Consider the following 52248-nt stretch of genomic DNA (forward strand, 5'->3'; position numbering starts at 1 on the left):
AACAGCATGAGGGTGCCGATGATGGAAAGCACCGTGAGCACTGCCAGCGTGTTCGCCGTGGCCGCAGCGTGCTTCCGACGGTTGAGCAGAAGGCGCACGCCCAGGAACACGAACAGCACGGCCGACGCCGCGAGCACGGCCATGAGCGCGGCGAAGATGGCGACGGAGGCCGTGCGGTAGCCGGCGCCTCCCAGCCCCTGGACGAGCGAGACGGCCACCGGCACCAGGTCGCCAAGCGAGGCGAGGCCCCCCAGCACGCACAGCGCGCCGAACAGCTTCAGCGGCAACGGCACGCGCTGCCCGTCGGGCATGCGCCCCTCGTCGTTGCGATCTTCGGTCATACGTTGTCCCCTTCCCTCTCGGACGGCGCCCCCGCACCACCGGGCGGCGGGGCGGGCTTGAGCGCACGCAGCTTCTTGAAGCCGCGGATGAAACGGTAGTTCAGAACGTCCACGGCGGCGCCCACCAGGTTCATATTCGTGCCCGACATGGCCAGCGTCCGCAGGGGCGTCTCCATGACGGCCAGCTCGGCTTGGGCGCGCCGCTCGGCGTCGCCTGCCAGAAGCAGCCTGAGCTCGCGGCGCAGCAGGTAGTGCACCAAGCGCCCGACGAGCGACGCCTTCAAATCGCCTACCGTGGCGTTGGCCGTGTAGGGCCGCATGGGCACGACGACCTTGGGCAGCGCGCGGCCGTACAGCTTCCTGAACGCCTCGTCCGAGAACCCGCCGGGCCGCACGCGATGGTAGGCCTCCGGGGCGCCGTCCTCACGGCGCGGCGAGCCCGCCACCTCCACCCGCGCGCTCAGGCGCACGTCGCGGCTCGAGGCGGCAATGCGCACCTCGTAGGCGCCGGCTTCCACATCCCAAGCACGCATATCCGCGTCGTAGTGGGCGAAGGCGCGCCTCGGCAGCGGCAGCGACACGCGGCGTTCCTCGCCCGGCGCGAGCGCCGCCTTCGCGAAGCCCTTGAGCTCCTGCGGCGGCCGGAACGCTCCCGGCTCGAGCGGCGCCACGTACAGCTGGACGGCCTCCCTGCCGGCGCGGGCGCCGTCGTTGCGCACGAGGCACGAAACAAAGAAGCCGTCGTCCGCCTCTTCCACCTGCAGGTCGCGGTAGGAGAACTCCGTGTACGACAGCCCATGGCCGAACGGATAGGCCACGTCCGCGCCCGCAGCGTCGTAGTAGCGGTAGCCCGTGTAGACGCTCTCGCGGTAGCACGCCTGGCGGCCCTTCTCGGGAAAGCGCTCCGCGCACGGCGTGTCCGCCAAGCGCACCGGCCATGTCTCGGCCAGCTTGCCCGAGGGATTCGCGCGCCCCAGCAGCAGGTCGGCCGCGGCCTGCCCTCCCCGGCAACCGGCCAGGTAGCACAGCAGGACGGCGCGCGGGCGCCCGCGCCAGGGAAGCTCCACGGGGGAGCCGCCCTGCAGCACCACCACCGTGTTCGGATTCGCGGCGCACACGCGCTCCACGAGCGCGTTGTGGCCGGCGGGCAGCGCCATGTCGACCCGATCGGCGCCCTCGGACTCCGAGGCGTCCGGGAGCCCCACGAAAACCACGGCCACGTCCGCCGCGGCCGCGATGCGCGCTGCCTCGTCCAGCAGCGCCTCGTCCGCCTCCCCCGTGGCAGCATCGTAGCCGGGCGCGTAGGAGGCCGCCGCGCCGACCGCCGCGAGCGCATCCCAGGCGCAGTCGAGCGAGACCGGGTTGATCTTCGAAGAGCCCGCACCCTGGTAGCGCGGCTCGCGGGCGAAGGCCCCGATCACCGCCACGCGCGCACCCGGCGCGAGCGGCAGCGCACCGTCGTTCTCCAGGAGCACGGCCGAGCCCTCGGCCACGGCGCGGGCCACGTCCAGGCGCTCGTCCAGGCTCCGCGCGACAGACATGCCCTCCGCAGCCGCATGCTTGGCGTGCAGCTCCAGGATGCGGCGGACGGCCGCGTCGAGGCGCTCCTCGGAGAGCTCCCCCGCCTGGACGGCAGCGGCCACGTCGGCGCGGTAGTCGGCCCGCGGGCCCGGCATGACCAGGTCGAGGCCCGCGAGCAGACTCGCCTTGTTGTCGTTCTCGGCGCCCCAATCGCTCACGTACGCGCCGTCGAAGCCCCACTCGTCGCGCGCCAGCGCCAGAAGGCGCGCGTTCTCGGAGCAGTACGCGCCGTCCAGCAGGTTGTACGCCGTCATCACCGTCCAGGGCCGGGCTTTCTCCACCGCGATGCGGAACGGCTCCAGGTACAGCTCGTGCAGCGCGCGCTCGTCCACCACCGCGTCCACGATCAGGCGGTTCGTCTCCTGGTTGTTGCAGGCGAAGTGCTTGAGCGACGTTCCCACACCCCGGCTCTGCACGCCCTCGATGTAGGCGGCCGCCAGCTCGCCGGCCAGGTGCGGGTCCTCGCTGAAGTACTCGAAGTTGCGACCGCACAAAGGGCTGCGCTTCATGTTCGCACCAGGCCCCAGCACCACGGCCACGCCCTGCCCGCGCGCCTCGTCGCCCAGCGCCTCGCCCATCGTGCGCACGAGGTCCGCGTCGAAGGAGCACGCCGCGGCGCTCGCCGTGGGAAAGCACACCGCCGGCTCGCTTCCCGCGAGCCCCAGGTTGTCCGCCGCCCCCGCCTGCCGCCGCAGGCCATGGGGGCCGTCCGACACCGTAATGGGGTCGATTCCCAGGCGCGGGCACCCGCCCAACTCCCAGTAGCCCTCGCCCGTCAGGCACGCGCATTTCTCCTCAAGGGTCATGGCCGCCACGACGGCATCGACATCGAAGAGCGACACACCCCCTTCAGCCTGCCCCTCGTTCACCATCCGCCTCGCCTTCCCCTCGAACATTGCCGAGCCGAGCCTTCCTTTATCCCCACATGATTGTAAAGGTTCTTGGCTCGGCCGCCCCTATCCGACGCTGAGCGCATCGGTGAAATAGCGGTAATAAGCCTCGTGCATCTTGCGGCGTTCCTTCACGCGCACGGGCACGCAGGTGCCGTCCCGCAGGATGAAGTCGTCGCGCACATCCACGATGAAATCCATGTTCACGATGAAGCTGCGATGGCAGCGCAGGAAGCGGGGATCGCGAAGCTCGTCGGCCACGTCGTCGAGCTTCGCCAGGCTGCGATGGCAGGAGCCGTCGGACCGATGCAGCAGCACCGCATGGTCGCGGCTTTCCAGGTAGACGATGTTGCGGTAATCGAAATAGCGGCGCGCAGAGCCAACGCGGAACGCCAGGCGCGGCGAGGTGGCCGGCAGCACACGGTCGAGCACGGCGGCCAGCTTGCGCGGGTCCGCCGGCTTCACGAGGTAGCCCGTAGCCTGCACTTCGTAGCTCTCCACCGCATGTTCGCGCGATACGGTCAGAAACACGAGGGGCACGCTGGGATCGTGCTCGCGCAGCTTCCGCGCCACGGCGATGCCGTCCTCGCCCTCGAGGTATACGTCGAGGAACACCAGGTCGAACGGATCGGCACCCGCGGCCACCTCGGCGACGAGCGGCCCGCCGCCCGCATACTCCTCGAAGCGGGGACGGTAGCCTCGGGCGACCAGATGCCGGTCCACCGCCGCCCTCAACTCCCGCCGTTGCGCCCCGTCATCGTCGCACAGCGCGATTCTCAAGCCCATCCTCCTCGTGTTCTTCCCTGGTACAAATCACGTTTTCCTATTGTCCAGCCAAGGGGGCTTTGCTGTCCAGTGCCGCTTTCGCAGGCTTCGCGGCCGTTTACGCAACAGGGAAGCCGCGCGCTCACCCGCCAAGCGTCACCTCGCGCTTGAGCACGAAGCGCAGCACGAGGTAGTAGGCCGTGCCCGCGGCCATCCACACCACGCCGAGCACCTTTGCCGGCACATCGAGCCCCCACCACGTGTAGCCTATGACCGCCAGGCCCGCCAGCGGTACCAGCAGGTGCGCTACCCAGCGCCCGTCGCGCTTCTTGACGAAGAAGTACCAGATGACGGTAACATGCAGCAAAAGAAACGCCGTGAGCGCGCCGAAGTTCACGAAGAGCGAGATGGTATCGGTGCCCAGCTGCCCGAACGTCAGCACGAGCACGAGCGTGAGCCCGCCCACGAAGAGCGTGGCCACGTAGGGGGTATGGTACTTCGGGTGGATGCGCGCGAGCACGTGCGGCAGCCCGCCGTCGCGGCCCATAGCGAAGAGGATGCGCGACACGGCCGTCTGTGCCGCGAGCGCCGTGAAGATGCCCCAGGCAAGCGCCGTGGCCACGGCGCACACCACGTAGAGCCACCGTCCTCCCACCACCTGCGCCACCAGGTAGAACGCATTGCCCTGGTCGTGAGCGAACACGGCGCCGTCGGGGCTGATGCACCCGGCGACATACGTCTGCAGCACGAACAGCGCGCCCACGATGGCCAGCGATGCCATCATGGCGCGGCCGGGGCCGCGGCGGCCGTCCTCGGCCTCCTCCGACAGCGTGGCGATACCGTCGAAGCCCAAAAACGACAGCACGCCCAGCGACACGGCGCTGAACACGAGCGGCAGGCTGAACGTGGCGGGATTGTAGAGGGGCTGCAGCGTGAAACCGTGCGAGGCGGGGTCGGACAGGAGCCAGCGCACGCCCAGCACCACGAACACGGCCAGCACCAGCACCTCCAACACGAGCGCGATGCGGTTCACGATGTCGGTGAGCGCGATGCCGCGGATGTTCACGAACGTGTTCGCCACCACGAACACGATGGAGAAGGCCCATGGGGGCACCTCCGGCACGATGCCCGACAGCGCCGTGGAGGCTACCACGTACATGAGCACGGGGATGAGCAGGTAGTCGAGAAGCAGCGTCCAACCCGACACGAACCCGATGCCCTTGCCCAGGCCGCGCGACGTGTAGGCGTACACCGAGCCGGACACCGGCCACTCGCGGATGAGCATGCCGTACGACAACGCCGTGAACACCATGGCCAGCGTGCCCACCACGTAGACGAGCGCCGGCATGCCGCCCGACTCGGAGAACACGCCGCCGTAGATGCCGAACGGCGCGATGGGAACCATGAAGATGAGCCCGTACACGATCATGTCGGGCACGCTGAGCACCCGCGCGAGCTTCGGCTTGCCCGAGCCCCCTTTCGAGGGGGTGCTGCTCGGCGCGGAAGGGGCGTTCGCCATGGGCCGGCTCCTTTCGGCAGGTCGGAAACGGCGCGCTCACCGCGCGCCCGCCGGCCCCGTCGGCCGGCCGTCCGTCCCACTCTAGCGTTCCCCGCGTGCCCGCCCCGGCGCAACCGCACGCCGTCATCGACCCGTGGCGGGAGCGTTGACGGGGCTCGCGGCCAGCGAGCGCCCTAGGTGCGCGGCAGGAAGCCCGTGGCCACGGCCACGACGACGAATCCGATCGCGAGAAGGGCAAGGCAGGCGGCGACCTGCGTCTTGAGCGGGACGCGACCCAACGCAGGCACGAGGCGAACGAGCGGCCGGCGGTCGCTTGCCAGGAAGAAGCCGGGCAGGAACATGAGCGCGACGATGCCGTAGTAGGCCGCGACGCGCGCGGCGAGGGGGCCACCGTAGCCCGTGTCGCCCGGCTGCGGCGAGAACGCCAGGTCGGTGGCCACGCAGAGGAAGAGCACGGAAAGCAGGGCCAGCGCCACGTCCCACGCGACGCCCGCCCAGCGCGGCACGCGTCCCCAGAACGCCCCGCCCCCGTGCGCAGCGGCGCGCGAGACGGCAGGAAGCGGGGCAGGCCGTATCGGAAGGGCCCTCGAAGACGCCAAGGGCGCAGCTCCCGCGGGCTCGGGCACCACCGCCGTCTGCCTTCCCGCCGCGGGGCCCGCCGACACAGCCTGCGCCTGCGCTGCCGCCGCGCCCTTCGCCTCCCCTGCGGCCACCGCCGACCGCCCCGGCGCCATCCCTGCCGCCCCGCTGCCGCCGGGAGGGAGCACACGGCGCGCGGCTTCCCCGAACGCTTCCTCGAGCTCGCGCACGCTCGCGTAGCGGTCCCGAGGATCGAACGATGCCGCACGTTCCACCACCGCCCGAAACGGCTCGGGGATGCCCTCGTCGCGATAGCCCGCTCGACGCGCCTTGGCGTCCGGAGTCCTCTCCGTCAGGCAGAAGTACAGCAGCATGCCCAGCGCGTAGACGTCGGTGCGCGCGTCGCTCTGCCCGTAGCCGAACTGCTCGGGCGGCGCGTAGGCCCTCGTGCCGAAGCGGTGCGTGTCCTGCTCTGCCGCCTCGTCGAAGGAGCGGGCGATGCCGAAGTCGATGAGGGTGAGGTTGTCGCGCGTCAGCATGACGTTGGAGGGCTTGAGGTCGCGATGGATAAGAGGCGGGTCGAACGCCTCGTGCAGCTCGCGCACGGCCCCGCAAAGCTTCGGAAACACGTCGCATGCGAGGGCGACGGACGGATCGCAGCGGTACACGACGTCGGCGAGCGTCTCGCCCCGAACGAACTCCATGACCACGACGCGCCGGGAGCCCACCGCATGGCAGTCGAGCACCAGGGGCAGGTGGAGGAACCGCCGGCCCGAGCGCTGGGCGCGCCAGAGCCTCTCGTAAGCCGCCCCGAGGCCCGCGTCGCCGTCAAGGTACTTGCGCACGTACGGCCCCTGCTCCGAGCCGTTCGCCCCCACGAAGTACACGAGCTGCGTGGTCTCGAACGCGCTCTCCTTCATGACGGCGTCCACGCGGTAGCAGCCGTCGCGCGCCAGTGCATCGAGATGTTCCGAAAGCTCGTCCATGACAGGTACATGGTAGCAGAAGGAGCCGGGGGCGCACCGGACGCCGGAGCGGTTCGCGCAGGCTCCTCGCAGCCTCAGCAGATCGTGTCCTCGCCGAAGCGGTAGAGCTCCTCGTCGGTCTTCTGCAGGCTGTAGCCGTGGTCGAGGCAGAAGATGATGATGGCGTCGCGGCGATCCTTGCAGTACAGCCCGCTTGCGCCAGCTGCCTGGAGGAGCCGGTCGGCCTCCTTGAGCGTGAGGCCCAGGGCGAAGGCCAGCTGCAGCACCTTGTTGCGCGAGGCGCCGCGCTGCCCCATGAATATCTGGTAGCCGAACGTGTCGTTGAGGCCCGCCCGGCGCACGACCTCGGCCCGCTCGAGGCCTTTCTCGTCGAGCAGCTGCTGCAGGTAGTCCGGCAGGCTGCGCCGGCCGATGCGGTGCCGCTCGGCAAATGCACGCGGATCCGGCGCATCCAGCAGCTCCTGCAGCAGCTCGTCGGTCAAGGGCTCTTTCACGCGGCGCTTCCTTCTTCTACGTTTCGTGTCCGGTCTCATGGTATCAGACGGCCGCCGGAACCGGCCATGGCGTCGCGAGGGCGCCCGCCCCGGTTCCGGCGGCCGGCACGGCCTTACGCCACGTCGAACGTCTTCTCGGCGAGGACGGTGTCGTCCAGGCTGATGAGCTCGGTGCACTCCACGCTCACCTGCGACTGGTCGTCAAGCAGGTAGGCCTGCTGGACGGTGGTGGTGGCGCCGGGCTTGATCTCGTTCATGGAGCTCTGGGAGTCGATGTCGCTCACGATCGCCGTGTCGAGCTGCACGCCGTTCTGGAACGCCTTGGCCGACACGGCCGTGAAGAACGGCACGGCCTTCTCTGCGTTGTTGGTGAACGTGTACGTCACCACGATGGCCGCCTTGCCCGCATAGTCCTGCCCCACCGTGCACTCGTCGATAGTCACGGCGTACTTCGACTCCTTCTGCTCGGGCTCCTTCTGCGCGGCCTGAGGGGCGTCGTCCGCCTTCTCGCCGCTCGGTGCCTCCGAGCCGCCCGACGAGCAGCCGAACAGCCCGACGCAGGCGGTTAGAGCGCAGGCCGCCGCCAAAGTACCGATGTTCTTCCTCATGATCCCTCCTTGCTCCGGTTTACCCATCGGAACAAGGGTATCGAAACCGCCCAGCCAAAACATTAGCTGGCAGCTAAGTTCCCGCCAGCGGGGCAGGGGCGGAAAACCCCCGCTACCAAGGGCTTTCCGCTCGGCGAGGAGATGGCCGGCATCCCGCCCTGCTCCGCTTCGAACCGGAAGAACGGGAGTCGCCCTAGAAGTCGATGGTGTCCGGGTCGAGGCCGCTTTGGCCGAGGGGGTCCAGCTCGTCGATGCGCTGCAGGTCCTCGTCGGTGATATTGAACCAGAACACGCGGGCGTTCTCGGAGATGCGCCCGGCGTCCGTGGACTTCGGCAGCGGGATGGCGCGGCGCTGCAGGCACCAGCGGATGCACAGCTGCGCCACCGTGCAGCCGTAGCTGGCCGCGATGTCGATGAGCAGCTGGTTCTCCAGCACGCGCCCTGCGCCGAGCGGCGACCAGGCCTCCACCACGATGTCGTTGCGGTTGCAGAAATCGCGCGTGGCCTCTTGGTTGCAGCCCGGGTGCAGCTCTATCTGGTTCACCATGGGCAGGATCTCGGCGGCGTTCATGAGCGGCTCCAGGTGGTGGGGCTTGAAGTTGCTCGTGCCGATGGCGCGCACCTGGCCGTCCAGGTAGAGCGTCTCGAGCGCCCGCCACGTCTCCTGGTTCGTGCGCTGCCAGTCGTCCTCGGCGCCCTGCGCCGCCGGCCAGTGGATGAGGTAGAGGTCCACGTAGTCCAGGTGGAGCTTCTTGCGGGATTCCTCGAACGCCTTGAGCGTGGGCTCGTAGCCGCGGTCGGTGTTCCATACCTTCGTGGTCACGAACAGCTCCTCGCGCGTGAGGCCGGACGTGGCCAGAGCCTTGCCCACCGTGGCCTCGTTGTCGTAGGCCGCCGCCGTGTCGATGTGGCGGTAGCCGTCGGCGAGCGCCTGGTGGACGGCGTCGATGCCCACCTCGCCGTCCGGCATCTTCCACGTGCCGAACCCGATGCACGGCACGCCGTAGCCGTTGCGCAGGGTGATCTTGTCTTGCGGGCTTTGCAGGTCTGCCATGAGTGCCTCCTAGTTCGCAGGCGCGCCGCCCCGAGCGCGCGGCCCCGCGGTGCGCCTTCGCCTTCGCGTATGCGCCCACTCTACCGGCCGCCGCACCCGATGCGGGACGACGCGGGCGAACCGTCACCCGGTTGTAGGCCCGCGCGCACAAACCAGGCGGGGGCGCCGGCGCCGCCCCGCACCGGCATGCTCCGGGGTGCCGCACAGGAGCTCGCCATGTCAGCGCTTCGCGGGCAGGCGCCTCACGGCTTTCGATATGTCCTTGTACCTGCGTTCCTTTTGAGCGAGGTAGCCGGCCTTGTCCTCGGCGAACGCGGCCTCGGCCTTCAGCTTGCGGTACGCCTGCCAGCGGCGCTCTGACAGCTCGCCGTCCGCAATGGCCTCGTAGACGGCGCACCCCGGTTCGGACGCGTGGGTGCAGTTCGAGAACCGGCACGAGGCGAACAGGCGCTCCACGTCGGCGAACCCCTGCTCGATGCTCTCGGCAACGTCCCCCAGCCCCAGCTCGCGCATGCCGGGCGTGTCCATCACGAGGCCTCCGCCCGGCAGCAGCACGAGCTGGCGGCGCGTGGTGGCATGACGACCGCGGCCGTCGGCTCGCACGTCGCGCGTCTCGAGGACATCCTCCCCTAGCAAACGGTTGACCAGCGTCGACTTGCCCACGCCCGACGAACCCAGAAGCGCGACGGTCCTGCCGGGGCGCAGGTAGGGGCGCACGGCCTCGCAGCCGCCCTCCTCCATCGACGACACGGCCAGCACGTCGACGCCGAAGGCCACCGACTGCACGGCGCGCAGCCGCCGCTCCAAGCTGTCGCACGCATCGGCCTTCGTCAGCACCGCGACGGGCACCGCCCCGCTTTCCCACGCGAGCGTCAGGTAGCGCTCGAGGCGCCGCAGGTTGAAGTCCCCGACGAGCGACATGCACAGAAACGCGGTGTCGATGTTCGCGGCCACCACCTGCTGTTCGAACGACGCGCCGGCCGCCTTGCGCACGAAAGCGCTCGTGCGCGGAAGCACCTGCGAGACGATGGCGCGCCCGCCTGCGTTGTCCGCGCGGTCCATGAGGACGAAATCGCCCACTGCCGGGAAGTCGGCGGCCGAGCGGGCTGCATGGCGCAGCCTGCCCGCCGCTTCGGCGAAGAGCTCGCCCTGCGCACCGACGACGCGGTACAGCTCGTGGGCCTGGGACAGGACGCGTCCCACGACGAGGTCCTCGACGCCGGACGCCTCGCGCGCACGCTGCATGAGCGCGTCGGTCACGCCGTACGCGCGCAAGTCGACGGCCGCCATCACGCCTCGCCCCCTTCGCGCGTTGGCGTACCGCATGCGTCCGCCCCGAGCCCCTCGAGAGGAAACGGCGGCTCTGCCAGCGGCTTCACGGCGATGGACATGAGCTTGACGGGGTTGTCGTCGGCTGCGATGCGGTTGGAGCTCAGGTGCCCGCAGCGTTTGCATCGGTGCACGATGGCCCATTCCCCGCCTTTGCGCACCCACACGCTGATGGGCTCCATGATGCTTTCGCACACGGACGCCCGGTCGCCGGGCCGCTCGTCGACGTGCAGGCTGTGCAGGCATTGAGGACAGTGGTTGCGATGGCGGCTCCCCGCCTCGTCGGGCGTGACGAGCTGGCCGCACTGTTTGCAGATGAAGCTGTCCATGCAGGCATGCGCCTGGTAGAAGGCGGTGCCTCTCTTGATTTTTTCCACGGTGGTTCTCCCAAAACGTTGGTGGTCGTTGCCCTGTTTGGGAGGTTCCAGCGGAGACTAGCGCTCGCAAACCTCCCGGCTTGCGACAATCTCCACGCTACATCCTTGTGACAAAAGTCATGCTCCTCAAGTAGTGTTGACGCCGTCGTTTATACCACAGGAGGGCGAAGGGCCGCAAGGGGGCCGCCGCGCGCGTCGAACAACCGGCGCGCCCTCAGCCCCCGTAGCGCTTCAACATGCGCAGCCACGTGGTCATGACGATGCGCTGCGGCACGAGCTTCGCGGCCACGTGCAGGTACTTCGCGTACAGGGGATGCACCGACAGGGCGCGTCCCCGCCGCGCGTCGCGCAGGGCGAGGGCGGCCACCTTACCGGGCGGCACGAGGCCGGGGAACGCCACGCGGCGACCGTTCACCTCGTGCAGGAGCAGGTCGGTGTCCACCCAGCTCGGGCACACGGCGCACACCGTCACGCCGGTGCCCGCCAGCTCGGCGCCGAGCGCGCGCGAGTAGCTGAGCTCGAACGCCTTCGTAGCCGCGTACAGGCCGAGGAAGGGCGTGGGCTGGAAGGCCGAAGCGGAGGACACGTTCAGGATGCGGCTCCCCCGCCCCATGAACGGCAGGCAGATGCGGCAGAGCGCGGCGACGGCCGTGCAGTTGAGGGCAACCGTGCGCTCGATCTCGTCGACGGGGAACTCGGCCCATGCGCCCATCTTGGCCGCGCCCGCGTTGTTTACCAGGTAGGCCACCGTGGGACGCTCCGGCTGCGCGAGCAGGGCGCGCTCCACGGCGCGCAACCCCTCGGCGGTCGAGAGGTCGGTGGCGAGCAGCACCACGCGACCGCCCAGATCGCCGCGCAGGCGCTCGAGCTTCTCGGGGGTGCGGGACACCGCCCAGAGCTCGTCGATGCCCTCGTCCTCGAGCAGCCGCTCCGCGAAGGCGCGGCCGATACCGCCGGTCGCGCCCGTGACGACGGCGATGCGCGCGCCCATGCTAGCGTCCTCCCTTGAGCAGCGTGCGATCCAGATCGGCCGCGTCGATCATGGCGTAGCCTGCCGTGAACAGCCGCTTCAGCGCGTAGAGGTACGCGACGCCCCAGTAGTAGTCGGCCAGTTTGAGGGGATCGCCCGCAACCACGCTGCCCTCGCGCTGGCCCTGCTCGACGATGCGCGCCGTGTGCGCGTAGAGCTCCGAGCGGTACGGGGCGGGCCGGCCGTCCGCGTCGGGTTCCTCCTCCAGCATGAGCTGCGTGTTCAGCACCACCGAGGCCGCGAACAGCTCGTCGTCGGCCAGGCGCCCCAGGATGGAGGCGGAAAGGCGGCCGATCTTCGCCTTCGCCGTCAGCGGCAGCCGGGCGAGCAGCTTGAGCTCCCGCACGTCGTCGCCGTTCGCCACGAGCTCGCGCAAGGCGGCGAACAGGTCCTCCTTCGAGTCGAAGTAGCGGTAGATCGTCCCCTGCGCGATGCCGATGCCGCGCGCGAGGTCCGCTATGCGGGTACCCGCGAACCCATTGCGCGCGAAGTAGCGCAGCGACTCGCGCAGTATCCGCGCCCGCATCTCGCCCCGCAGCTCCGCGCACCGCTCCGGCGATTTCGGCATCTGCCCCCCTACCTTTAAATGAATTATTTTTCATTCATAAGATACGCCATAGCAGACGAAGAATCAAGGAAGTGGTCCCAAGCGAGAAGAAGAATGGCCCTTTCTCCAAGCGAGCCGTTTGAAGCCGCACGGGATTAGGCCAGGACGGCAGCACCCATAACCGATGCATACCCGAAAATGGCAGAGATCTTGAGGTATGCGACTTTCGATTTAGCATGTTCAACCCGAAACGACCAGATAGCAAGCATCGACCTAGTCTTTTACTTGCACACATCCACTTCCGACGATGACAGAGAAAATCTCACCTACCTCGGAATCTTTGCCAGATTGGAGGCCTTGCGATGCTGGAACGTGGACGCCCTGCGCGCTCGACACAGGGGAAAGCCCGTCGCCTTCCAAGCCGAGCATCGCCCCCGCTGCGAAGGCGGCAAGCTGCGCTACGAGTACGACGGCGCCTCCTTCGACGTGGACGTCGAGACCATGCGCCGAACGGGAGGCTCCGACCGCTTTCCCCCGTTCGTTTCCGTCGAGCAGTAAGGCGGCCCGCGCCGAGAGCCCGCGGGCAACGTTCGCAAGTCGGATCAAGCGCGCGTGCCCCGCGTGCCGTATAGTGCAGCTCAGCGCGCGCTGACCGGCAAGGAGAACGGACAAGACATGCACGAATGGCGAAGGCAGGTGCAGCAGATCGTCGACGCGATCGACGATAGCATCGCGGCCCGCGACGACGAGGCGCTCACCCTGCGCGCCTTGGCGGAGCTGCTCGGGTACTCCGAGTTCCACACCACGCGGAGGTTCAAGGAGGTCTCGGGCATGCCGCTGCGGGACTACCTGCGAGGACACAGGCTCGCTTTCGCGCTCAAAGAGGTGCGCGACGGCGACGCGAGCCTGCTCGACATCGCGCTCGACCACGGGTTCTCGTCTCACGAGGCGTTCACCCGGGCGTTCAAGCGCGCCTTCGGCGTGACGCCGAGCGCGTACCGGGCAGACCCGCGGCCCGTGGTGCTGCGCACGAAGATCACCGCCTTCGACCGCTACGTGCTGGGAATGGGAGAGATCGGCATGACGGACGAGAACGAGAACGTGGAACCTTATTTCATCACGGTGCCCGCGCATCGGTTCCTGCATGTGGCCAACCGAGAGAGCAACGGCTACTGGGACTTCTGCCAGAAGCAGAACGAGATTCCCGGGCAGGACATGGCCACCGTCTGCGGCCTGCTGGACAGCGTGAAGGGCAAGCTCGACGACGAGGGCGGCGCGGAGGCGAACGCCGGCGGCGGCCAGGTGATGGCCTACGTGAGCGACCCGGCGGGGCGCCTGTGTGCCTGGGGCTTCCCCCGCGTCGAGTGCCTGGGCGCGCGCCTGCCCCGCGACTGGGCGGGCGAGGTGCCGCCGAACCTGCGCCTCATGGACGTGGAGGCGGGCGAGTACGCCGTGTTCGAGCACGGACCCTTCGACTACGAGCGCCAGATGCGCACGGTGGAGGACAAGATCGAGGCCGCGATGGCCGCGTTCGAGGCCGCCGATAACGGCTGGCAGTTCGACACGGCGCCGGGGAAGGCGATCTACCTCTACTTCGACCCCGCGCGCTTCTGCAAGTACGTGCGGCCCGTGCGCAGGGCGTAGAAGGAGGGTGCGCCGGGGCGCGGAATCCGGTAGGATGGCACCAAGTTGTTTCCTCCGAGAGAATCGACGATGCCATGCCTGCCGAGCACGCCTCCCTGCCCCGCCCCGGCCTGACGAGGAAGTCGTGGGCGCTCATCATCCTGCTGTCGTTCTTCGGGCAGGTGGCCTGGGCGCTCGAGAACAACTTCTTCAACCTGTTCATCCAGGACGCGTTCGGCGCGTCGCTCTCCGACGTGGCGCTCATGGTGTCCGCCTCGGCGCTCACGGCCACGGCCACGACGCTGTTCGCGGGCGCGTGGTCGGACCGCGTCGGGCGGCGCAAGGCGTTCATCGGCGTGGGCACCGCGCTGTGGGGCGCTTCCATCATCGTGTTCGCCTACCTGCAGTCTATCTCGTCGGCACTCGCCGGCACCGCGGCGGCGGCCATGGCGTTCGGCGTGACGCTCACCATCGTGTTCGACTGCGTGATGACGTTCTTCGGCAGCCTGGCGAACGACTCGTGCTTCAACGCCTGGGTCACCGACATCACCTGCGAGGAGAACCGCGGGCGCGTGGAGGGCGTGAACTCGGCCATGCCGCTGCTCGCGATGCTCGCGGTGTTCGGCGGCGCGCTGTTCTTCATGATCGTGCGGCCCGACGGCACGGTGACCTACGACTACCCGCTGTTCTTCACCATCGTCGGCGTCGCGGTGATGGCGCTCGGCGCGGGCGTGCTCCTGTTCATGGACGACTCGGCGCCCGGCCGCGCGCCTGCGGGCGGCTACCTGGCAAGCGCGCTCTACGGCTTCCGCCCGCAGGCGGTGCGCGAGAACCGGATGCTTTACCTGGTGCTTCTGGGCTACCTCGTGTTCGCCACGGCGCTGCAGGTGTTCATGCCCTACTACGTGCTGTACCTGCGCCTGCCCTACATCCTGGGCGAGAGCTATGTGTTCGTGATGGCGCCGGGCATCGCGATCGCGGCCGTGTTCACCATCCTCTACGGCAAGCGGGTCGACGCCTGCGGGTTCCGGCGCGCGGTGGTGCTGCCGCTTCTGCTGTTCGTGGCGGGGTGCGTGGTGCTCACGCTACTCACGGGCATGGCGGGCGTGTTCGCGGGGTCGGTGCTGATGCTCTGCGGCTACCTAGGGGCGGTCGCTTGCTTCGGCGCAGAGGTGCGCAACAACACGCCCACCGGGCGCGTGGGGTCGTTCCAGGGCGTGCGCATCTTCATGGCCGTGCTCGTGCCGATGCTCGTGGGGCCGTGGATCGGCTCGGCTTTGAGCGCGGGCTCGGGGGCGCTCGGGTTCGGTGTGGTGGGCGACGGGTTCACGCCGTCGTCGCTCATCTTCCTGGGCGGGGCGGCCGTGGCGCTTTTGACGTTCGCCGTGCTGCCGTTCATCAAGAAGAGCAAAATGTCATAGAAGGGGACTGTCCCTTCTATGACATTTTCGGAGGAGGCGAAAATGCTCGATATCAAACGCGTGCTGGCGAGCGCGCCGCGCAAGCCGGAGGACGCGGAGCTGCGGGAGCTGCTCACGCCGTGGGGCGAGGCGCTGGCGGCAGGCGGGGAGCGGGCGAAGGTCCATCCGCGGCCGCAGCTCGCGCGCGAGGCCTTCGAGCTGCTCGACGGGTGGTGGGACTACGCGATCGCGGCTGTCGCCGATGCGGGGAGCGCGTGGCGCGACGCTCCCCCGCCCGCCGCCTGGGACGGGCGCATCCGCGTGCCGTTCTCGCCGGAGGCGCCGTTGTCGGGCGTGCACCGGCAGGTGCGGCCCGACGAGCTTCTGTGGTACCGGCGCGCGCTGTCCTGCACGAAGCCCGCAGGCGACGAGCGCGCCCTGCTCCATTTCGAAGCCGTGGACTACGCCTGCGCCGTGCAGGTGAACGGGACGCGCATCGGCGAGCACGCAGGAGGCTACCTGCCCTTCAGCTTCGACGTGACCGACGCGCTGGCCGACGGCGAGAACGAGCTCGTCCTGTGCGTCTGGGATCCGAGCGACGCGGGAACGCAGCTGCGCGGAAAGCAGCGGCTTGCGCGCGGGGGCATCTGGTACACCGCGCAGAGCGGCATCTGGCAGAGCATCTGGCTGGAAACGGTGCCCGAGGAGCACGTGGTGGCGCTGGAAATCGACCCGCGGCCCGACGAGGGGAAGCTCGTGCTCTCCGCAGCCGTGCGCGGCGAGGCGGCGCTAGAAGCGCGCCTGCTCGACGGCGACGCGGAAGTGGCGCAAGGCGGGGCCCGCGCGGAAGACAACCGTTGCGAGCTCGCGCTTGACGCGCCGAACCCGCGCCTCTGGAGCCCGGACGACCCGCACCTCTACGACCTCGAGCTCTCCTTCGGCCGCGACCGCGCGACAAGCTACTGCGCCTTCCGCACCGTGGGCGTGGAGCCCGACGCGCAGGGCGTGCCTCGCTTCTGCCTGAACCACGAGCCGCTCTTCCTGCGCGGCGTGCTCGACCAGGGCTACTGGCCCGACGGCCTCATGACCGCGCCGGACGACGAGGCGCTCGCCCACGACGTGCGCGCGATGCGCGAGGCGGGCTTCAACCTCTTGCGCAAGCACATCAAGGTGGAGGCCAACCGCTTCTACTGGTGGTGCGACAAGCTGGGGATGCTCGTGTGGCAGGACATGGTGAGCGGGGGCGGGGCCCCGGATCCGTGGCGCTCGAGCTACAAGCCCACGTTCTTCCGCGCCTCTTGGGGCCGCTACGCCGACGACGACCCGCGCCGCTTCCCCGGCCTGGCCGCCGACGACCCGGCGTTTCGCGCGGAATGGGCCGAAGCATGCGCGGGGACGGTGCGCCATCTGCGCAACCACCCCTGCGTCGTCGCCTGGGTGCTGTTCAACGAGGCGTGGGGGCAGTTCGACGCGCGTCGGGCCGTGGAGACGGTGCGCGCGCTCGACCCGACGCGCCCCATCGACGCGGTGAGCGGGTGGTACGACCAGCGCTGCGGCGACTTCCTCAGCGTGCACAACTACTTCCGGCCGCTCGAGGTGTACCCCGACGCGGCCCGGCCGCCGCGCGCGTTCGTCATCTCGGAGTTCGGCGGGCTGTCGCATCACGTGGACGGGCACTCCTCGCTGGAGACGTCGTACGGGTACGGCTCCTCGAGCGACCTCGCGTCGTTTCGCGCCGGAGTGCGCGCCACCCTCGAGACGGCCGACGCGCTCGAGGCGGAGGGGCTCGCGGGCTACGTGTACACCCAGCTCTCCGACGTGGAGGAGGAGACGAACGGGCTTCTGACGTACGATCGGCGCGTGAACAAGCTCGCGGAAGGAGGCGCGTCGTGATGCGGACCGAGGAAGAGGCGTTGGAGTGCTTGAAGGGGCGGTTCGCGAATCGCTTCGGCGACATGGGCGGCCGGGGCTTCGCGTTCGCGTCCGCGCCGGGGCGCGTGGAGCTGGCCGGCAACCACACCGACCACCAGGGCGGGCGCACCATCTCCACCGCCATCGACCGGCGGATGTTCGCCTTGGCGGCGCCGAACGGCGAGGACGTGATCCGCGTGAGCATGGAGGGCTTCGGCGAGGCGGCCATCGACGTGGGAGACCTCGTGCCGCGCGCGGAGGAGCGCGGCACGTCGGCGGCGCTCGTGCGCGGCATGGCGGCCGCCTACGCGCGCGCGGGCGGCAAGCTGCGCGGCTTCGACGCCGTGACGTGCTCGGACATCCCCGCCGGATGCGGAGTGTCCTCATCGGCCGCCTTCGAGATGCTGACGGGCCTGCTGATCCGCGCGCTCTGCGATACGGAGGGCCTGGACCCGCGCCGCAGCCTCGTGCGGCTCGCTCTCGACGGGTCGTGGGCCGAGGACGTCCACTTCGGCAAGCCCACGGGCGCCCAAGACCAGCTGGCGAGCGCCTTCGGCGGCATCGTGGCCCTCGACTTCGCCGGCGCCGAGCCGCGCGTCTCCCCCGTTTCCTTCGACGTGCGCGCAAGCGGGCACGCCTTGTTCCTCGTGGACAGCCGCTGCGACCACTCCCGCCACACCGACGAGTTCGTGGCCGTCCCCGCCGACATGTTCGCCGTCGCGAAGCGCTTCGGGCGCGAGCGGCTCGAGGACGTGCCCTGCGAGGCGTTCCTCGAGGACCTCGCAGGCGTGCGCGCCGAGCTGGGCGACCGCGCGGCCCTGCGCGCGCTCCACTACTTCGAGGAGACGCGGCGCGTGGCGGCGCAGCGGCGGGCACTCGAAAAGGGCGACTTCCCGACGTTCCTCGCGCTCGTGCGCCAGTCGGGGATGTCGTCGGCGCAGTTCTTGCAGAACGTGTCGCCGCGCGCCGACGCCTCGGGCGCCGAGCAGCCCGCGATGGTGGTGCTCGCGCTGTGCGCGCACCTTCTGGGAGAGAGGGGCGCGTACCGCATCCACGGCGGCGGGTTCGGCGGCAGCGTGCTCGCCTTCGTGCCGGACGCCGAGGCCGAGGCGTTCCGCGCGCGGATGGACGCGCTGCTGGGCTTCGAGGCCTGCCTGCCCGTGGCCGTCAGCGCGCCGGGTGCGTGCGCGCGGAGGATCGGCTGATGGGCGCGCCGCTGCCCGCGCCGGAAGAGGTGCGCGCGGAGTTCGACCGCCTGCTCGCGCAGGACGCGGAGGCCGCCGTCGCGTACCTGCACGGCCTGGGCGCTTCGAGCGGCTACCTCGACGAGGCGGCCGTGGCGCGCAACATCCGTTGGACGGCGGCGAGCCCCTACGGCGAGCTGGAGATCACCATCAACCGGTCGAAGCCCGAGAAGGATCCGCGCGCCATCGCCGCCGCGGCGCGCGACGCCGACGCGCCTGTGAGCCCCGGCATCCCCCGCTGCGACCTCTGCTGGGAGAACGAGGGCTTCCCCGGCGCGCCGGGGCGCCCCGCGAAGCCCGGCCTGCGCCTCGCCGCCATCGAGCTGGGTGGCGAGCGCTGGGGCCTCCAGTTCTCGCCGTACGCGTACTTCGACGAGCACTGCATCGCGCTCTCGGCCGAGCACCGGCCCATGAGGATCGACGCGCACTGCCTCGAGCGGCTGCTCGATTTCGCCGACCTGTTCCCGTTCTACTTCATAGGATCGAACGCCGATCTGCCCATCGTGGGCGGATCCATCCTCTCCCACGACCACTTCCAGGGAGGACGTCACGTGTTCCCCCTGATGAAAGCCCCCGTCGAGCGTGAGGTGGCGCTCGCGGGGCTGCTTCAGGTGGGCTGCGGCGTAGTGCGCTGGCCGGCCTCCGCGCTGCGGCTGGCCTCGCATGACCGCGCCGCGCTCGCCCGCGCTGCGATGCGCATCCTGGAGGCGTGGCAGCGCTTCTCCTTCGAGCCGTGCGGCATCGTCGCACATGACGCGGACGGCCCGCACAACACGCTCAACCCCATCGTGCACCGCGAAGGCGCGCTCTACGTGATGCACCTCGTCCTGCGCAACAACCGCGCCGACGACGCGCGGCCGTGGGGCGTCTTCCATCCCGGCGCGCAGCTGCACCATCTCAAGAAAGAGAACATCGGCCTCATCGAGATCATGGGCCTTGTCATCCTGCCCCCGCGCCTCGCCCGCGAGCTGCCGGCCGTGGAGCGGGAGCTCGCCAAGGCCGCGCGGGCAGGCCGGAGGCCGCAGGAGGCGGAAGCGCTCCTGCTCGAGCGCGAGGCGACCGCGCCCCACGCCGCCTGGGCCGTGAGCGTGCTCGCCCGACGAGCGGCCGAGCTGGCCTGCGAGGACGCGCGCGCCGAGGCGATCGGCCCCGTCCTGCGCGAGGAGGTCGGCGGGGCGTTCGCGCGCATCCTCGCCTGCACCGGCGTGTTCAAGCGCGACGCTTCGGGCCGCGCCGGCTGGAACGCGTTTATCAAGGGGCTCGGCTGAGCGTCCAGGGCAAGGCGGGCAGCCTCGGGCCGGAGGCGTCGTAGCGTTTCGGGCGGGCCGGGCGCGGGCTGCGGCGCAGCGCCGTTGCAGCCCGCGCCCGCCTGCGCGTTACAGCCCGAGGCTTTCCACCCAGCGGGCCACCTCGGCTTCGCTCGCACGGCTCGAGAGGCGCTTGCCGGGCTTCCACGTCGTCGCCGGCGAGCAGCAAGCGTGCAGGATGGACTCGGTGCCGCCCAGGCCGCTGCCGCCCGACGTGGCGAAGGGCACGACCGTCTTGCCCGAGAAGTCGTAGGCTTCCAGAAACGTGCTGACGATCGTCGGCGCCACGTACCACCAGATGGGGAAGCCGACAAACACGATGTCGTACGCGTCCATGTTGCCTACGCGGCTCGCGACGGCCGGGCGCGAGGAGGGGTCGTTCATCTCGACGCTGCTGCGGCTTCGCTTGTCGTTCCAATCGAGGTCGGCCGCCGTGTAGCGCACGGCGGGCTCGATCTCGTGCAGGTCGCCGCCCGTCGCCTGCGCGATCGTCCGCGCGAGCCGCTCCGTCTCGCCGCTTGCGGAAAAGTACGCCACGAGAATCTTCTTGTCGTTCGTCATAAGAGGGTCTCCTTTTGCTCGAATCGGTTCCGAGACTATCGTAGACCTTGGAGTCGACTCGAAGTCAACAGGAAACTTCATGAAAAACCGCAAAGGGGGAGCCCTTTCTTCAACCACTACGACCCGGCATTCGTCAAATACCTGGCCGATTTCAGCGCACGCGTGACGGAGCGTTCGGAACCGCCCGCGGGATCACGCTATACTGGAACTCGAATTTTCCCTTTTCCTAAGGAGACCCATGCGCCCCCTCGCCCGCCCCCTCGCACAGTGCGCCGCAGTCGTCGTTCTGGCTGCGGCGCTCGCATGTGGCAGCGTCCCCGCCGCGTACGCTGCCGCCCTGTCCGCCAGTTTCGACGGCGAAGCGCTGGCCGGATCGACGGTTGCGGCGATCGACCCGACGCCCATCGGAAGCGACGAGGAGCTCGAAGCGCGCACGCCGACCCGCCTCCTTCCAACCGACGAGGCGGCATCGGTTGCCGAGGACGGCGCCGCAGCCGCCGAACTTGCCGACGGAGCAGCCGCATCCCCCGTCTGCGCCGCGCCCTATCTGCAAACACCGTCGAAGGGACACGCGCTTGCAAGCAACTCTGCCGGATCGCGCACCCTTGCCGCCTCGGAGCCGCAGGTGGGCGACACGCGCGCGTTCTACAGCGACTACCGCGCCGGGAAGGCCGACTTCGCCATCGAATGCGTGGCCGTCGGCGAGAACTATACGTTCTGGATGGATACCGAGCATCCGGACGCCGTCCTGCCGCAAGACCTCGACCTGCTGGCGGAGAACCTGCACGAGTTCATCGATCGCGAGGTGAAGCTGTTCGGGGACTGGCGCGACGAAGGCGGAGCCGACGTCGACGGCGACGGGCGCGCCGCGTTCGTGTTCTACCCTTTCCTTGGGGGATACGAGAACGTGATGGGCTTCTTCCAGGGCGGTGATCTGTTCGAAGCAGGCGCAGACGACTACGCGACAGGGAACGTCATGGATGCGCTGCACGTGAACGCGGCCAGCCTCTACGAAGGCTCCCCCGCATCCGACGCCTTCGACGCCGACCTGGCCCTCTCGACGCTCGTCCACGAGTTTCAGCACCTCATCAACTACGCCCGTACCGGAGGATACAGCGACTCCTGGCTAAACGAGGCGTTCTCTCAGGCGGCCATCGGCCTCATGGGCATCGAGACGGACGACCCCACGGCGCTCGCTATGATTACGGGCAATCAGGGCTACCTGCCGCCGTTCGTTTACGAGGAAGACTACGTGCCCGGCGTCGACCGTCCCGAATCCGCCTCGTCGTACGGCGCGTGGTTCCTGTTTGGACTCTATCTGGCCTCGCAGACCGAAGGGCTCGCGAGCACCGACGGCACGATGCGCGGAGGCGAGGGCATCTACCGCGCCGTGATGGAAGCGCAAAGCGCGACCGACGACGAGGGAACGTACGAGACCTGCACGCGCGACGCGCTGACCGCAGCGCTGGAAAAGATCGGGTATCTGGGCGATGGGCAATACTGCGTTGTGCGCACCTTCGACGAACTCGTGGAGAACTTCGGGATGGCCGTCTTGCTGCGCGAGGAGACGGGGCCGCGCAGCCTGTCCAATGACCCGACCGCACGCTCCACCGTGTTCGGCTCCGACGTGCCGCTCCTCTACATCGCCGAACCTGCAGCGGCCATACCGGGCGGCGGCTCGTTCACGGCCGTCGACGTTGAAGGCGGCTCATTCACGGTCGACGCCCAAGCCGACCCGCGCATCGCCTATGCAAGTGGCGACGCGCCGTTGCCCGTGGCCGTCCGCGTGCAGGCGGACCCTGACGGCGGAGAGCTGAGCGAAGGCGATCCCATCGTGCTGTCCTTCGCACACGACGTGCCCGGCGGACAGCTGTTCTGCTTCGAGGCGACCGACGATAGCTACGTCGACCCTCTCAGATTCGTGCCCTACGAAGGGCCGCTATCGGCGAAGACCGACCTGCATGAAGTGGTAGGCGCGTACCGCTGCACGGCAGGCTCCACCCTTTCGTTCGCCAGCCGCACGTTCACGGTAACCGCGCGCGATCAGGGCGAAGACACGCCCGGGGAGCCGACCGCCCCTCCCCCGAGCGAGGGCGCGCCCACCGAGCCCACAGCGCTCCCGGCACCTGGCAAGCTCGCCCCTACCGGCGATGCGGCGACCTCTGCGGTCGCCGACACCGCCGCCCTCGCCTGTTTCGCTGCCGCCGCATTCGCCGTCGCCTCCCGACGCCGTATCGCACGCGCCGGAAAGCCCGCGGAACGCTAGGCGCGCGCCAGCCCCTCGATCCACGGCTCCACCTCGTCAAGCGCGCCGGGAAGGCTGCCGCGCGTGAGATGCAGGGCTTCGCGCACATCGGCTTCGGGGCACAGCTCGCGCAGGGCGTCAAGGGCGGCTGCGTTGCCGCTCGAGCTGCTCGTGGAGAACGGGGCCGCCGTTTTGCGCCAGGTCGTGCTGCGCGAGGAACGACCGCACGACGTGCGGCAGCTGCCCCCACCAGATGGGATGGCCCAGGTATACGGTGTCGTAAGCATCCCAGTCCTGTACGGCGGCGGCCAGCGGCGGCAGATAGCCCTCGTCCTGCTCGCGCTGCACCTGCGCCGTCATGGCGTCGTAGTCGTCGGGCCACGCGTCGGTCGTCTCGATGCGGAAGAGGTCGGCCCCCGTCGCCTCGGCGATGCGCTCGGCCACCGTGAGCGTGGTGCCCGAGTACGAGAACACCGCCACGAGGGCGCGTCCGCCGCCGGCTTTCGGCTCGGGGGCCGCCGCAGGCTCGGGCGTTTCGGGCACCGCTACGGGTTCGGGCGCTTCGGGTGCCGCGGGCTCGTCGCCCGCCGCGCACCCGGCCAGCATCCCGCCGCCGAGCACTGCCATGCCGAAGCCGAACGACCCCATCACGAAGGTCCGCCGATCCATGTCTCGCTTCTTCATACGCGTCTCCCATCGCTTGCGATCGTCTGATCCGCCTTGAACTCTACGCCTTGGAGCTGGCTCCAGGTCAAATGGAGATTGCATGTGCGCAGGCTCATCGCAGTATGCGGACGAGTTCGATGCCCTCCGCTTCGCCACGGTCGCGGCTGTAGAGACGCTCGACCGCGTTGTTCCAATGCTCGTGCACGCCGAGGTTTCCCACCGGGCCGCCCGCGCCGTCGCGGTAGGCCGCGCCCGACGGCGGCGCGGCGACGAGGGCGGCCTCGTGCAGGTAGTTCTCCACGCCCAGGTTGCCGTCGAGCGCGGCGTTGCGCGACGTGACCGACGGCTGGTTGATGAGGAAGTCGGCGCCCACCGAGTCGAGCGCCACCGGATCCTGGGACAGCAGCAGGCTGGCAGCGAAGCCGCCGTCGAAGGGAGCGCCCTCCCATCGGGCGGCTTCGTCCGTGACCGATGCGCCCTCGGACGTGGCGGGCACGAGGCCGTCGAGCATCCACAGCACCGTCTTGCCGCCGAGGTGCACGTTCGCCAGCAGGTCGACGAGCACCGTGTACATGCCCATGACCTGGCCGGACACAAAGCGATGGATGCCCGCGGCCTCGGGCGGGCGCAGGCGGCTGGAATTGACGAGCGAGCCGAAGTGGTTCTTCGCGCTGAGCGTGAGCCCGTAGGAATGGCCCTTGAGGCTGGCGAGGCTGATGAGGTAGTCGGCTTCCGAAACGCACGCGGGCGCGACGTTGGCGTCGCCGGCCACGTCAGCAGACCACCTGATCGGCGCGCCCTCGTCGCCGACGGCGTCGTTCGGCCCGCCCTCGTCGTTGTAGCGGAAGCGCACGCCGGCGAGCGCGCCCTCCGAGCACAGCGCGCGCACGTGCTCGGGAACGATGCGGCACGCGTCGTACACCGTGATGTCGGACGCCGCCGCGCCCGCATCCTCCACGAGCGAGAGCAGCAGCGCCCGCAGCAGCACGGGCGTCGTATAGCTCATGGCGCTGTCGACGTCCGAGCCGTTCGTGCCCGCGCCGTTCATGTTGGCCTTGACGGCGATCTTCTGACCTGCCCGGTAGCCGCCGCCGCGCCCGACCCGGGCGTTGTGCGCCTCGAACAGCGCCCGCCACCCGGACGCCGCGTCGTCCGCACCCGCCGTGGCGGCGATCCCGTCGTCCACCATGCGCCGCACGGCGTCCTCGTCGAAGTGCTCGCGCTGCCACCAATAGCCCGACCCGTCCCAGGTCACGGCCGCCGCGTCGCGCACCCAGGCGACGCGCCCCGGCAGGGCACCCACACCGCGCCCGAGGGGCTCGTGCGGCGGGAACGCCGAATCGTACGGAAGCTGCGCGGCGCGCGGCGCATCGGGTGCGGACGCCGGCGTTTCGGGAGCGGCGGGTTCGGGTGTCGCCGCCGGTTCCACCGCGCCGTCCGCGCAGCTGCCCAGTACCCCGCCCGCCAGCGCCGCCGCCCCGAGCGCGGCCGCGCCCATGACGAACGTGCGCCGATCCATGCGCGCTGCCTTGCGAGCGCCATTCATCTCGTTCATCGCGATCCCTTTCGTCGTCGGCTTCCTGGTACCATACCGGCTGGAGCGCACTTCAGGTCAAGCGGAAACATGTCCCAAATGGGGGCTGCCCCCATTTGGGACACCCGCTACAATATGCTCGCGGCGTAGAAGGCGTAGCGGGCGGTTGCCACGCCGGCCAGCACGAAGGCGAACGCCGCCGCCGGGCCGACTGCGGCCGGGAGCTTGTCCTTCCAGGCAAGCAGGCCGAACGCGACGCCCGCCGCCACCGGTACGACGGCCGCGGCGAACGGCAGCGCGTCGTAGCCGAGCGAGGCGAAGTGCGCGGTCACCAGCGCGATCGACGCGATCGAGAGCGCACCGACGACCGTGAAGGCCGCGGCGAACGCGCCCGAGCGGTACGCGCCCTCGCCCCGAAACAGCGCCCACAGCGCCGCACCCGCGGCCAGGTCGCCCGCCACGAACAGCGGCAGCGTCTGCCACGTCGCCCATGCGGGGTTGCCGTAGCTCGTGAAGTAGGCCCACCCCATGACGCCCATGAGCCCGAGCGCGGCCACCGCGGCCGCGACGCGCAAGGCGCGCGGGCTCGCGCCACGGCGCAGCAGCAGCACGAAATCGACCAGCATCAGCACCCCGAACGCGATGGACCAGTACGCCTCCTCCGCGATCATCGACGCGGGATTGCTCATCGCCAGCAGGAACCGCTCGGGGCGCCCGAGGTGACCGAGCACGCCCAAGAGCCCGACGCCCAACAGCGCGAGGCACACGAGCGGGAACAACCAGGGGCGCTTCGCCTCTCGCCCGTCGTCCGCAAAGCACGCGGCGGCCGCGTACGCCCCGGCAGCCATGCCGCCCAGGGTCGTGAACGCGAACAGGGGAAATTCGGTAATCAATGCCATCACCATCCTCATCGCGTTCCCGCGCACAGGCGCGCGGGAACAAGCTCGTAATCCTCGATGCCGTACGGGCGCAGCGCTTCGAGCGCCGCAAGCGCCTCGCGCGCGGCCTCGAGCGCGCGGGCCTCGACGCTCCCCCGCCGCACGTCCGGCGCACCGACGGCCCCTTCGGCGGCCAGGCCCTCGGCCCAGTACGCCGCCTCGGCCAAGAACACGGCATCCACCCGAGCGAACGCCGCAAGTGCTTCGATCAGCTGCGGGTACAGCACCGCCGTCCTCGACCGCCGCGCCGCTTTTGCGAACGCGTCCAGCCAGCTGGTCAGATGCGCTGCCGCGAACGCCTCTTCGTCGCGCAGCTCGACGGCGAGCCCGTTCGCGTCGCCCGCACGCAGCGCCGCCAGCGCCGCGCCCGAACGCCGCGCCAGGAACGCGCACAGCAAGGCCGCATGGTCGTCGGGCACGCGCGCCAGCCGCTTCGGCTCGAGTCCGTGCGCACGGTAGGCGGCGCGCACGGCCAGCGTGCTCTCCTGGAACAGCGACGGCTCGTGCGAGCGGTAGGGCGACTCCCAGGAGAACGCCGGCAGCGGCCCAGGGCCGACGAACAGCCGCACGTGCTCGTCGCGCGCCTCGTCGAGCAGGGCCGCGCGGTCCTCTCGCGCGGCAAGGCCCTCCAGGAAGCGTGCGAACCCGCGCATCGTCGCGTCGTCTTCAGCGTAGGCGCCCGCTACCTCGGCGGTCTCCCGCCCCAGCAGCGCGTCGAGCGCCGCCGCGTCCGGCGCGGCGCCGAGCAGCTTGTGGAACAGCGTGTACAGATAGGCGCGGAACAGCAGCAGCTCCTCGAGCGCGAACGCCTCCTCCGCGGCCCCGGCGACCGTCGCCGCCTCGGCCGCGCTCACAGGGTCACCTCGCGGAAATCCTCGCGCAGCGCTCCCGCGCTCGGACGCAGCAGCATGTTCGGATGCGTGACGTCTGCGCTCGGCAGCACGGGCAGCTCGCTCGTCAGATCGTCCCCGTGCGCAGCGCGCAGCTCGTCCAGCTCGCCGAACTCGATGGCCCGCATGGGGCACGCGTCCACGCATACGGGGTTGCGGCCCGCGTCGCGCAGCGCCTTGCAGGCATCGCACTTCGCGATGAGGTTCGCGTCCTTGTCATGCTGCGGCGCGCCGTAGGGGCACACCGTCATGCAGTTGCGGCAGACCACGCAGCGATCGGCATCGTATTGCACGGTGCCGTCGTCGGCCTTGTGCAGGGCGGCCGTGGGGCAGCCCGCCACGCACGCCGGCTCGTCGCAGTGGTTGCACGACAGCGCGAGGTGGAACAGGCTCACGTCCGGATACGTCCCGCACTCGAACGAGTCCACCCTGCGCGGGCGCGGGCCGGCCGATTGCAGGTCGCGTCGGTCCTTGCACGCCACCTGACAGGTGCGGCAGCCGATGCAGCGTTGCAGGTCAACGTAGAATCCCAAGCTCATGGTTTACGCCTCCTCGTTCTCGTAGATGCCCCGGACGGTGTACGCGGGCGTGTCCTCGGCATCGATGCCGGGCGCCAAGAACGGGCCGCGATCGCAGTCGGCAGGCAGGGGCTCGCCGTCGTATTTCTCGATTTCGATGAGCAGGCTGTTGTACCCGTCCACTTGGGGGAAGTAGTTCGATTGCTGCCCGTCGGAGAGCATCTGCTCGCTTCCGCCGCGATCGACGATGCGGTCGGGATCGCTCTCGTCGAGCAGCGTCCGAACGCCGTGAGGGATAGCCACCGTGCCCGGCATCATGCCGTGCAAGGGCTGGGCACGGCGAAGCATGCGGCCGAACTCGTTGCAGCATGCCACCGTGTCGCCGGCCGCGATGCCGCGTTCCTCGGCATCCTGGGCGTTCATGAACACCGGGTTGGCGAACGCTTCCTGCGTCCACGTCATGTTGTCATAGCATGTGTGCGCACGGCGCATATAGTGGGGCGTGTACGCCTGCAGCGGATAGGGGCCCTTCGCCTTGGCGCCCCAGTCGGAAAACGTCTCCTGGTAGCCGCGGTTCGGCACGAAGTAGTTCGCATAAGGCTTGATGGGCTCGGGGTTGAGGCACACTCGGTTCACGTTGTCGGCTTTGAACTGGCAGTATATTTCCAGCTTGCCCGAGCGGGACGGACGCGGCCATGCGGGGTCGGCAACCGTCACCGACGTTCCGTCCTCGCCGATGCCCAGCTTGTCGTCGCGGTAGCCCACGTAGTTGCGCCGGTCGTCGGCGGAGCGCTCGACCACGTAGGAGCCCCGCGCCATGAACTCGTCGAAGCCCACCTTGCCCTCCTGCTCCGGGTAGTTCGCCCCGTGTTTCTCGTTGTCGGCGGCCGTCCAGGCGATCACCGGTTCCCAGCGCGACAGGTCGCTCGAGAGCTCGCGCATCCCCAGGAAGTAGCCGAGCCACTGATCGTAGTTGCTCTTGGGATACGCCTCGTGCGCGTCGAAACCCATGCGCTCGATGATGTCGCGGCAGATGCGCTTCTCCTCACGCGCTTCGTACATCGGCTTCACGAGCGGGCGCCACGCCAGAAGCGCGTCCTTGCGCTGCTTCTGACCGTTGCCGTCGCCGAAGGGGCTCGGCCAGCACAGCTCGCCCCAGGCCTCGTCGTCGTTGCCCTCCCAGTGCGTGGCCACCGGCAGGATGATGTCGGCGAACTGCGCGGTCAGCGAGAACTTGATCTCGAGCGAGATGCACGTGTCCGCAGCGCGCATCACCTCGATGGCCGTGGGCAGGTTGCCGCGCGTCTGCATGAAGTTGGAGTTCGTCTGGAACAAGAGACGCGGGTTGACGGGCATCTCGCGCGCCTCGTGGTAGGTGGGCGTGTTAGCGCGCAGCTTGGCGGGATCGTCGCCCGATCCCAGATCGTAGGGCCCGGCCGACGTGGAGAGGTAACGGCCTTCCGCAAGCGAGCTCCACCACGAGTTGCCCTCGATGCAGCGGTTCGGCCCGGTGGCGCCCGGCGAGCCCACGAGGTTGTCGATATAGCCGTAGTCGCCGCCCGCATGCTGGATGAGACGGTAACCCGAATCTCCCGCGTCCCACGTGTAGATGGCGGCCGAGCCGTGCCCCGACTTGCCGTAGTGGCCGCCCAGGGCCGACACGGTCATGAACGCCTGCGGCAGGTTCTCCGCACCCAGGTAGCGCGACGCCGCATAGCTGTGGAAGAAGACCACCTTGTTGTTCTTGCCGGCCAGCTCCGCGTACCACGCGATGTCCTCCACCGGCGTGCCGCATATCTCGCTCGCCCACTCCGGCGTCTTCGGCTGGCCGTCGTAGGCGCCCAGGACGTAGTCGCGGAAGTTCTCGTCGTCGGCCGCATCGTCGGGCATGGTCTCGGGCGTGAAGCCCACCGTGCGCTCGTTCACGAAGTCCCAGTCGATGACGTCGCCGCGCTCGTCGTCCAAGCGGATCATCTCGTGGATCACAGCCAGCAAAAACGCCGTGTCGGTGCCGGGGCGCACGCGGATCCAGCGCGCGCCCAGCTGCGCGGCGCTCACGTTGTAGCTGGGGCCCACGTACACGAACTCGGTGCCCGCTTCTTTGGCGTTGTTCAGCCAGTACATGCTGGAGTGCTGCGCCCATGCGGGGTTGCAGCCGTACAGCACGATGGTGTCGGCGTTCGGCAGGTCGTACTTGTCGGGGCCCATCATGAGGTCGGGATGGTCGCCGTGCGAGTACAGGCCCAGCGCCTCGGTTTGAAACGCCCAGCAGCCGAACGACTCGGTCTCGGTGTTGTACACCGCTCCGCCGATGACGGGGAACATGGCCGAAGCGGGGGCCCAGCGCCAGCCGTTGCAGATGACGGCGTCCTGGCCGTATTCCGCATACACGCGCTTGAGCTCGTCGGTCACGTAGTCGAGCGCCTCGTCCCAGCCGATGCGCTCCCACTCGTCCTTGCCGCGCAGCTCGCCGTGGGCGCCCTCGCCGCCGCCGGGCTGCCAATGCTTGCGCTTCATGGGATACTTGATACGATCAGCGTTGTACACCTGCTGGCGCAGGCTGCGGCCGCGCAGGCAGCCGCGCTGCTGCGGGCAGTCGAAGCGGTCCTCGCGAGCGTCGTCCGTCTTCTGCCGAACCACGACGCCATCCACCACGTAGCCCATGTTCAGGCACATCTGGTTGCAGTTCTGGTGGCAGTGGATGGGGATCCACTCCCCCTCTCCGCCGATGACGCGCGCATCCGACGCGATAGCCAGTGCGCCGTCGTCGTCCGTGAGATGCGCTGGCGCCTCCGCGCTCGAGCAACCGGCGAGGCCGAGCGCCGCCGCGGCGGCCGTGGCCCCCGCACTCGCTCGCAGAAAGCTGCGGCGGCTCATGGTGTTGTGCAACAAACTCATCTTCGTCTCTCCTTTCCCCCTGCCGGCACCTCGTGCCGATCCGGTGCCTCCATTGTGCGTCCGGGAAAAGGACAAAGCTAATACCTATAATGAGTAGTTGATTATGCTTGATAGGCATGCATTGGGAAGCGCATCGAGATGGCGCGCATCACGAAACCTCCATTTGACTTGGAGCGCGCTCCAGGGGGCACACTAGGATGCGACACGACGCACGACCGCACATGACGAGAGGAAGCACCGTGGGAAAGAACGTCTTGATCGTATCGTCCAGCTTGAGGCCCTCCAGCAACTCGCACATCCTCGCGCTCGCCTTCGCCGAAGGGGCGCGGGAGGCGGGCCACGACGTGGAGACGGTGAGCCTGCGCGGCAAGCGCATCGGCTTCTGCCGCGGATGCCTCGCCTGCCAGGCGGGCGCGGCGTGCCCGCTCGACGACGACGCGCCGGCCATCGTGGAGCGCATCGTCGCGGCCGACGCCATCGCGCTGGCCACGCCCATCTACTTCTTCGAGATGGCAGGCCAGCTGAAGACCCTGCTCGACCGCAGCAACCCAGCCTATCCCGCCAGTCCCGCGTTTCGCGACGTGTACCTGCTGGCCACGGCGGCCGACGAGGACGAGCACGCCTTCGACGGCGCGGTCAAGGGCGTGCAGGGTTGGGTCGACTGCTTCGAGCAGGCGCGGCTCGTGGGGGTGGTGACCGCCGCAGGCATCGATGCGCCGGGCGCGGTCGAGAGCCGACTGCACGTCGTCAACCGCGTCCGCCTCATGGGATGCGGCGTGAAAGGGCCAGCGCCCCTCGCTCGCCCTTTCACCTCCTCGACTCGTCATGCTTTCGGGGCATGAAGAACCTTCCACTATAAGCATTGGCCCTTTCCTCGCCGCCCGTGTACCGTGGTGTCAGGACGAACGGGCTCGCTCACGACAAACAGGAGGCTCACCATGCAGATCGCTGAAGTCGCAAAACGCTACGACGTCTCGGTCGACACCATCCGCTACTACGAGCGCATCGGGCTCATCCCCCACGTCACGCGTCTGCCGAACGGCATCCGCGACTTCGCCGAATACGATTGCGGCTGGGTGGAGTTCATCCGCTGCATGCGCGAGTCGGGCGTGCAGATCGAAGCCCTCGTCGAGTACGTTGCGCTGTTCCAGGAAGGCGAGCACACCGCCGCCGCGCGCCTCGAGATACTCGTCGAGCAGCGCGAGAAGCTGGCTGCGAAGCTCGAGGAGATGAGGGCCACCGTGCAGCGCCTCGACGGCAAGATCGCCAGCTACCGGGCCGGCGGGAAGTGCTCCGAGACCGGCGACGAATGGCTGCGCAGGGAATAGCCCACGCGGCACGCTCGGGAACGCCGCAGTCGAGCGCTCCCGAAGGATGAGGGCAACGGATGCCCACCGCAATCGCGACTCGCCCCGGCAGAACCGCCCATCGCCGACAGTCGCGAAGTCCGGCTCCGCGCGGGCTCCGCCTACCGCATCTCCGGTTCGCCGCATTCCACCTGCAAGCAGCCTAGAAACGCCTCAGCGGCCTTCGAGAGGCGGCGGTGCTTCTTCCAAACCACGTCGATGTTCGAGGAGAGCGGCGGGTCGAGCGGGCGGAAGCAGAGCGCGCCACCCTCCTCCACCTTCACCAGCCCGTCGTAGCAGATGGCCGATCCGAGGCCCTCCTCCACCATGAGCGCCCCGTTAAACACGAGGTTGTACGTGGCCACCACGTCCCAGGAATCGAATGCCTCGCCCGCCCACGCCTGCATGACGCCCGCCTTGAGCGCCTGGCGCGAGCAGATGACGGGATGCGCGGCCAGGTCGTCGGCGCGCACGGCGGGGAGATCCACCAAGGGGGAATCCGCGCGCATGAGCACGCCCCAGGTGTCGAGCGTCGGCAGCGGGCACGACAGGCAGTCGGGACGGCTCACGGCCTCGAATTCCACCATGAAGTCGAACAGCCCCTCGTTGAAGCGGTCCATCAAATCGGCGCTCGTGCCGCTGAACAGATGGAAATGCACGCCGGGGTGCTCGTCGCGCGCCCGTTTCGCCGCGCGCAGGATGATGCGCATGGCGTCCGACTCGCCGCATCCGACGTACACATCGCCAGCCACGGCGCGTTCGGGCTGGGCCAGCTCGGCCTCGGCCTTGTCGGCCAGCTCCACGATGGCCTCGGCGTACTCGCGCAGGCGCACTCCCTCATCGGTGAGCACGATGCGCTTGGCCCCGCGCTCGAACAGCTGCTTGCCGAATCCCTTCTCCAAGTCGGCCAGCTGGCGCGACAGCGTAGGCTGCGTCACATGCAGCGCCTTCGCCGCGTTCGAGACGGTACCCTCCTGCGCGAGAGCGAGGAAATACCTGAGCGTCCGAAGCTCCACGACGGCCTCCGTTTCGGTATACCCAATAGGCATATAAAGGCTTTCATTATAAGCATTAGCTATTTTACCACGAGAGCGGTACGGTGGATAAGGAAAACAAGGACCATTCGTTGGAGGCCTCTATGAACACCGGAAACCGCACGAGCCCCCGGCGCGCCGCGTTCGCGGCGGCGCTGCTGGTCGCGCTCGCATTCGCGCTCGGCTTCGCCGAGTTCGTGCTGATCGGCATCACGCCCGCCGTGGCCGAGGGGCTGGGCGAGCCGCTCACGCTCGTCGGCGATCTCGTGGGTTACTACGCGCTCGCCTGTGCCGTCGCCACGCCCGTCGTCGCGCTCGCCACGGCGCGCGCCGACCGCTTCAAGGTGATGGCGGCGCTGCTGGCGGTGTTCAGCGCCGGCAACCTGCTCACCCTGTTCGCCGGCGATTACGCGCTGCTGCTCGTCTCGCGCATGCTGCCCGCCGCCACATCAGGCACGCTTTTGGCCCTCGCGCTCACCTACGTGCCCGACATCGTGGCGAAGGAGCGCGTGGCCGCCGTTCTGGGCCTCGTGCTGGCCGGGTTCTCGGTGTCGAGCGTCATCGGCGTGCCCATCGGCACGGCGCTGGCCGGCCCGTTCGGCTGGAAGGCCGCCTACGCCTGCGTGTTCGCGCTCGGCCTGGCCGTGAGCGTCGCCCTGCTGCCGACGCTCCCCCGCGGCTCCTCCGCGCGTGCCGCGAGCGCGACGCCCACTTTGCGCACGCAGCTGCGCCTGCTCGGCGATGCCCGTGTGCTGGGCGCCATCGCCATGATCCTCGCCGGCGCGGCGTCCACCTACGTGTTCTACACCTACCTCACCCCCGTCCTCGCCGACGTCGTCGGCCTCGACGCGGCGGGCGCGAGCCTCGTGCTGCTGCTGTTCGGCGCCGCATGCGTGGGCTCGAACCTGCTGTCGGGCTGGGTGGCCGGCCGCTTCGGGCTGCGCGCGCTGCCCGTCGTCTTCGCGGTGCACGCGGCCTTGCTGGCGCTTTTGGCCGCGAGCCTTCCCGCCGGGGCCGTAGGCATCGCGAACATCCTCGCGGCGGGCCTGCTCATGTACGTGATGAACTCCACCGTGCAGATGCTGTTCCAGGACGTCGCCCGCGCCGACTACCCCAGCGCCCTCACGTTCTCCGCCTCGCTGCACCCTATGGCGTTCAACGCCGGCATCGCGCTGGGCTCGTTCGCGGGCGGCCTCGTGGTGAACGCAGGAGGCCTGCTGGCCACCGGCCCCGTCGGAGCGCTGTTCGCCCTCGCGGCCGCCGCGTTGGCGTTGGCACTGGCCCGCACGGTACAGCGCAGGGGTGTTGCCGAAGAACGAGCCCGCGAAGCCGCGGAACGCCCCTGAGCAACGCCCTCACTCCCCGTCAACGGGGCGCCGCTGCGCCTTCACCTGCGCGCGGCGGCGCTTGTCGGCGAGGCGCGCCTCCTTGGCGCGGCGCGAGGGCTTCGTGGCGCGACGTACCTTCGGCGGACGCGCCTTGGCCTCGAACAGGCGACGCAGCTTCTGCAGGCACAGCTGCCGGTTGCGGAACTGGCTGCGCGACTCGCGGGACGTCACCGCTATGCCGCTCGGCAGATGCGTCATGCGCACGGCAGAGTCGGTGGTGTTCACGCACTGCCCGCCCGGCCCGCTCGCGCGGAACGCCTGTACGTCGCAGTCGCGCGCGACGTCCTCGAGCGGAAGCTGCGCCCAGTGTGCGAAGTCGCGGTATGTCGGGGATTCGGAGTCCATGCGGACATGATAGCGCAAACGGGCCGCACGCAGAGCCTATCCGGTAATCCGCCGATAGACGGGCAGGAAGCCGTCCTCCAATCGGCGGCGGAGCAGCAGTTTATGCGAGGACCGCACGCCTTCTGTCATAAGCACCCGACCGAAAGCCTCTGCCGGAACGCTGTCGATAAGGGCGCAGACGGCCTCCATGTCCACCGTCTCAACGAACCTAACGAGCGCCGCGTCCAAATCGGGATTGCGCGTAGAGGCTAGGTACTCGAACGGATGGATGGCCCTGCCTCGACCATCCTCGCTCGGCAACCGATAGCAGGACACGTTCGTGCCGAAGGCGTCCTGCTCGATATTTTCATCGCCTGTCAGACGGCCCTCCGCGAGCGAGGGACTCCTCTTGCTGAACAACGAGCTTCCCAGATCATATACCGGCGCCAGCTCGTAGGAGCGGCCGGCGTCCATGAGCAAGCCCCAGTTGCCGTTGTTGCGATCAGGGTTCTTGATGAAGGCATCGACCACGAACATATCCCAGAAGCGCTCTCGCACGCCCGGCACCGCGCGCAGCAGGTCAGACGTCTCGATGGTAGCCAGAACGTCACCCAAGTACACGCTCTCGCCATCGGACGGCGCAGAGTTGAACCCCGCGTCATCGTCAGAAAGCGCGTTCTTGATCTCCCGGAATTCGAACAGGCGCTTGTCGGGATAAGTGAAGTCTTTGCAGGCGCACACGACCTTCCCCGCCCGATAACCCAGCATCGTCTCATGCACGGGGATGCCCAGCGATGCGTAGATACGAGCGCCCACGTACTCGGAAACCGGGCTCGAGGTGTAGGGCGGCAGGTGTTTCCCTTCCAGATCGCGTGTGGTACGGGGGTACTTTGCGATCCAAGGCTCTCCGTCGATGAGGATGCCCTCCTTCTGCCCGGCGCGCCCGCCGTAGAACAAGCCGCTTTTGCCGCAATCTCGCAGATCGACGATTTCAACCATGGTTCGCACCTCCCGTTCCGTTGCCCCGCCCGCGTTGCGCTCGATTGTACCAGAAGGAAGCAGACGGGCGTGTCTTCGTCGCCCGGTCGAAAGAAATCGGATCAGGTTCGCCCTTCCACGCCCGATAGGCAAAGCGTCTGAAAAGGCCTGCCCTTTTCGGATACGACCCGCTCGGCCGCCGTCGCACCAAAGAACATGAGGGCCTATCGCAGGTCCTTGAGGGTTTCCAGGTAGGCGTCGATTTTCGGACGGTCGTTCGGGCAGTCGTACGAGAGGGCCGCGCAGACCTCGGCCATCGACGCTTCGAACAGGCCCATCGCGGCGCGCAGGGCCTTCCACGCCGCCTCGACGGTATCGAGCCGGTACGTGCCGAGCAGGGCTTCGCGCTCACCCGGCTTCAAGAAGCGGGGCAGCAGCTTGTCATGCTTGCCCGCGTTCAGCGGGAAGCCGTTGCGCACGCCGGCGACGTAGCCGAGCATGCGGAGCAGCTCGACGCGCACGATCTGCTCGAACGTCCAGTTCGCGCACAACAGCTCGTCGCGCAGCAGCCCGCGCGCCACGTACGTGCAGGAGAGGTAGAATTCGTTCGCGCAGTCCCTCACATGCGCCGACGGGGGCCGCTGCACCCAGAACCACTCGTCGGACGGCCGCAGCGCGTCGGGGCAGAGGCCGTCCTTGTCGAGCAGCACGCAGATCAGCGGATCCTGCACGAAGTACGCTTCCCCGTCCTCGAGGGGGACCAAGGTGAGGTCGATCTTCACGCCGTCCGAGAACAGCATGAGGTACGAGAACCACCCTGCGGGGAAGTCGGGCGGGAACAGCTCCATCGCCTCCGGCTTCTGCATGAGCACGATGTCGCCGAAACGTCCGAGCCACCCGTCGGAGCACGTGAAGCTCTCCACGTCCGAGACGAGGAAGGTCACATCGTAGTCCTGCCAAGCGTCCGAGGTAGCGTTCGGGTTGGCGCGGCTCCCTTCGAGCGTCATGGCGCGGATGCGCTCGTCCGCGCAGGCGATTTCCTCGAACAGCGCGAACATCTCGGCAGGCGATCTCATGCGTGCTCCTTGCGGTTCTCTGGGCGCGGCGGAACCCCTAGTCCTCGATGCCGTCGTTGTTGCGGATGAGCTTGCGCTTGATCTTGCCGCCGATGGTCTTCGGCAGCTCGTCCACGAACTCCACGATGCGCGGGTACTTGTACGGCGCGGTCGTGTGCTTCACGTGGTTTTGCAGCTCCTTGACCAGCTCGTCGGAGGGCTCGTAGCCGCGCGCCAGCACGACGGTGGCCTTCACCACCTTGCCGCGGATGGGGTCGGGCGCGGCCGTGACGGCGCACTCCACCACGGCGGGGTGCTCGATGAGTGCGCTCTCCACCTCGAAGGGACCGATGCGGTAGCCCGAGCACTTGATCACGTCGTCGTTGCGGCCCACGAAGAAGCAGTAGCCGTCCGAGTCGCGCCACGCCATGTCGTGCAGGTTGTAGTACTCCCCGCCCACGGCCTCGCGCGTGCGCTCCGGCTCGCGGTAGTAGCCCGTGAACAGCCCCGGCGGGTACGCCTCCTTGAGGCCCGTGACGCAGATGGCGCCCTCCTCGCCGTCGGGAACCTCGATGCCCTCTTCGTCGAGCAGCTTGATGTTCAGCAGCGGCGACGGCTTGCCCATCGATCCCGGGCGCGGCTCGATCCACGGGAACGTGGCCAGGAGCACCGGTCCCTCGGTCTGGCCGAAGCCCTCGCGGATGTTCTTGCCGGTCAAGCGCTTCCACGCGATGGTGACCTCGGCGTTGAGCGGCTCGCCCGCCGTGGCGAAGTTGTGCACGCTCGACAGGTCGAAAGAAGCCACGTCCTCCTGCAGCATGAAGCGGTACATCGTCGGCGGCGCGCAGAACGTGGTCAGCTGGTAGTCCTGGATCTTCTGCAGCAGCTTCGTGGGCACGAACTTGTCCATGTCGTAGGCGAAGATGGTGGCGCCGGCGATCCACTGGCCGTAGATCTTGCCCCAGCCGAACTTCGCCCAGCCGCTGTCGGTCACGCTCATATGCAGCGTGTCCTCCTCCACCTGCTGCCAGTACTTCGCCGTGATGATGTGGCCCAGCGGATGCGCGAAGTTGTGGCACACGGCCTTCGCCATGCCGGTGGTACCGGACGTGAAGTAGATGAGCATGGTGTCCTTGCTCGTGACGCCGGCCTCGCCCATCGGGCGCTCGAACTCGTCGGACTCGCCGGCGATCAGCTCGTCGAACGGCGTCCAGCCCGCGCGCTCGCCTGCCACGATGATGCGGTTCTCGATGGACGGCGAATCGGGCAGCGCCTCCTCGGTCTGCGTGCACACGTAGTCGTCGTCCACGCACACCATCATCTTCACCTGCGCGGAGTTGGCGCGGTACGCGATGTCCTTCTTCGTCAGCTGCAGCGACGCGGGGATGATGGTGGCCCCCAGCTTGCACAGCGCCACGGCGCACACCCAGTACTCCCAGCGGCGGCGCAGGATCATCATCACCACGTCGCCCTTGCCGATGCCCAGCTTGCTAAACGCGTTGGCCGCCCGGTTCGACAGGCGCGACAGGTCGGTGAACGTGAACGTGCGCTCATGGTCATGGTCGTCACACCACACGAGCGCCCGTTTTTCGGGCTCGACGCGCGCCCACTCGTCCACCACGTCGAAGCCGAAGTTGAACGCCTCGGGCACGTTGATCTGGAAGTTCTCAAAGAAGTCCTCGTAGGAATCGAACTCGATACGGGGGCAATACTTTTTCAGGATATGGTTCACGGGTATTTCTTTCTCTCAATCACGCAGGTTGAACTTCTCACCAGACGTCGCCGACAAGTTCGCCCCCCCCTCTGGTCGTTCCCCGACCGGCAACAAGGGCTGCCGTGCGGCGAGGGGCGTCGCGCGCAGTTCCCGCACGAGCCGGAAGCCCCTGCGGGGCTTCCGTGCGAGCCCAGGACTGTTTGAGCACGACGCCCCTCGCCGCACGGCAGCCCCGACTCGCAGGTCTAACCTACTCCGCGATAATGGTGACGAACTTGGCGGGCACGTCGCCACCGCAGCGCTGGCCGTGAGGGTGCTCGGGGTTGAAGTAGATGCTGTCGCCGGCGTTCAGCTCGAACTCCTTGTCCTCCCACGTCACCACGACGGTGCCCTCCAGCACCAGGTTGAACTCCTGGCCGGTGTGCGTCACGAGCTTGGCCGGCTCGTCGGAGGGATCCAGCACCACCAGCAGCGGCTGCATGATCTTGCCGGTGTAGCGCCAGGCCAGGTCCTCGAAGTGGTAGCCCGGGTAGCGGTCCACCTCGCGCCCCTCGCCGTTCTTCACCACCTGGTAGGTCTGCAGCTTGGCGGCCGTGCCGGTGAGGATCTCGGTGAACTCCACGCCGAAGTGGTGCGCCATGTGGTAGATGGCCGAGATGGGCACGTCCGCGCCCGTGGCCTCCCATTCCTCATACGTCTCCACCGGCACTTCCAACTCGGCCGCCATGTCCTCGACCGTGACGTCGCACGCCTCGCGCAAACCTTTGATGCGCAAGCCGATCTCGGCGAATTCGGTTACCATGCTGCCTCCCTATGCTTCCATGCCCAAGCGTAGGGCCTTCTTGTTCATCTCCAGCATGGCGGCCTTGCTGGCCGGCACGCACTTCTCCATGGCCTTCCACAGCGTGTCCTCGGCGCAGAACCGCGTCTCAGCGAACAGCTTGCCGGCCATGATGATGTTGGCGAGCTTCTTGAAGCCGGCCTCCTCGGCCATGGCAGTGGCGGGGATGGCGCACACGTTCACGCCCGGCACGTCCGGGATGTCAGCGATGAGCGTGGAGTCTGCCACCACGACACCCCCCTCGGTCACGCTGTGCTCGAACTTGTCGAGCGAGGGCTGGTTCATGGCGACGAGCGCGTTCGGCGCGAGCACGAGCGGGCTTCCGATGGGGTCGTCGGACAGGCACACGCTGCAGTTCGCGGTGCCGCCGCGCATCTCGGGACCGTAGGAGGGAAGCCACGACACCTCGCGGTCCTCGAGCAGGCCGGCATAGGCGATCAGCTTGCCGGCGAACAGCACGCCTTGGCCGCCGAAGCCGGCGAGCACGATGTTCAGGGAGCGGCTCATCGCGCACCTCCTTCCGCCTGCGGGGCGGGGTTCGCGATCGGGCAGTCCGCCGCACGGGCCGCAGCAGCCTCGGCCGCGTTCGAGAAGCCCTCGGCGCGCACATCCTTGTACACGCCCAGCGGGTAGTACGGCAGCATGTTCTCGCGCATCCAATCGAACGAGTCCTGCGGCGTCATGCCCCAGTTCGTAGGGCAGGTTGCCACCACTTCCACGAGCGAGTAGCCCGCGCCGTCGATCTGGGTCTGAAACGCCTTCTTGATGGCCTTCTTCGCCTTGCGCACGTTCTTCGGGCTGTCCGCCGTCACGCGCTCCAGATACGCCACGCCGTCGAGCGAGCTCAACAGCTCGCACACGCGGATGGGGAATCCAGCGGCGTCGGTATCACGACCGTAGGGAGACGTCTGCGTCACCTGGTGCGGCAGGCTCGTGGGGGCCATCTGGCCTCCCGTCATGCCGTAGATGGCGTTGTTGATGAAGATGATGGTGATGTTCTCGCCGCGCGTGGCCGCATGGATGGTCTCGGCCATGCCGATGGAGGCCAGGTCGCCGTCGCCCTGGTAGGCGAACACGACGTTGCTCGGGTGCACGCGCTTCACCGCGGTGGCCACCGCGGGGGCACGCCCGTGCGCGGCCTCGATCATGTCGCAACCGAAGAAGTCGTAGGCCATGACGGAGCAGCCCACGGGGGCCACGCCCACGGCGTCGCCCTCCACGTCCAGCTCGTCGAGGCATTCCGCCACGAGGCGGTTGATGATGCCGTGCGTGCAGCCCGGGCAGTAGTTCGTCACCACGGGAAGGAGCGCGTGCGGGCGCTCGAACACCACTTTGGTCTCTTTCTCGGCCATGGGTTACTCCCCTCCCTTCATCATGCGATCGTTCAGGTCCTCGATCTGGGCCAGCACCTCCACGGGCGTCGGGATGACGCCGCCGGTACGGCCGAAGAACTTCACGGGGCGCCGTCCGTTCACGGCGAGGCGCACGTCGTCCACCATCTGGCCCATGTTCATCTCCACGGTGAGGAAGGCCTTGGCGGTGGGCACGGCTGCCTCGAGCGCGTCCACGGGGAACGGCCAGAGCGTGATGGGGCGGACGAGGCCGGCCTTCACGCCCTTCGCGCGCGCCTCGACCACGGCGCTGCGCGCCACGCGGGCGCTCGCGCCGAACGCTACGACCACCACGTCGGCGTCGTCGACGAGGAACGTCTCGGCGCGCTGCTCGTCGCGCTCGATCTGGGCGTAGCGCTCGTAGCGCTCGATGTTCAGGCGCTCCAGCTCGTCGGCCGTGAGGTAGAGCGAGTTCACCACGTTGTGCGGCCGCGCATGCTTGTGGCCGGTGGTGGCCCACGGCTTCTCCACCTGCTCGTCGCGCGGCTCGGGCATGACCACGGGCTCCATCATCTGGCCGAGCATGCCGTCGGCGAGGATCATGACGGGCGTGCGGTACTTGTCGGCCACGTCGAAGGCCGTGAACGCGTAGTCGGCCATCTCCTGCACCGTGGAGGGCGCATACACCACCACGCGGAAGTCGCCGTGGCCGAGCGCGCGCGTGGCCTGCCAGTAGTCGGCCTGCGAGGGCTGGATGCCGCCGAGGCCCGGGCCGCCGCGCTGCACGTTGATGATGACGCCCGGCAGGTCCGCACCGGCCATGTAGGAGATGCCCTCGCCCTTGAGCGAGATGCCCGGCGACGAGGACGACGTCATGACGCGCGCGCCGGCCGCCGCGGCGCCATACACCATGTTGATGGCCGCGATCTCGCTCTCGGCCTGCAAAAACGTCCCGCCCACCTTGGGCATGCGCTTGGACATGTAGGCCGCGAGCTCCGTCTGCGGCGTGATGGGATACCCGAAGAAGAAGCGGCAGCCGGCGCGCATGGCCGCCTCGGCCAGCGCCTCGTTACCCTTCATGAGCACTTTTTCTGCCATGCCCAGCCTACCTTTCCACCGTGATGGCCACGTCCGGGCACATCGTCGCACACGATGCGCAGCCCGTGCACGCGTCCAGGTCGATGCAATGCGCCGGGTGGTAGCCCTTCGCCGTGATCGTGTCGTCGTCAAGCTCGATGATATGCACGGGGCATGCGTCCACGCACAGGCCGCACCCCTTGCAGAAGGAGTCGTCTACGCTGATTCTCGCCATAATCCGCCTTCCTCGTCTCGTCAGTCATGCACGCTCGGCGCCGCCGAAGCGCCGCCGCTCTCTCGTCTTATTGCCAGGGAGTTCTCACATATACTCGCACAGGATAGGGTGCGCCCGCCCCTCCGTCCCGCCCAAAGCGGGGAAATTGCCGGTCAGCGTCCTGCGCGACCGTCTCCGCTGGCACCGTGGTGAAGGCCAGCGGCAGGCCCGCGAGGCGCGCGACCTCCTGGGCGAAGGGGATGCCCGCGGCCACCACGGCCTCGTCGGTGTCCTCCTGCAGGTGCGTGTTGTTGGCAACGGCCGTGGCGGCAAGGTGCGACTTCGCCTCGATCTCGCGCAGCACCTCCACCGCCTCGGCGGGCTCCTGCGTGAGGTTGCGGCTGCGGTTCACCACGTAGAGCATCTCGTAGGGCCGGGCCGCCACCGTCTTGGCGAAGCGCCCGAGCGCCGTGGCGCCCACGTCGTCGCCGCCCGCGTCCACGATGAGCAGCCGCCCCTCCCCCGCGCGCGCCTGCTCGATGGCCGGCAGGATGGTGCCCGACAGGCTCGGCCCGTCCAGGTTCGTGCCTGCGAACACCGGCGCTATCACGCGCGCGCCCGCCTCGTCCAAGAGGCCGCGGTAGTCGCTCGAGCGGAAGAACGGGTTCACCACGTCCAGGTCCACCACCGTGACCTCCAACCCGCGCGCCGCAGCGTCGAGCGCCAGGTTGAGCGAGAGGTTGGTCTTGCCCACCCCGTAGTGGCCGGTCACCACCAGGACGGGCGCGGCAGGCACCCAAGCCGGGGACGTCACACCAGTCCCTCGGGGGTCTTGGGCTTCTCGTCCTCCTGGCGGATGGCGGCGCGGCGGATCTTGCCGTTCACGGTCTTGGGCAGCGCGTCCACGTACTCCACGATGCGGGGGTACTTGTAGGGCGCGGTGCGCTTCTTCACCCAGGTCTGGAGCTCCTTCGTGAGCTCGCTCGTGCCGGCGAAGCCCTCGGCCAGCACCACGGTGGCCTTCACGGCCTTGCCGCGCACCGGGTCGGGCACGCCGGTGACCGCGCACTCGCGCACGGCCTCGTGCTCGAGCAGCACGCTCTCGATCTCGAAGGGCCCGATGCGGTAGCCGCTCGACTTGATCACGTCGTCGTTGCGGCCGACGTACCAGAAGTAGCCGTCCTCGTCGCACCAGGCGGTGTCGCCGGTGTGGTACCAGCCGTCGTGCACGGCCGCGGCCGTCTTCTCCGGGTCGCGGTAGTACTCCAGCATGATGCCGGCGGCCTTCTCGCGCACGTCGATGCACACCTCGCCCGTCTCGCCCGTGTCGCAGCGGCTGCCGTCCTCGCGCTGGATCTCCACGTTGTACAGCGGCACCGGCTTGCCCATGGAGCCCGGGCGCGGGGTGGATCCCGTGAGGTTCGCGATGGTGAGCGGCGTCTCGGTCTGGCCGAAGCCCTCGTAGATGGTGAGGCCCGTGTGCTCCTTCCAGAAGTCGAACAGGTCGGGGTTGAGCGCCTCGCCGGCGGTCGTGGAGTACGCGAGCGTGGACAGGTCGTAGGCGTCCACGTCCTCGGCCATCATCATGCGGTACATCGTGGGCGGGCAGCACAGCGTCGTGATGCCGTACTTTCCGATGAGCGACAGGATCTCGGAGGGATGGAAGCGGTCGAAGTCGTACGTGAACACGCACGCCTCCATGAGCCACTGGCCGTAGTACTTGCCCCACACGGCCTTGCCCCAGCCGGTGTCGGCGATGGTGAAGTGCAGGCCGTCGGGCTGCACGTTGTGCCAATGCTTGGCCGTGACCAGGTGCGCGATGGCGTACTCGGAATCGTGCAGCACCATCTTCGGGTTGCCCGACGTGCCGCTCGAGAAGTACATGAGCATGGGATCGGCTGCCTTCGTCTCCACGCGCGCGAAGTCGGCCGAGGCCGCGCGCACGCCCGTGTTGAAGTCGAGCCAGCCCGCGCGCTCGGCCGGGGCCGCGCAGACGCCGTCGGGGCCGGAGAGCGCGGGCCCGAGCGGCAGCCCGTCGTCGGGGAACACGAGGTTGCCATCCGCGTCCTCGGGCGTGAGCCCGCCGCCCGCGCCGTTCACGAGCATCCTCACCTGGAGCGTGGGGCACGCGTCGGCCACGTTGTCCACCACGTTCGCGATGTCGCCGAGCGACGTGGCGATGATCGCCTTGATGGACGCGCCGTTCAGGCGGTACTCCAAGTCGTGCTCCTTGAGCATGAACGTGGCCGGCACCATCACGGCGCCGAGCTTCGCGAGCGCCGTGGCCACGAACCAGAACTGGTAGTGGCGACGCAGGATGACCATGACGTAGTCGCCGCGCCCGATGCCCGCACGGGCCAGGTAGTTCGCGGTCTTGTCCGACCACTTCTTCATGTCAGCGAACGTGAACGCGTGCTCTTCGCCCTCGGGGTTGCACCACACCATGGCGCGACGGTCGGGGTCGGCAAGCGCGATGTCATCGACCACGTCGTAGCCGAAGTTGAAGCCCTCGGGGCATTTGACGGCGAAATCGGTCAGCAGGCCTTCCTCGTCGTAGGTCTCTTCGACGAAGCGGAGGTTGATGTTTCTCATGGGTTTTCTCTTCCTTGGAGGCAATGCGGCGGGCAGCCCGCCGCGAGACGGATACGATCATCAATGCGTTGGCGCCTGACCTGACGTTCGCCTCGGCCCATCGGGCACGACGAGCCGAGGAGAGGTGGCGGCGCCTAGATAATCGCGTTCCCGTGGGGCTTCATGACGATGGCAAGGAACGTGCACGGCTCGCCGCCGGTGGCGATCATGCCATGGCCACGGCCCGAATCGTACATGAGCAGATCGCCCGCCCCCAGCTCCTCGATATGGTCCTCGTAGGCGAAGCGCATCTTGCCCGACAGGATGAAGTCGAGCTCCTGGCCCACGTGGTAGGACAGGTGGATGGGAGCATCCTGCTCCTCCTCGAGATAGGGCGCGGTGACCAGGAACGGCTCGGCCAGCTTGTTCTTGAAGTGGGGAGCCTTGTGCAGGTACTCGAAGCCCGCACGGCGCCTGATGGACAGCCCGTCCGCCGCCCGTGTGAGCGAGTAGCCCGACAGATGAGGGTTCTCGCCGGTGAGGAGCTCGATGACGTCCACGCCCAGGCGCTCGGCGCACTTGTAGAGGAACGTGAACGACAGGTCCTGCGCGCCCGATTCCTGGGCGGCGTACTCGGCGAGCGTGCGGCCGGTGGCGTCGGCCATCTCCTGCTGGGTGATGTCGAGGTCTTCGCGCAGCGCCTGAATGCGCCCTGCCACCTCTTCGATATTCGGCTCCATAGTCGCTTGACCTCCTTCTCAACGTCGCGGCAGCGTCGCCTGGATGAGGGCGGCCCTGCCTTTCCTGGAAAAAGTTTTCCCATTGTATAGCAAATCGGTCGGCTTCGGTCCCAGAAGGCCGAAATCTCCGCAGGCGGCCGCGCAAAACCGCATGCCGTCCTACTCCAGTCCGAAGGCAAGGTGGAAACGTCGCGGCAGCGCTTGCAGCCCGCTCGCTTCTTTGGTACCTTTCTCCTATACCTTTTTGTGTACGTTATCAGTAAGCAAGATGATAGAAGGAGACCGGCAATGGCATGCGAGCACGAGGAAGGCCGCCTCGTCCCCTGGAAAAGGCGCTGGGCGAGGCGCGCGCTGCTACGTGCTCGCAGCCGCCAAGCGCACCGCAGGCTTTACAACGCCGATGCGCTCGACGAGCTTCGGCGCGAGAAGAAGCTGGCGAACCTGCTGGACGGGTCGCTGGCCAGCGGCGACTTCATCGTGCTGCTCCAGCCCAAAGTGCGCCTCGCGGACGGCACCGTGGCCGGCGCCGAAGCGCTGGTCAGGTGGCTCCATCCGCACGAAGGCACCATTCACCCATCTGAATTCGTGCCGGCACTCGAGCGCATCGGAGGCGTGCGCGAGCTTGACCGGTACGTGTTCGAGCGCGTGTGCGAACGCCTGGCACGCTGGCTTCGCGAGGGCCGGGCGCCCGTGCCCGTATCCGTCAACCTATCACGCAGGCATTTCGAGGACCCCTGCTTCCTTGCAAGCTTCGTTGCTGCAGCCGATCGCCTCGGCGTACCCCACCGCTTGCTCGAGATGGAGGTGACCGAGTCGATCTTCCTCGATGACGAGGCCATCGAAAACGTGAAGCGTGCCGTACGCGACATACGTGCGGCAGGGTTCTCCTGCTCGCTCGACGACTTCGGCTCGGGCTACTCTTCCCTCGGATTGTTGAAAGAGTTCGATGTGAGCACCCTCAAGCTCGACCGCCGTTTCTTTCGCAACGACACCCCGCGCGCACGCGACGTGGTGGAGGCCATCGTGCGCTTGGCCGCCAAACTGGGCCTGACCACCGTGGCCGAGGGCATCGAGAGCGAGCACCAGCTGGCTTTCCTTCGGTATGTGGGCTGCGACCTCGTGCAGGGCTACGTCTATGCGGAGCCGCTGCCGTTCGACGAGTTCGAGCGCTGGACGGATGCGCGCGCCAGGGCGGGAGCATCGGGAGCGGGCGCGGCCAACCGCTCGGTGCCCGGCATGCCGGCAGCTTCCAGAAACGTGCACACGGCAGCCAGCATGCACCGGTAGTAGTCGTCCATGGCCTGTGCGAAGCCGACGGCGTCACGCGCGCGCAGCGCCTCGAACCCGCGTTCCCCCAATGTCTCAAGCGCCGGAGCGCTCGCTCCCGAAGGGCCGAAGAAAACGAGGAAGTAACCCCACAGCAACAGGTTGTTCAGCTCTCGCAACACGTCGCGCAGCGGGTCGAGCGGCACGTTGTCCAGGAAGCCCTCCATGAGCGCTTTGGGTACGGACCACGGGCCTGCCGCCCGTCCGAGCTCGCGCTCGGCATCGTCGGCCACGTCGTCGATGCTGCCTGCCACGGTGCCCAGCGCGGCCGGCAGCAGGATGCAGAGCATCTGCAGTGCGTCCGCGAACATCTGCAAGTCGCGTCGGAGCGAGCTGTTGGCGAGCGCACGAGGGTCGAAGCACACGTCCGACGTGCACACCTTCGTGCCGCGACCGTTCGAAGTGGAGGCCACGCCCATGGCGTTCAGTATGCCGAGCGCCTTCTGAATGGTGGAAACCGAGGCGCCATAGGACTGTGCAAGACTCGCAATGGAGGGCAAATACGAACCGTCGGCGAACTCCCCCGCTGCTATTCGCTCCACCAGGTCGCGCGCCACCTGCGCATGCACGTAGGAACGACCAGTCCGCGCATTCCATGAGAACCCGCGTCCTCCCACCTCCGTGCCGGGGTACGCCGCTTCCAGCTCGTCGAGGTAGCGTTCGACATATTCGGCCGTGCCGCGGTACAGCAAGCCGAAACGCCGTTGAACCTCGGCCGGGTCGTCTTCTGAAAGCGATGCGAACATCCAGCCGAGCATGTTGTCCGACTCCTCGGTCGCCCGAGCGTAGGGATTGGCGAAGCCGGGCAGAGCCGGCGCGGTGCTCGCGCGCTCCAAGCTTGCATAGCATTCCGAGAACAGGGGGTTGCCCGCCTTGTCCAGCAGCTCGTGCAGCACGAGCGACGAACGCGACAGGCGCCAGTCTCCCGACCGGCTCTCCACGTGGGCGCGCTCGAGGGCTCGGCCGAGGGCTGCGAGCTCTTCCTCACAGCAGCGCCGGGCGGCGAACTCATACAGCGGAGGCATGACCAGCTCGAGCGTGCGATAGCACGCCAGGAGCTCGTCCCGACGCGCCAGCAGCGAGCGTGCGGCGCGCTCAACCTCGTCGTCCGACGCGCGGAACGCGACGGTGGCGCGGCGGCGCTCCTCGGTGGCTATGTAGCCGTCGCTCCTAAGCGCCCTGAGCACGTCGCGCACCGTCCGCGCACCCACGCGGTAGCGCTTGCCGAGCTCGCTCATGGAAGGCAGCGTGTCGCCGGGCCGCAGGGCGCCGCCGGTTATCTCGCGCACGAGATCGCCGTACATGTACTCGAACAGCGTCTTCCGCTCCATGGAACCTCTTTCGAACGTCGATGAAAGAAGGGGCCCTCTGCCTGACCGAGGAGCCCTTCGGTCAGGCATCGGCCGCGCCCTATCGATTGCGCGCGAAGCGCACGGCGAAGTGCGCGTCGGGGGTGCCGGGTGCGAGGCGCGTGGCCACGCACGCCTTGCCTGCGATGGGAGCCAGCTCGAAATCGGCACCCTCGGGGCTCTCCAGGAAGCGCTTCACCACGACGTTGTTCTCCGTATGGGTCACGGTACAGGTGGCGTAGGCCAACTGGCCGCCGCGCGCCACCTGGCCGGCCGCCGAACGCAGGAGCGACAGGCCGAGCGCGGCCAGCTCGCCCAGATGCTCCTCGGTCAGGCGCCAGCGTATCTCGGGATGCCGCCGCAGCGTGCCCAGGCCCGAGCAGGGGGCGTCGATGAACACGGCGTCGAAGCGGCGGCGGCCCAGCACGGCGCCGAGCATGGTGGCGTCGCCCGTGACCGCGTCGGCCACGTGCACGCCGTACTCCTCGGCCCGCTCGCGCAAGAGGTCGGTCTTGAACGCGTGGTTGTCCAGGGCCACGAGCTCCATCTGGCTGCCGTAGGCGCGCAGGGCGCCGCTCTGCAGAAGGATGGTCTTCGTGCCGCGCCCGGACCCTATCTCCAGAAACGACGCGGGCATGTGCGCGGGCAGCACGCTCGCGGCCACGAGCTGCGAGGCCGCGTCCGAAACGAGCAGCTTGCCCTGCGAGAACAGCCGGCGCACGCGCCCGTCCTGCAGCGCGCGCGGCTCGGCAACCTGCAGGCAGCCCGGCACCTCCACGCCGTCGATGGACACCGGGCGCACGTCCGCGCCCGCCTCGCCCAGGGCCGCGCGCACCTCCTCCGCCGTCGCCTTCGCCTCGTTCACGGCCACGAACAGCGGCGCGGGCTCGTTCGAGGCGCGCATGAGGTCCACGGCTGCCTGGGGGCCCAAGTCGGCTATGAGGCGCTTGGCCAGCCATAGGGGGAACGCATGCAGGCGCGCGAGCGCCGCCACGTCGCGGGAGGGGTCGCCGAAAGGGAAGTCGCGTTTCAAGGCAACCACGCGGCGCAGCACGGCGTTGGCAAGGCCGGCGGCGCGGGGCTGCACGGAGCGCACGAGCTCCACGCCCTGGTCGACGGCCGCATGCGGCGTCTTGTCCAGGAACAGTATCTCGTAGGCGGCGATGCGCAGCGCGTCGCGCACGTCGTCCTGCACGTCGCCGGGCTTGTCGAGCGCGCGGTCCAGCACCTCGTCGAGCGTGCCCCAGCTGCTCGTCACCCCCAGCGCGAGGCGCGTGGCGAAGGCGCGGTCCTCCGGGCTCATACGCGAGCCGTCGATGCGCCGGGCGATGACGTCCTGCGCGTAAGCGTCGCGGCGGCGCACGTCGCCGCCGACGGCGAGGGCCGCGAGGCGCGCCGGGCTCGCCTTCGACGGACGGCCCGCGGTCTTTTCGTCACTCATGCGCAGCCTCCCATGAAAGCGTCTCCTGCTTGATGCCCTGCACGCCGGCGGCGAACGCCTTGGCGTCCATGGCCTGGCGGCCGTCGGGCTTGACGGAAGCCACCTCGGCCGCACCGTCGGCGAAGCCCAGGAACAGCCGCTTTCCGGCGAAGCGCACCTCCCCCGCCGCCAGCCCCCCTGCCAGCTCGCACCCCCGGGCGTCTTCCACGGAACGCAGCGCGAGCACCGTCACCGGGCGGGCGGCTACGACGGCGCGCGCGGGGTGGGCGCCGCTCGAGGCGCGCACCTTGCGGACGGCCGCCTCGGCCGTATCCCGAGGGTCCAGGTCCAGCTCGCGCTTCCCCACCTTCGAGGCGTAGGTGACCTGCGACTCGTCCTGCTCGGTCCACTCGGCCGCGCCGCTCTGCACGTGGACGAGGGCCGTGAGCAGGGCGTGCGAGCCCAAGTTCGCCAGCTCGTCGGTGAGCTCGGGGGCCGTCTTGCCGTCGATGCGCGCCGTGCGGCACACGCAGTAGGCGCCCGTGTCCAGGCCCTCCTCCATGCGCATGATGCACACGCCCGCCACGGCATCGCCCGCGAGTATCGCGCGCTCCACCGGCGCCGCGCCGCGCCAACGAGGAAGGAGGGACGCATGCACGTTCAGGCAGCCGAAGGGCGGCAGGTCCAGCACCGCCTTCGGCAGGATGGCGCCGTAGGCGGCCACGCAGATGACGTCGGGCTCGAACGAGGCCAGCTCGGCCTGCACGGCCTCGTCGCGCAGCGTGCGCGGTTCGAGCACGGGCAGCCCCAGGCGCTCGGCGGTGCGCTTCACCGGCGACGGTTCCAGCTTCCTGCCGCGCCCGCGCACGGCGTCGGGGCGGGTGTACACGGCCGCCACCTCGTGCTGCTGGGACAGGTCCTCCAGTATGGTGGCCGCGAACTCCGGCGTGCCCATGAACACGACGCGCATGGTCAGCGCACCCGCGTATCGAGCGACGTCTCGCCCGGCTTCGCGCCCGCGGCGCGCGCCAGCTCGTAGTCGCGCAGCGCCTGGATGCGCGCGATGGGATCGCAGCGCTCGAACATGGTGACGCCGTCCAGGTGGTCCAGCTCGTGCTGCAGGCAGCGGCCCAAAAGCCCGTCGCCCTCGATCTCCCACTCCTCGCCGTCCAGGTCGAAGTAGCGCACGCGCGCCCATGGCGGCCGCGCGATGGGCACGGAGATGCCGGGGCATGACAGGCAGCCCTCGCCCTCCACCACCGGGTCGCCCTGGGTGTCCACGAGCACGGGGTTCACCAGCACGATGGGGTCCTGCTCGCCGGACTCGGCCTGGTCGCAGTCCACCACCACGAGGCGCTTCGTCACGCCCAGCTGCGGCGCGGCCAGGCCGCAGCCGTCGTTCTTGTACATGGCCTTGGCCATCTGCTTGGCCAGCTTGCGCAGGCCCTTGTCGCCCAAATCGCACGGCTCGCAGACCGTGTTCAGCAACGGGTTCGGTGATTGCACGATGGTTATCACGAAGACACGTCCCTCTCGTTCCTTATCGCACGCGTCCCGGCGCAGGCCGGGACGCGGAAAAGCTCCTTATGGGGACATTGTGCGGTTTCGGCTGCCCCTTGTCCAGTAGCATGCGGGAAACATCCACAAAACCCAAGGTGAGAAGGGGAAGAAAGCAAGCGACCCCTACTTGTCCACCACGATCTCCTTCAGGCTGGCGGCGAGGCCGGCCACGCCCTGGATGTCGGAGGGAATGATGATCTTCGTGGCCTGGCCGTCGGCGACGGTCTTCAGGGCCTCGAAGGCCTGCAGGGTGAGCACGGCGTTGTCGGCGCCGGCCTCGCGCACCATGCGGATGCCGTCGGCGGTGGCCTGCTGCACGTTCAGGATGGCGGCGGCCTCGCCCTCGGCCTCGCGTATCTGCTTCTCGCGCTCGGCCTCGGCGGCCAGGATCACGGCCTGCTTCTCGGCCTCGGCGGCCAGGATCTGCGCCTGCTTGTTGCCCTCGGCCACGGTGATGGCGGACTGCTTCTCGCCCTCGGCCAAGAGTATGGCCTCGCGCTTCTCGCGCTCGGCCTTCATCTGCTTCTCCATGGCCTGCTGGATGGCGGCCGGCGGCGTGATGTTCTTCACCTCCACGCGGTTCACCTTGATGCCCCACGCGTCGGTGGCCTCGTCCAGGATGGAGCGCATCTTGGCGTTGATGGTGTCGCGCGACACGAGCGTGGTGTCCAGCTCCAAGTCGCCGATGATGTTGCGGAGCGTGGTGGCGGCCAGGTTCTCGATGGCCACGAGCGGGTTCTCCACGCCGTAGGCGTAGAGCTTCGGGTCCATGATCTTGAAGAACACCACCGAGTCGATGGACATGGTCACGTTGTCCTTCGTGATGACGGGCTGGGGCGGGAAGTCGGCCACCTGCTCTTTGAGCGTGATGCCCGCGCGCACGCGGTCGATGAAGGGGATCTTCACATGCAGGCCGTTGTTCCAGGTGGTGAGGTACGAGCCCAGGCGCTCCACGATGGCGGCCTGCGCCTGCGGCACGATCTTGATGCACGTGACGGAGAACAGCACCACGAGCACGACGACCACGACGATGGCGATGGTGAGGGGGTTCAAGGGGAACATCAGCGTTTCCTTTCGACGATGAGCTTGACGCTTTCCTGGCCCACGATGCGCACGACCTCGCCCGCGGGGATGGGGAGGCCGTCCGCGGAGCGCGCGGCCCAGGTCATGCGGTTGTCCGTCTCCACGCGGCCGGTCATGCCGTCGTTGTCGACATCCTCCACCACGACGGCCGTCTGGCCGACATGGGTGGGCTCCTCCTGCTTGCCGCGGTCGCGGTACTTCACGAACACGGGGCGCAGGCCCACGAGGCAGGCCACGGAGACGACGAGGAACACGACCAGCTGCACGACGAGGTCGGCGCCGAGCAGGCTCGCGGCGAACGCGACGAGCGCGCCCACGACGAACCACATGGTGATGAGGCTGAGCGAGACGATCTCGACGACGCCCATGACGGCGGCGACGCCCAGCCAGACGAAGGGACTCATGGCGACTCCTTTCTCTTTGCTCGAGTATACCATGTCGTCCGTGCCGCCGAGGTGGCGCCAGGCGGAATGAAGAGAGCGCGAGCGGGCGAACCTCGCATCAGCCGGCCTTGGACGTGCCCTCCTCGTGCTACACGGCCTTGTGCGCGAGGCGGCGGCGGGTCAGGTCCTTCTGCATGGCGGTCACGGTCTGGAACAGCATCTCGTACTCGTCGGCGGGCAGGGAGGACGGGTCGGACAGCTGGGCGCGCAGGGCGGCCACGGCGTCCTCGGCGTCGCCGATGGCCAGCTCCTCCGCCAGGAAGCGTGCGAGCGGCTCCGGCTCGGTCGCGCCGGCCATGGAGCCGGACGTGAGGATGCCCGACGCCTGCGGCAGCACGCGGGCGGCGTCGCCGATGACGCGCGCCGCGGGCGCGGCGGGGTCCTCGGCCAGCGTGGCCAGCATGCTCTGCGCGAGCGTGGCGTGCACCGGCTCGTGCCACTGCGTGCTGGCGAGCGCGTCGGCATGTGCCAGGGCGAGCTCGGGGTGCTGCGCCGCAAGGCTAAGGAACTCGCGTTCGAAGCGGCGCCGGTTCGCCTCGGGCTGGGACAGCCCCGCGCGGCGCGGCGCGCCCCCGCCCGTGGCCGGCGCGGCTCCCGGATCCGCCGCGGGAAGGCGCCC

General features: G+C 68.7%; 47 protein-coding genes and 3 pseudogenes (1 of these 50 cut by a window edge). 11 read left to right on the plus strand and 39 right to left on the minus strand.

Annotation, left to right across the window (positions count from 1 at the left end):
* From LB310_RS13465 to LB310_RS13520, 12 genes are all read right to left on the minus strand, one after another.
* A protein-coding gene (locus LB310_RS13465; protein WP_301155204.1) for a putative ABC transporter permease crosses the window boundary here: on the minus strand, nucleotides 1–341 show its beginning. Its footprint begins 838 nt before the window's first position; 341 of the gene's 1179 nt are visible here — the first part of the coding sequence; the start codon lies at nucleotides 339–341; its stop codon lies beyond the left edge, outside the window.
* Complete coding sequence (locus LB310_RS13470) at nucleotides 338–2818, minus strand: glycoside hydrolase family 3 C-terminal domain-containing protein (protein ID WP_301155205.1); 2481 nt, start codon at nucleotides 2816–2818, stop codon at nucleotides 338–340. The genes LB310_RS13465 and LB310_RS13470 overlap by 4 nt, the downstream gene beginning before the upstream one ends.
* Before the next feature lie 60 nt (nucleotides 2819–2878).
* A complete protein-coding gene (locus LB310_RS13475) occupies nucleotides 2879–3592 on the minus strand; it encodes a LytTR family DNA-binding domain-containing protein (RefSeq protein ID WP_301155206.1) in 714 nt (237 codons plus the stop codon).
* A 127-nt stretch (nucleotides 3593–3719) separates the two neighbouring features.
* Entirely contained in the window at nucleotides 3720–5096 is a 1377-nt protein-coding gene (locus LB310_RS13480) for an APC family permease (RefSeq protein WP_301155207.1), read from the minus strand.
* Between the two features lie 173 nt (nucleotides 5097–5269).
* Nucleotides 5270–6661, minus strand: coding sequence for a serine/threonine-protein kinase (locus LB310_RS13485; RefSeq protein ID WP_301155208.1), 1392 nt, complete (start codon nucleotides 6659–6661; stop codon nucleotides 5270–5272).
* 74 nt (nucleotides 6662–6735) lie between these two features.
* Nucleotides 6736–7155, minus strand: a complete 420-nt coding sequence (locus LB310_RS13490; RefSeq protein ID WP_041239651.1) for a helix-turn-helix domain-containing protein — start codon at nucleotides 7153–7155, stop codon at nucleotides 6736–6738.
* Between the two features lie 113 nt (nucleotides 7156–7268).
* Nucleotides 7269–7763: a DUF5067 domain-containing protein gene (locus LB310_RS13495; protein ID WP_157780526.1), complete on the minus strand. Its 495-nt coding sequence runs from the start codon at nucleotides 7761–7763 to the stop codon at nucleotides 7269–7271.
* Nucleotides 7764–7956: 193 nt separating this feature from the next.
* Nucleotides 7957–8817 carry an aldo/keto reductase gene (locus LB310_RS13500; RefSeq protein WP_087189678.1) on the minus strand — a complete coding sequence of 287 codons (861 nt, stop codon included), beginning with the start codon at nucleotides 8815–8817 and terminating at the stop codon, nucleotides 7957–7959.
* Between the two features lie 219 nt (nucleotides 8818–9036).
* Complete coding sequence (gene rsgA / locus LB310_RS13505; RefSeq protein WP_301155234.1) at nucleotides 9037–10107, minus strand: ribosome small subunit-dependent GTPase A; 1071 nt, start codon at nucleotides 10105–10107, stop codon at nucleotides 9037–9039.
* Nucleotides 10107–10523: an RNHCP domain-containing protein gene (locus LB310_RS13510; protein WP_301155209.1), complete on the minus strand. Its 417-nt coding sequence runs from the start codon at nucleotides 10521–10523 to the stop codon at nucleotides 10107–10109. Before LB310_RS13510 ends, rsgA begins: the two co-directional genes overlap by 1 nt.
* Nucleotides 10524–10737: 214 nt before the next feature.
* Nucleotides 10738–11514: an SDR family oxidoreductase gene (locus LB310_RS13515; protein ID WP_301155210.1), complete on the minus strand. Its 777-nt coding sequence runs from the start codon at nucleotides 11512–11514 to the stop codon at nucleotides 10738–10740.
* Between the two features lies 1 nt (nucleotide 11515).
* Entirely contained in the window at nucleotides 11516–12121 is a 606-nt protein-coding gene (locus LB310_RS13520) for a TetR/AcrR family transcriptional regulator (RefSeq protein ID WP_301155211.1), read from the minus strand.
* A gap of 327 nt (nucleotides 12122–12448) precedes the next feature.
* Here LB310_RS13520 and LB310_RS13525 point away from each other — a divergent pair, with 327 nt between their 5' ends.
* The 6 genes from LB310_RS13525 to LB310_RS13550 all read left to right on the plus strand — a co-directional run bounded on the left by LB310_RS13525 (nucleotide 12449) and on the right by LB310_RS13550 (nucleotide 19546).
* A complete protein-coding gene (locus tag LB310_RS13525) occupies nucleotides 12449–12658 on the plus strand; it encodes a hypothetical protein (protein WP_301155212.1) in 210 nt (69 codons plus the stop codon).
* A gap of 117 nt (nucleotides 12659–12775) precedes the next feature.
* Complete coding sequence (locus LB310_RS13530) at nucleotides 12776–13744, plus strand: helix-turn-helix transcriptional regulator (RefSeq protein ID WP_301155213.1); 969 nt, start codon at nucleotides 12776–12778, stop codon at nucleotides 13742–13744.
* A 74-nt stretch (nucleotides 13745–13818) separates the two neighbouring features.
* Nucleotides 13819–15144, plus strand: coding sequence for an MFS transporter (locus LB310_RS13535; protein ID WP_301155214.1), 1326 nt, complete (start codon nucleotides 13819–13821; stop codon nucleotides 15142–15144).
* Nucleotides 15145–15186: 42 nt separating this feature from the next.
* Nucleotides 15187–17016, plus strand: coding sequence for a glycoside hydrolase family 2 protein (locus LB310_RS13540; protein ID WP_301155215.1), 1830 nt, complete (start codon nucleotides 15187–15189; stop codon nucleotides 17014–17016).
* Nucleotides 17016–18239 (plus strand): galactokinase family protein, encoded by a 1224-nt coding sequence (locus tag LB310_RS13545; RefSeq protein ID WP_301155235.1) that lies wholly within the window; start codon nucleotides 17016–17018, stop codon nucleotides 18237–18239. Before LB310_RS13540 ends, LB310_RS13545 begins: the two co-directional genes overlap by 1 nt.
* A complete protein-coding gene (locus LB310_RS13550; protein ID WP_301155216.1) occupies nucleotides 18239–19546 on the plus strand; it encodes a galactose-1-phosphate uridylyltransferase in 1308 nt (435 codons plus the stop codon). Before LB310_RS13545 ends, LB310_RS13550 begins: the two co-directional genes overlap by 1 nt.
* A gap of 108 nt (nucleotides 19547–19654) precedes the next feature.
* Here the strand turns inward: LB310_RS13550 and LB310_RS13555 are convergent, their stop codons facing one another.
* Nucleotides 19655–20146: a flavodoxin gene (locus tag LB310_RS13555; protein ID WP_301155217.1), complete on the minus strand. Its 492-nt coding sequence runs from the start codon at nucleotides 20144–20146 to the stop codon at nucleotides 19655–19657.
* Between the two features lie 238 nt (nucleotides 20147–20384).
* Here LB310_RS13555 and LB310_RS13560 point away from each other — a divergent pair, with 238 nt between their 5' ends.
* Entirely contained in the window at nucleotides 20385–22412 is a 2028-nt protein-coding gene (locus LB310_RS13560; protein WP_278806537.1) for a hypothetical protein, read from the plus strand.
* 117 nt (nucleotides 22413–22529) lie between these two features.
* Here the strand turns inward: LB310_RS13560 and LB310_RS13565 are convergent, their stop codons facing one another.
* The 6 genes from LB310_RS13565 to LB310_RS13590 form a co-directional block, all read right to left on the minus strand.
* Nucleotides 22530–23060, minus strand: coding sequence for a flavodoxin (locus LB310_RS13565; protein WP_278806538.1), 531 nt, complete (start codon nucleotides 23058–23060; stop codon nucleotides 22530–22532).
* Between the two features lie 109 nt (nucleotides 23061–23169).
* Nucleotides 23170–24612, minus strand: coding sequence for a DUF362 domain-containing protein (locus tag LB310_RS13570; protein ID WP_278806539.1), 1443 nt, complete (start codon nucleotides 24610–24612; stop codon nucleotides 23170–23172).
* Nucleotides 24613–24719: 107 nt separating this feature from the next.
* A complete protein-coding gene (locus LB310_RS13575; RefSeq protein ID WP_278806541.1) occupies nucleotides 24720–25490 on the minus strand; it encodes a DmsC/YnfH family molybdoenzyme membrane anchor subunit in 771 nt (256 codons plus the stop codon).
* 8 nt (nucleotides 25491–25498) lie between these two features.
* The gene (locus LB310_RS13580; RefSeq protein ID WP_278806542.1) at nucleotides 25499–26383 is read right to left on the minus strand and encodes a molecular chaperone; all 885 of its coding nucleotides are present in this window, start codon (nucleotides 26381–26383) and stop codon (nucleotides 25499–25501) included.
* The gene (locus LB310_RS13585) at nucleotides 26380–26958 is read right to left on the minus strand and encodes a 4Fe-4S dicluster domain-containing protein (protein ID WP_278806543.1); all 579 of its coding nucleotides are present in this window, start codon (nucleotides 26956–26958) and stop codon (nucleotides 26380–26382) included. The genes LB310_RS13580 and LB310_RS13585 overlap by 4 nt, the downstream gene beginning before the upstream one ends.
* Nucleotides 26959–26961: 3 nt before the next feature.
* Nucleotides 26962–29835, minus strand: a complete 2874-nt coding sequence (locus LB310_RS13590) for a molybdopterin-dependent oxidoreductase (protein WP_278806544.1) — start codon at nucleotides 29833–29835, stop codon at nucleotides 26962–26964.
* 239 nt (nucleotides 29836–30074) lie between these two features.
* On the opposite strand from LB310_RS13590, the gene LB310_RS13595 reads away from it, so the two are divergent.
* A complete protein-coding gene (locus tag LB310_RS13595) occupies nucleotides 30075–30677 on the plus strand; it encodes a flavodoxin family protein (RefSeq protein ID WP_278806545.1) in 603 nt (200 codons plus the stop codon).
* 96 nt (nucleotides 30678–30773) lie between these two features.
* On the plus strand, nucleotides 30774–31163 hold the full coding sequence (locus tag LB310_RS13600) for a MerR family transcriptional regulator (protein WP_278806547.1): 390 nt from the start codon (nucleotides 30774–30776) through the stop codon (nucleotides 31161–31163).
* 140 nt (nucleotides 31164–31303) lie between these two features.
* Here the strand turns inward: LB310_RS13600 and LB310_RS13605 are convergent, their stop codons facing one another.
* Nucleotides 31304–32230 carry a LysR family transcriptional regulator gene (locus LB310_RS13605; protein ID WP_301155218.1) on the minus strand — a complete coding sequence of 309 codons (927 nt, stop codon included), beginning with the start codon at nucleotides 32228–32230 and terminating at the stop codon, nucleotides 31304–31306.
* A gap of 89 nt (nucleotides 32231–32319) precedes the next feature.
* Here LB310_RS13605 and LB310_RS13610 point away from each other — a divergent pair, with 89 nt between their 5' ends.
* On the plus strand, nucleotides 32320–33561 hold the full coding sequence (locus LB310_RS13610; protein WP_301155219.1) for an MFS transporter: 1242 nt from the start codon (nucleotides 32320–32322) through the stop codon (nucleotides 33559–33561).
* A gap of 9 nt (nucleotides 33562–33570) precedes the next feature.
* On the opposite strand, the pseudogene LB310_RS13615 reads toward LB310_RS13610, so the two are convergent.
* The 12 genes and pseudogenes from LB310_RS13615 to LB310_RS13670 all read right to left on the minus strand — a co-directional run.
* A pseudogene (locus LB310_RS13615) lies at nucleotides 33571–33876 on the minus strand (peptide chain release factor-like protein); the annotation flags it as partial.
* A 108-nt stretch (nucleotides 33877–33984) separates the two neighbouring features.
* Nucleotides 33985–34926 (minus strand): HipA domain-containing protein, encoded by a 942-nt coding sequence (locus LB310_RS13620; RefSeq protein WP_301155221.1) that lies wholly within the window; start codon nucleotides 34924–34926, stop codon nucleotides 33985–33987.
* 203 nt (nucleotides 34927–35129) lie between these two features.
* Nucleotides 35130–35981: an aminoglycoside 6-adenylyltransferase gene (locus LB310_RS13625; RefSeq protein ID WP_301155222.1), complete on the minus strand. Its 852-nt coding sequence runs from the start codon at nucleotides 35979–35981 to the stop codon at nucleotides 35130–35132.
* A gap of 37 nt (nucleotides 35982–36018) precedes the next feature.
* On the minus strand, nucleotides 36019–37692 hold the full coding sequence (locus LB310_RS13630; protein ID WP_301155223.1) for an AMP-binding protein: 1674 nt from the start codon (nucleotides 37690–37692) through the stop codon (nucleotides 36019–36021).
* Nucleotides 37693–37924: 232 nt separating this feature from the next.
* Entirely contained in the window at nucleotides 37925–38476 is a 552-nt protein-coding gene (locus LB310_RS13635; RefSeq protein WP_087189663.1) for a helix-turn-helix domain-containing protein, read from the minus strand.
* A 9-nt stretch (nucleotides 38477–38485) separates the two neighbouring features.
* Nucleotides 38486–39022, minus strand: coding sequence for a 2-oxoacid:acceptor oxidoreductase family protein (locus LB310_RS13640; RefSeq protein ID WP_301155224.1), 537 nt, complete (start codon nucleotides 39020–39022; stop codon nucleotides 38486–38488).
* Nucleotides 39019–39867: a thiamine pyrophosphate-dependent enzyme gene (locus tag LB310_RS13645; protein WP_301155225.1), complete on the minus strand. Its 849-nt coding sequence runs from the start codon at nucleotides 39865–39867 to the stop codon at nucleotides 39019–39021. Before LB310_RS13645 ends, LB310_RS13640 begins: the two co-directional genes overlap by 4 nt.
* A 3-nt stretch (nucleotides 39868–39870) precedes the next feature.
* Entirely contained in the window at nucleotides 39871–40944 is a 1074-nt protein-coding gene (locus LB310_RS13650) for a 3-methyl-2-oxobutanoate dehydrogenase subunit VorB (protein ID WP_301155226.1), read from the minus strand.
* 7 nt (nucleotides 40945–40951) lie between these two features.
* Nucleotides 40952–41158 carry a 4Fe-4S binding protein gene (locus LB310_RS13655; RefSeq protein WP_087189659.1) on the minus strand — a complete coding sequence of 69 codons (207 nt, stop codon included), beginning with the start codon at nucleotides 41156–41158 and terminating at the stop codon, nucleotides 40952–40954.
* A gap of 67 nt (nucleotides 41159–41225) precedes the next feature.
* The gene (locus LB310_RS13660) at nucleotides 41226–41951 is read right to left on the minus strand and encodes a ParA family protein (RefSeq protein WP_301155227.1); all 726 of its coding nucleotides are present in this window, start codon (nucleotides 41949–41951) and stop codon (nucleotides 41226–41228) included.
* Nucleotides 41948–43729, minus strand: coding sequence for an AMP-binding protein (locus LB310_RS13665; protein ID WP_301155228.1), 1782 nt, complete (start codon nucleotides 43727–43729; stop codon nucleotides 41948–41950). The genes LB310_RS13660 and LB310_RS13665 overlap by 4 nt, the downstream gene beginning before the upstream one ends.
* A gap of 134 nt (nucleotides 43730–43863) precedes the next feature.
* On the minus strand, nucleotides 43864–44448 hold the full coding sequence (locus tag LB310_RS13670) for a helix-turn-helix domain-containing protein (RefSeq protein ID WP_301155229.1): 585 nt from the start codon (nucleotides 44446–44448) through the stop codon (nucleotides 43864–43866).
* A 288-nt stretch (nucleotides 44449–44736) separates the two neighbouring features.
* Here LB310_RS13670 and LB310_RS13675 point away from each other — a divergent pair.
* Nucleotides 44737–45534 (plus strand): annotated as a pseudogene (locus LB310_RS13675) (EAL domain-containing protein); the annotation flags it as partial.
* A gap of 47 nt (nucleotides 45535–45581) precedes the next feature.
* On the opposite strand, the gene LB310_RS13680 reads toward LB310_RS13675, so the two are convergent.
* The 7 genes and pseudogenes from LB310_RS13680 to LB310_RS13710 form a co-directional block, all read right to left on the minus strand.
* On the minus strand, nucleotides 45582–47105 hold the full coding sequence (locus LB310_RS13680) for a GntR family transcriptional regulator (RefSeq protein ID WP_301155230.1): 1524 nt from the start codon (nucleotides 47103–47105) through the stop codon (nucleotides 45582–45584).
* Nucleotides 47106–47184: 79 nt separating this feature from the next.
* The gene (locus LB310_RS13685) at nucleotides 47185–48564 is read right to left on the minus strand and encodes a transcription antitermination factor NusB (protein WP_301155231.1); all 1380 of its coding nucleotides are present in this window, start codon (nucleotides 48562–48564) and stop codon (nucleotides 47185–47187) included.
* The gene (gene fmt, locus LB310_RS13690) at nucleotides 48557–49513 is read right to left on the minus strand and encodes a methionyl-tRNA formyltransferase (protein ID WP_096226643.1); all 957 of its coding nucleotides are present in this window, start codon (nucleotides 49511–49513) and stop codon (nucleotides 48557–48559) included. The genes LB310_RS13685 and fmt overlap by 8 nt, the downstream gene beginning before the upstream one ends.
* 2 nt (nucleotides 49514–49515) lie before the next feature.
* Nucleotides 49516–50061, minus strand: a complete 546-nt coding sequence (gene def, locus LB310_RS13695; RefSeq protein WP_087189651.1) for a peptide deformylase — start codon at nucleotides 50059–50061, stop codon at nucleotides 49516–49518.
* 165 nt (nucleotides 50062–50226) lie between these two features.
* Entirely contained in the window at nucleotides 50227–51165 is a 939-nt protein-coding gene (locus LB310_RS13700; RefSeq protein WP_087189650.1) for an SPFH domain-containing protein, read from the minus strand.
* Entirely contained in the window at nucleotides 51165–51590 is a 426-nt protein-coding gene (locus LB310_RS13705) for an NfeD family protein (RefSeq protein ID WP_087189649.1), read from the minus strand. Before LB310_RS13705 ends, LB310_RS13700 begins: the two co-directional genes overlap by 1 nt.
* Nucleotides 51591–51717: 127 nt before the next feature.
* Nucleotides 51718–52248: pseudogene (locus LB310_RS13710) on the minus strand (DNA primase); the annotation flags it as partial.

This window comes from Gordonibacter sp. RACS_AR49 (genome assembly GCF_030418435.1).
Taxonomy (GTDB): Bacteria; Actinomycetota; Coriobacteriia; order Coriobacteriales; family Eggerthellaceae; genus Gordonibacter; species Gordonibacter urolithinfaciens.

Excerpts from the sequence above, each read along its gene's own strand:
- LB310_RS13470 (WP_301155205.1), bottom strand. The coding sequence starts at position 2,818 with ATGTTCGAGGGGAAGGCGAGGCGGATGGTGAACGAGGGGCAGGCTGAA.
- LB310_RS13480 (WP_301155207.1), bottom strand. The coding sequence starts at position 5,096 with ATGGCGAACGCCCCTTCCGCGCCGAGCAGCACCCCCTCGAAAGGGGGC.
- LB310_RS13485 (WP_301155208.1), bottom strand. The coding sequence starts at position 6,661 with ATGGACGAGCTTTCGGAACATCTCGATGCACTGGCGCGCGACGGCTGC.
- LB310_RS13495 (WP_157780526.1), bottom strand. The coding sequence starts at position 7,763 with ATGAGGAAGAACATCGGTACTTTGGCGGCGGCCTGCGCTCTAACCGCC.
- LB310_RS13500 (WP_087189678.1), bottom strand. The coding sequence starts at position 8,817 with ATGGCAGACCTGCAAAGCCCGCAAGACAAGATCACCCTGCGCAACGGC.
- rsgA (WP_301155234.1), bottom strand. The coding sequence starts at position 10,107 with ATGGCGGCCGTCGACTTGCGCGCGTACGGCGTGACCGACGCGCTCATG.
- LB310_RS13515 (WP_301155210.1), bottom strand. The coding sequence starts at position 11,514 with ATGGGCGCGCGCATCGCCGTCGTCACGGGCGCGACCGGCGGTATCGGC.
- LB310_RS13520 (WP_301155211.1), bottom strand. The coding sequence starts at position 12,121 with ATGCCGAAATCGCCGGAGCGGTGCGCGGAGCTGCGGGGCGAGATGCGG.
- LB310_RS13530 (WP_301155213.1), top strand. The coding sequence starts at position 12,776 with ATGCACGAATGGCGAAGGCAGGTGCAGCAGATCGTCGACGCGATCGAC.
- LB310_RS13535 (WP_301155214.1), top strand. The coding sequence starts at position 13,819 with ATGCCTGCCGAGCACGCCTCCCTGCCCCGCCCCGGCCTGACGAGGAAG.
- LB310_RS13540 (WP_301155215.1), top strand. The coding sequence starts at position 15,187 with ATGCTCGATATCAAACGCGTGCTGGCGAGCGCGCCGCGCAAGCCGGAG.
- LB310_RS13545 (WP_301155235.1), top strand. The coding sequence starts at position 17,016 with ATGCGGACCGAGGAAGAGGCGTTGGAGTGCTTGAAGGGGCGGTTCGCG.
- LB310_RS13550 (WP_301155216.1), top strand. The coding sequence starts at position 18,239 with ATGGGCGCGCCGCTGCCCGCGCCGGAAGAGGTGCGCGCGGAGTTCGAC.
- LB310_RS13555 (WP_301155217.1), bottom strand. The coding sequence starts at position 20,146 with ATGACGAACGACAAGAAGATTCTCGTGGCGTACTTTTCCGCAAGCGGC.
- LB310_RS13560 (WP_278806537.1), top strand. The coding sequence starts at position 20,385 with ATGCGCCCCCTCGCCCGCCCCCTCGCACAGTGCGCCGCAGTCGTCGTT.
- LB310_RS13565 (WP_278806538.1), bottom strand. The coding sequence starts at position 23,060 with ATGGATCGGCGGACCTTCGTGATGGGGTCGTTCGGCTTCGGCATGGCA.
- LB310_RS13570 (WP_278806539.1), bottom strand. The coding sequence starts at position 24,612 with ATGAACGAGATGAATGGCGCTCGCAAGGCAGCGCGCATGGATCGGCGC.
- LB310_RS13575 (WP_278806541.1), bottom strand. The coding sequence starts at position 25,490 with ATGGCATTGATTACCGAATTTCCCCTGTTCGCGTTCACGACCCTGGGC.
- LB310_RS13585 (WP_278806543.1), bottom strand. The coding sequence starts at position 26,958 with ATGAGCTTGGGATTCTACGTTGACCTGCAACGCTGCATCGGCTGCCGC.
- LB310_RS13590 (WP_278806544.1), bottom strand. The coding sequence starts at position 29,835 with ATGAGTTTGTTGCACAACACCATGAGCCGCCGCAGCTTTCTGCGAGCG.
- LB310_RS13600 (WP_278806547.1), top strand. The coding sequence starts at position 30,774 with ATGCAGATCGCTGAAGTCGCAAAACGCTACGACGTCTCGGTCGACACC.
- LB310_RS13605 (WP_301155218.1), bottom strand. The coding sequence starts at position 32,230 with ATGCCTATTGGGTATACCGAAACGGAGGCCGTCGTGGAGCTTCGGACG.
- LB310_RS13610 (WP_301155219.1), top strand. The coding sequence starts at position 32,320 with ATGAACACCGGAAACCGCACGAGCCCCCGGCGCGCCGCGTTCGCGGCG.
- LB310_RS13620 (WP_301155221.1), bottom strand. The coding sequence starts at position 34,926 with ATGGTTGAAATCGTCGATCTGCGAGATTGCGGCAAAAGCGGCTTGTTC.
- LB310_RS13625 (WP_301155222.1), bottom strand. The coding sequence starts at position 35,981 with ATGAGATCGCCTGCCGAGATGTTCGCGCTGTTCGAGGAAATCGCCTGC.
- LB310_RS13635 (WP_087189663.1), bottom strand. The coding sequence starts at position 38,476 with ATGGTAACCGAATTCGCCGAGATCGGCTTGCGCATCAAAGGTTTGCGC.
- LB310_RS13640 (WP_301155224.1), bottom strand. The coding sequence starts at position 39,022 with ATGAGCCGCTCCCTGAACATCGTGCTCGCCGGCTTCGGCGGCCAAGGC.
- LB310_RS13645 (WP_301155225.1), bottom strand. The coding sequence starts at position 39,867 with ATGGCCGAGAAAGAGACCAAAGTGGTGTTCGAGCGCCCGCACGCGCTC.
- LB310_RS13650 (WP_301155226.1), bottom strand. The coding sequence starts at position 40,944 with ATGGCAGAAAAAGTGCTCATGAAGGGTAACGAGGCGCTGGCCGAGGCG.
- LB310_RS13655 (WP_087189659.1), bottom strand. The coding sequence starts at position 41,158 with ATGGCGAGAATCAGCGTAGACGACTCCTTCTGCAAGGGGTGCGGCCTG.
- LB310_RS13665 (WP_301155228.1), bottom strand. The coding sequence starts at position 43,729 with ATGAGAAACATCAACCTCCGCTTCGTCGAAGAGACCTACGACGAGGAA.
- LB310_RS13670 (WP_301155229.1), bottom strand. The coding sequence starts at position 44,448 with ATGGAGCCGAATATCGAAGAGGTGGCAGGGCGCATTCAGGCGCTGCGC.
- LB310_RS13680 (WP_301155230.1), bottom strand. The coding sequence starts at position 47,105 with ATGGAGCGGAAGACGCTGTTCGAGTACATGTACGGCGATCTCGTGCGC.
- LB310_RS13685 (WP_301155231.1), bottom strand. The coding sequence starts at position 48,564 with ATGAGTGACGAAAAGACCGCGGGCCGTCCGTCGAAGGCGAGCCCGGCG.
- fmt (WP_096226643.1), bottom strand. The coding sequence starts at position 49,513 with ATGCGCGTCGTGTTCATGGGCACGCCGGAGTTCGCGGCCACCATACTG.
- LB310_RS13700 (WP_087189650.1), bottom strand. The coding sequence starts at position 51,165 with ATGTTCCCCTTGAACCCCCTCACCATCGCCATCGTCGTGGTCGTCGTG.
- LB310_RS13705 (WP_087189649.1), bottom strand. The coding sequence starts at position 51,590 with ATGAGTCCCTTCGTCTGGCTGGGCGTCGCCGCCGTCATGGGCGTCGTC.